Annotated in this window: 48 protein-coding genes and 5 pseudogenes (1 of these 53 running past the window's edge); 27 read left to right on the top strand and 26 right to left on the bottom strand. The window is 63.9% G+C overall.

All coding sequences use genetic code 11. From position 1 onward, the window contains the following. On the top strand, positions 1-845 hold the 3' portion of the coding sequence (gene puuE, locus GGD82_RS17410) for an allantoinase PuuE (RefSeq protein WP_150063607.1). 94 nt of this gene lie to the left of the window's left edge; only the last 845 of its 939 coding nucleotides appear in the window; the start codon falls outside the window, past its left edge; its stop codon occupies positions 843-845. A 602-nt stretch (positions 846-1,447) separates the two neighbouring features. On the opposite strand, the gene GGD82_RS17405 is transcribed toward puuE, so the two are convergent. After that, positions 1,448-2,092, bottom strand: coding sequence for a cation efflux transmembrane domain-containing protein (locus tag GGD82_RS17405; RefSeq protein WP_150063608.1), 645 nt, complete (start codon positions 2,090-2,092; stop codon positions 1,448-1,450). A gap of 87 nt (positions 2,093-2,179) precedes the next feature. On the opposite strand from GGD82_RS17405, the gene GGD82_RS17400 reads away from it, so the two are divergent. Continuing rightward, entirely contained in the window at positions 2,180-2,587 is a 408-nt protein-coding gene (locus GGD82_RS17400) for a MerR family transcriptional regulator (protein ID WP_150063609.1), read from the top strand. Between the two features lie 66 nt (positions 2,588-2,653). On the opposite strand, the gene GGD82_RS17395 is transcribed toward GGD82_RS17400, so the two are convergent. Beyond that, entirely contained in the window at positions 2,654-2,983 is a 330-nt protein-coding gene (locus GGD82_RS17395; RefSeq protein WP_150063610.1) for a YnfA family protein, read from the bottom strand. 147 nt (positions 2,984-3,130) lie between these two features. Continuing rightward, positions 3,131-4,252, bottom strand: a complete 1,122-nt coding sequence (locus GGD82_RS17390; protein WP_150063611.1) for a 5-methyltetrahydropteroyltriglutamate--homocysteine S-methyltransferase — start codon at positions 4,250-4,252, stop codon at positions 3,131-3,133. Positions 4,253-4,591: 339 nt separating this feature from the next. Here GGD82_RS17390 and GGD82_RS17385 point away from each other — a divergent pair, with 339 nt between their 5' ends. Both GGD82_RS17385 and GGD82_RS17380 read left to right on the top strand, forming a co-directional pair. Beyond that, complete coding sequence (locus GGD82_RS17385; protein ID WP_170284422.1) at positions 4,592-5,233, top strand: DUF1007 family protein; 642 nt, start codon at positions 4,592-4,594, stop codon at positions 5,231-5,233. After that, entirely contained in the window at positions 5,224-6,285 is a 1,062-nt protein-coding gene (locus GGD82_RS17380) for a nickel/cobalt transporter (RefSeq protein WP_170284423.1), read from the top strand. Before GGD82_RS17385 ends, GGD82_RS17380 begins: the two co-directional genes overlap by 10 nt. 72 nt (positions 6,286-6,357) lie before the next feature. Here GGD82_RS17380 and GGD82_RS17375 read toward each other — a convergent pair whose 3' ends face one another. The 3 genes from GGD82_RS17375 to GGD82_RS17365 form a co-directional block, all read right to left on the bottom strand. Further along, entirely contained in the window at positions 6,358-7,044 is a 687-nt protein-coding gene (locus tag GGD82_RS17375; protein WP_150063614.1) for a DUF4269 domain-containing protein, read from the bottom strand. A 66-nt stretch (positions 7,045-7,110) separates the two neighbouring features. Then, positions 7,111-8,331: a S41 family peptidase gene (locus GGD82_RS17370; RefSeq protein ID WP_170284424.1), complete on the bottom strand. Its 1,221-nt coding sequence runs from the start codon at positions 8,329-8,331 to the stop codon at positions 7,111-7,113. A 143-nt stretch (positions 8,332-8,474) separates the two neighbouring features. Continuing rightward, a complete protein-coding gene (locus GGD82_RS17365) occupies positions 8,475-9,086 on the bottom strand; it encodes a TetR/AcrR family transcriptional regulator (protein WP_150063616.1) in 612 nt (203 codons plus the stop codon). A 107-nt stretch (positions 9,087-9,193) separates the two neighbouring features. Here GGD82_RS17365 and GGD82_RS17360 point away from each other — a divergent pair, with 107 nt between their 5' ends. Then, positions 9,194-10,693 (top strand): MFS transporter, encoded by a 1,500-nt coding sequence (locus GGD82_RS17360; protein WP_150063617.1) that lies wholly within the window; start codon positions 9,194-9,196, stop codon positions 10,691-10,693. Continuing rightward, positions 10,690-11,001, top strand: a complete 312-nt coding sequence (locus GGD82_RS17355; RefSeq protein ID WP_150063618.1) for an ABC transporter ATP-binding protein — start codon at positions 10,690-10,692, stop codon at positions 10,999-11,001. The genes GGD82_RS17360 and GGD82_RS17355 overlap by 4 nt, the downstream gene beginning before the upstream one ends. Positions 11,002-11,206: 205 nt before the next feature. Here GGD82_RS17355 and GGD82_RS21695 read toward each other — a convergent pair whose 3' ends face one another. The 3 genes and pseudogenes from GGD82_RS21695 to GGD82_RS17345 form a co-directional block, all read right to left on the bottom strand. Further along, positions 11,207-11,566, bottom strand: a complete 360-nt coding sequence (locus GGD82_RS21695; protein WP_446430594.1) for an integrase core domain-containing protein — start codon at positions 11,564-11,566, stop codon at positions 11,207-11,209. Positions 11,567-11,656: 90 nt separating this feature from the next. Beyond that, positions 11,657-11,779 (bottom strand): annotated as a pseudogene (locus GGD82_RS21690) (transposase); the annotation flags it as partial. 120 nt (positions 11,780-11,899) lie between these two features. Continuing rightward, positions 11,900-12,226, bottom strand: a complete 327-nt coding sequence (locus GGD82_RS17345) for a helix-turn-helix domain-containing protein (protein ID WP_150063620.1) — start codon at positions 12,224-12,226, stop codon at positions 11,900-11,902. Between the two features lie 221 nt (positions 12,227-12,447). Here GGD82_RS17345 and GGD82_RS17340 point away from each other — a divergent pair, with 221 nt between their 5' ends. From GGD82_RS17340 to GGD82_RS21245, 4 genes and pseudogenes are all read left to right on the top strand, one after another. Continuing rightward, positions 12,448-14,022, top strand: coding sequence for a recombinase family protein (locus GGD82_RS17340; protein ID WP_425468508.1), 1,575 nt, complete (start codon positions 12,448-12,450; stop codon positions 14,020-14,022). Continuing rightward, entirely contained in the window at positions 14,019-14,921 is a 903-nt protein-coding gene (locus GGD82_RS17335; protein ID WP_246163984.1) for a plasmid partitioning protein RepB C-terminal domain-containing protein, read from the top strand. Before GGD82_RS17340 ends, GGD82_RS17335 begins: the two co-directional genes overlap by 4 nt. Next, entirely contained in the window at positions 14,918-15,841 is a 924-nt protein-coding gene (locus tag GGD82_RS17330) for a plasmid partitioning protein RepB C-terminal domain-containing protein (protein WP_150063622.1), read from the top strand. Before GGD82_RS17335 ends, GGD82_RS17330 begins: the two co-directional genes overlap by 4 nt. A gap of 119 nt (positions 15,842-15,960) precedes the next feature. Continuing rightward, a pseudogene (locus GGD82_RS21245) lies at positions 15,961-16,355 on the top strand (transposase); the annotation flags it as partial. 173 nt (positions 16,356-16,528) lie between these two features. Here the strand turns inward: GGD82_RS21245 and GGD82_RS17325 are convergent. From GGD82_RS17325 to GGD82_RS17310, 4 genes are all read right to left on the bottom strand, one after another. After that, positions 16,529-16,771: a response regulator transcription factor gene (locus tag GGD82_RS17325; protein ID WP_150063623.1), complete on the bottom strand. Its 243-nt coding sequence runs from the start codon at positions 16,769-16,771 to the stop codon at positions 16,529-16,531. Beyond that, positions 16,761-22,229 (bottom strand): PAS domain S-box protein, encoded by a 5,469-nt coding sequence (locus tag GGD82_RS21480; RefSeq protein WP_150063624.1) that lies wholly within the window; start codon positions 22,227-22,229, stop codon positions 16,761-16,763. The genes GGD82_RS17325 and GGD82_RS21480 overlap by 11 nt, the downstream gene beginning before the upstream one ends. 337 nt (positions 22,230-22,566) lie before the next feature. Next, complete coding sequence (galE, locus tag GGD82_RS17315; RefSeq protein WP_150063625.1) at positions 22,567-23,640, bottom strand: UDP-glucose 4-epimerase GalE; 1,074 nt, start codon at positions 23,638-23,640, stop codon at positions 22,567-22,569. A 330-nt stretch (positions 23,641-23,970) separates the two neighbouring features. Continuing rightward, positions 23,971-24,414, bottom strand: coding sequence for an RrF2 family transcriptional regulator (locus GGD82_RS17310; RefSeq protein WP_150063626.1), 444 nt, complete (start codon positions 24,412-24,414; stop codon positions 23,971-23,973). Positions 24,415-24,608: 194 nt separating this feature from the next. On the opposite strand from GGD82_RS17310, the gene GGD82_RS17305 reads away from it, so the two are divergent. The 6 genes from GGD82_RS17305 (at position 24,609) to GGD82_RS17280 (ending at position 30,881) form a co-directional block, all read left to right on the top strand. Beyond that, positions 24,609-25,628 (top strand): sulfate ABC transporter substrate-binding protein, encoded by a 1,020-nt coding sequence (locus GGD82_RS17305; protein WP_150063627.1) that lies wholly within the window; start codon positions 24,609-24,611, stop codon positions 25,626-25,628. Between the two features lies 1 nt (position 25,629). Continuing rightward, the gene (cysT, locus tag GGD82_RS17300; RefSeq protein ID WP_150063628.1) at positions 25,630-26,490 is read left to right on the top strand and encodes a sulfate ABC transporter permease subunit CysT; all 861 of its coding nucleotides are present in this window, start codon (positions 25,630-25,632) and stop codon (positions 26,488-26,490) included. Next, complete coding sequence (cysW, locus tag GGD82_RS17295) at positions 26,483-27,415, top strand: sulfate ABC transporter permease subunit CysW (protein WP_150063629.1); 933 nt, start codon at positions 26,483-26,485, stop codon at positions 27,413-27,415. Before cysT ends, cysW begins: the two co-directional genes overlap by 8 nt. Further along, positions 27,358-28,416 carry a sulfate/molybdate ABC transporter ATP-binding protein gene (locus GGD82_RS17290; RefSeq protein WP_150063630.1) on the top strand — a complete coding sequence of 353 codons (1,059 nt, stop codon included), beginning with the start codon at positions 27,358-27,360 and terminating at the stop codon, positions 28,414-28,416. Before cysW ends, GGD82_RS17290 begins: the two co-directional genes overlap by 58 nt. Before the next feature lie 52 nt (positions 28,417-28,468). Beyond that, positions 28,469-30,256: an SLC13 family permease gene (locus GGD82_RS17285; protein WP_150063631.1), complete on the top strand. Its 1,788-nt coding sequence runs from the start codon at positions 28,469-28,471 to the stop codon at positions 30,254-30,256. A 166-nt stretch (positions 30,257-30,422) separates the two neighbouring features. Beyond that, complete coding sequence (locus GGD82_RS17280) at positions 30,423-30,881, top strand: NifB/NifX family molybdenum-iron cluster-binding protein (protein WP_150063632.1); 459 nt, start codon at positions 30,423-30,425, stop codon at positions 30,879-30,881. Between the two features lie 15 nt (positions 30,882-30,896). Here the strand turns inward: GGD82_RS17280 and GGD82_RS17275 are convergent, their stop codons facing one another. The 3 genes from GGD82_RS17275 to GGD82_RS17265 form a co-directional block, all read right to left on the bottom strand. Beyond that, complete coding sequence (locus tag GGD82_RS17275) at positions 30,897-32,051, bottom strand: ABC transporter ATP-binding protein (RefSeq protein ID WP_246163985.1); 1,155 nt, start codon at positions 32,049-32,051, stop codon at positions 30,897-30,899. Then, positions 32,048-33,865: an ABC transporter permease gene (locus GGD82_RS17270; RefSeq protein ID WP_246163986.1), complete on the bottom strand. Its 1,818-nt coding sequence runs from the start codon at positions 33,863-33,865 to the stop codon at positions 32,048-32,050. Before GGD82_RS17270 ends, GGD82_RS17275 begins: the two co-directional genes overlap by 4 nt. Positions 33,866-34,063: 198 nt before the next feature. Next, on the bottom strand, positions 34,064-35,095 hold the full coding sequence (locus GGD82_RS17265; RefSeq protein ID WP_311731980.1) for a Fe(3+) ABC transporter substrate-binding protein: 1,032 nt from the start codon (positions 35,093-35,095) through the stop codon (positions 34,064-34,066). Between the two features lie 299 nt (positions 35,096-35,394). Between GGD82_RS17265 and otnK the strand changes: the two genes are divergently transcribed. The 7 genes from otnK (at position 35,395) to GGD82_RS17230 (ending at position 42,572) form a co-directional block, all read left to right on the top strand. Further along, positions 35,395-36,648 (top strand): 3-oxo-tetronate kinase, encoded by a 1,254-nt coding sequence (gene otnK / locus GGD82_RS17260; RefSeq protein ID WP_150063633.1) that lies wholly within the window; start codon positions 35,395-35,397, stop codon positions 36,646-36,648. Then, positions 36,645-37,274, top strand: coding sequence for a 3-oxo-tetronate 4-phosphate decarboxylase (gene otnC / locus GGD82_RS17255; RefSeq protein ID WP_150063634.1), 630 nt, complete (start codon positions 36,645-36,647; stop codon positions 37,272-37,274). Before otnK ends, otnC begins: the two co-directional genes overlap by 4 nt. Positions 37,275-37,484: 210 nt before the next feature. Then, positions 37,485-38,246 carry a DeoR/GlpR family DNA-binding transcription regulator gene (locus tag GGD82_RS17250; protein WP_150063635.1) on the top strand — a complete coding sequence of 254 codons (762 nt, stop codon included), beginning with the start codon at positions 37,485-37,487 and terminating at the stop codon, positions 38,244-38,246. A 228-nt stretch (positions 38,247-38,474) separates the two neighbouring features. After that, a complete protein-coding gene (locus GGD82_RS17245) occupies positions 38,475-39,512 on the top strand; it encodes a PdxA family dehydrogenase (RefSeq protein WP_150063636.1) in 1,038 nt (345 codons plus the stop codon). 45 nt (positions 39,513-39,557) lie between these two features. Next, positions 39,558-39,980 carry a tripartite tricarboxylate transporter TctB family protein gene (locus GGD82_RS17240; RefSeq protein WP_150063637.1) on the top strand — a complete coding sequence of 141 codons (423 nt, stop codon included), beginning with the start codon at positions 39,558-39,560 and terminating at the stop codon, positions 39,978-39,980. 12 nt (positions 39,981-39,992) lie between these two features. After that, on the top strand, positions 39,993-41,549 hold the full coding sequence (locus GGD82_RS17235) for a tripartite tricarboxylate transporter permease (RefSeq protein ID WP_150063638.1): 1,557 nt from the start codon (positions 39,993-39,995) through the stop codon (positions 41,547-41,549). A 63-nt stretch (positions 41,550-41,612) separates the two neighbouring features. Continuing rightward, on the top strand, positions 41,613-42,572 hold the full coding sequence (locus GGD82_RS17230) for a Bug family tripartite tricarboxylate transporter substrate binding protein (RefSeq protein ID WP_150063639.1): 960 nt from the start codon (positions 41,613-41,615) through the stop codon (positions 42,570-42,572). 168 nt (positions 42,573-42,740) lie between these two features. On the opposite strand, the gene GGD82_RS17225 is transcribed toward GGD82_RS17230, so the two are convergent. Further along, positions 42,741-43,481, bottom strand: a complete 741-nt coding sequence (locus GGD82_RS17225) for a sulfite exporter TauE/SafE family protein (RefSeq protein WP_150063640.1) — start codon at positions 43,479-43,481, stop codon at positions 42,741-42,743. A 53-nt stretch (positions 43,482-43,534) separates the two neighbouring features. On the opposite strand from GGD82_RS17225, the gene GGD82_RS17220 reads away from it, so the two are divergent. Next, positions 43,535-43,672: a hypothetical protein gene (locus tag GGD82_RS17220; RefSeq protein WP_184013310.1), complete on the top strand. Its 138-nt coding sequence runs from the start codon at positions 43,535-43,537 to the stop codon at positions 43,670-43,672. A gap of 76 nt (positions 43,673-43,748) precedes the next feature. Here the strand turns inward: GGD82_RS17220 and GGD82_RS17215 are convergent, their stop codons facing one another. The 3 genes and pseudogenes from GGD82_RS17215 to GGD82_RS17205 form a co-directional block, all read right to left on the bottom strand. Continuing rightward, complete coding sequence (locus GGD82_RS17215) at positions 43,749-44,465, bottom strand: TetR family transcriptional regulator (RefSeq protein ID WP_170284425.1); 717 nt, start codon at positions 44,463-44,465, stop codon at positions 43,749-43,751. Beyond that, positions 44,462-44,965 (bottom strand): hypothetical protein, encoded by a 504-nt coding sequence (locus GGD82_RS17210; protein WP_150063642.1) that lies wholly within the window; start codon positions 44,963-44,965, stop codon positions 44,462-44,464. The genes GGD82_RS17215 and GGD82_RS17210 overlap by 4 nt, the downstream gene beginning before the upstream one ends. 143 nt (positions 44,966-45,108) lie before the next feature. Next, a pseudogene (locus tag GGD82_RS17205) lies at positions 45,109-45,267 on the bottom strand (transposase); the annotation flags it as partial. Positions 45,268-45,298: 31 nt separating this feature from the next. Here GGD82_RS17205 and GGD82_RS21635 point away from each other — a divergent pair. Next, on the top strand, positions 45,299-45,574 hold the full coding sequence (locus GGD82_RS21635; RefSeq protein WP_150063643.1) for a group II intron maturase-specific domain-containing protein: 276 nt from the start codon (positions 45,299-45,301) through the stop codon (positions 45,572-45,574). A gap of 91 nt (positions 45,575-45,665) precedes the next feature. Continuing rightward, positions 45,666-46,853: an IS256 family transposase gene (locus GGD82_RS17195; protein WP_150063653.1), complete on the top strand. Its 1,188-nt coding sequence runs from the start codon at positions 45,666-45,668 to the stop codon at positions 46,851-46,853. A 136-nt stretch (positions 46,854-46,989) separates the two neighbouring features. Here the strand turns inward: GGD82_RS17195 and car are convergent. The 4 genes and pseudogenes from car to GGD82_RS21215 all read right to left on the bottom strand — a co-directional run bounded on the left by car (position 46,990) and on the right by GGD82_RS21215 (position 54,450). Then, positions 46,990-50,349: pseudogene (car, locus tag GGD82_RS21720) on the bottom strand (carboxylic acid reductase). 168 nt (positions 50,350-50,517) lie between these two features. Continuing rightward, positions 50,518-52,008: an MFS transporter gene (locus GGD82_RS17185; RefSeq protein WP_150063644.1), complete on the bottom strand. Its 1,491-nt coding sequence runs from the start codon at positions 52,006-52,008 to the stop codon at positions 50,518-50,520. Positions 52,009-52,036: 28 nt separating this feature from the next. Beyond that, positions 52,037-54,040, bottom strand: coding sequence for an anthranilate synthase family protein (locus GGD82_RS17180; protein ID WP_150063645.1), 2,004 nt, complete (start codon positions 54,038-54,040; stop codon positions 52,037-52,039). Beyond that, positions 54,037-54,450 carry an isochorismatase family protein gene (locus GGD82_RS21215; RefSeq protein ID WP_281292761.1) on the bottom strand — a complete coding sequence of 138 codons (414 nt, stop codon included), beginning with the start codon at positions 54,448-54,450 and terminating at the stop codon, positions 54,037-54,039. The genes GGD82_RS17180 and GGD82_RS21215 overlap by 4 nt, the downstream gene beginning before the upstream one ends. A 916-nt stretch (positions 54,451-55,366) precedes the next feature. Here GGD82_RS21215 and GGD82_RS17170 point away from each other — a divergent pair. Then, the gene (locus tag GGD82_RS17170; protein WP_246163988.1) at positions 55,367-56,131 is read left to right on the top strand and encodes an IS5 family transposase; all 765 of its coding nucleotides are present in this window, start codon (positions 55,367-55,369) and stop codon (positions 56,129-56,131) included. 2 nt (positions 56,132-56,133) lie between these two features. Here the strand turns inward: GGD82_RS17170 and GGD82_RS17165 are convergent, their stop codons facing one another. Then, the gene (locus GGD82_RS17165) at positions 56,134-57,003 is read right to left on the bottom strand and encodes an NAD-dependent epimerase/dehydratase family protein (RefSeq protein WP_150063646.1); all 870 of its coding nucleotides are present in this window, start codon (positions 57,001-57,003) and stop codon (positions 56,134-56,136) included. A gap of 4 nt (positions 57,004-57,007) precedes the next feature. After that, positions 57,008-57,435: pseudogene (locus GGD82_RS21210) on the bottom strand (integrase core domain-containing protein); the annotation flags it as partial. Positions 57,436-57,671 lie beyond the last annotated feature (236 nt).

The following is a 57,671-nucleotide window of genomic DNA, read 5'->3' as shown; positions in this document are numbered from 1 at the left end:
TGATCAACTACGAAGAAGGGGGTGAAAACTGCGTTCTCCACGGCGATGCCGCCTCGGAGGCCTACCTCCAGGAGGTGCCGGGGCTCACGCCCTTGCCGGGTGTCCGCAACATCCAGGTGGAGAGTATGTATGAATACGGATCCCGCGCCGGGTTCTGGCGTCTGATGCGCCTATTCGAGCGCTACCGGATGCCGGTCACAGTCTATGGGGTCGCCATGGCCCTGGAGCGTAATCCCGAGGCGGTGGCGGCCCTGCTCGAGTCCGAGCACGAGATCGCCAGCCATGGTCTGCGCTGGATCGACTATCAGAACATCCCCGAGGCGGTGGAACGCGCCCACATCCGGGAGGCCCTGGCCCTGCATGAGAAGGTGACAGGGGCCAAGCCGCTGGGTTGGTATACGGGGCGGGTCAGCCCCCAGACCCGCCGTCTGGTGGCCGAGGAGACGGAGGTCCTGTACGATGCCGACAGCTATGCCGACGATCTGCCTTATTGGGAACAGGCCGGCGCGAAAAGCCAGCTCATCGTTCCCTACACGCTCGACAACAACGACATGAAGTTCGCCACGCTCCATGGCTTGAGCACCGGAGAGGAGTTCTACACCTACCTGCGCGACGCTTTCGATGTGCTCTACGAGGAGGGCGAGGAGCGCCCGCGCATGATGTCCGTGGGCCTGCATTGCCGTCTCGCAGGACGGCCCGGGCGGCTGGCGGGACTGCGTCGGTTCCTGGATTACGTGGCGGGTCACGACGCGGTCTGGATCTGCCGCCGGGTGGATATCGCCCGCCACTGGCGGGCGCACTTTCCCGCCCCGAGCGCGCCTCTTATGCCAAAGCGTGCTGATTAGAGTATCCGTGTTGATCAAGCGGCTTTTGGCATTGATGAACGCCCCGTCTCGGCATCACGTGCCACACGGTCCACGGGGACAGTGCCGACGTCCGGTCCAAAACAACACCGGACCTCCTTTTTTTGCGAATCATTCGCACCAAGTTTGCCGTCTTCCCCGCTCAAAGGGACGCCGGCTCACCCGGCGCGACGACCGGGAGGGGGACCCGCTCATGACCGCCGTTGCATCGCCGGCGCCTGTGTGTCTGCGGCTCGATCGGAACACGCTGGACCGGTTCACGCCACCGGCCGGGGTGTGGCAGGACATCACGCTGCCCTTGGTGGACGGCGGTCTGCGGGTGCGCACCAGGTCTCTTGGGCCGAAGCTCTCCGTGACCCAGAGCGAGACGCGACTTTCGTCTGATTACCATGCCCAACGGGAGCAGGGGGGGCCTCCGCGACGCTGTGTTTCGGGCGCACGGGTCTCAGCCTGTTTGGGTTCGGTGGGCGGGACCCGTCGCACGCCGTTCGGCCCGGGGATGTCTGGCTGTTTCACAGCACCGACGCGGTCCTGCCGTCATCCGCCGAACGCCCGAGGACAGGGGCCGAACAGCACGGGTCGCCTCACCGCGCGCGGGTCAGGGCACCGGGCCGACCGTGATGGCGAAGCTCCGACAGGGCCTGCTGGACAATGGTCACCGCCCCCTGAAGGGCCAACACGGCCATGATCGCGGCCACGAGGATGTCGGGCCAGCCGGTTCCGGAGCCAAACACCCCGAGAGCGGCGCCCAGAACGGCCAGGTTCGCGAGGACATCGTTGCGCGAGCAAATCCAGACCGAGCGCATGTTGGCGTCGCCGTCGCGCCAAGCATACAAAAGGGCAAGGCACGCGGCGTTGGCGGCCAAGGCCATCACACCGACAACGCCCATTGTGCCCCACCCAGGCACCGTGCCGTGGACGGCGTGCCAGATCACGCTGCCGATCACCCAAAGGCCGAACAGGCCCATCGAGGCCCCCTTTACAAGGGCCGCGCTCGCCCGCCACTGCAGGCTGAGGCCGAGCACGAACAAGCTGATGCCGTAGTTGGCCGCGTCGGCGAAGAAGTCGAGCGCGTCGGCCTGAAGCGCCGCCGATCCGGCCGCGACGCCCGCGGTGATCTCGACGAGGAACATGACCGCGTTGATCCCAAGCACGATCCACAGCACGGTGCGGTAGCGGCCCGACGCCAGGGCCTTGGAAGCGCATGTATCGTTGGAACAACAAGCCATTGTACGATCTCGCCACGGTGTCCGGAACGCTTGGGATGGGCCCAAGCCGGCCAACCGTACGGTCTATAGTCGCTATAGGGTCAAGGCATGTCCGGCGCAGACTTCAAGATCGGCGACCTCGCGCGCGCGACCGGCACCAAGGTGGTCACCATCCGATACTACGAGACGATCGGTCTGATCGCCCCGCCGGGCCGGAGCGAGGCGAACTACCGACGGTACGATACGGCCGCATTGGACCGTCTTCGGTTCATCCGACGGTGCCGGGATCTCGGGTTCTCGCTGGGCGATATTCGGGAACTGCTCGACCTGTCGTCGGAGACGGAGCGCCCCTGCGACGAGGTCAACCAAATCACGGCCGCGCATCTGGCCGAGGTTGAGAAAAAGATCGCGGACCTGCAGGCGCTGGCGGTGGAACTGCGCCGGATCTCCACGTCGTGCCACGGCGGCGGCACGATCTCGAACTGCCGCATTCTGGACGCGATCACGCCGGACTGAACGACGGCGGGGGCCGCGTCTCGCGTCAGGCCGCGCGGGCTCCGATCGTGATCGGCGGACGGCCACCTATTCGCCGCCGCGCGGCCCGAACAGGATGACCCCGGCGCCGCAGACACACAGGATCGCGCCCGCCACATCCCACCGATCCGGGCGGCTGCCTTCGACGCCCCACATCCAGACCAGCGATGCCACGATGTAGATCCCACCATACGCGGCGTAGGCGCGCCCCGCCAAATCCGCGTCCACCCGGGTCAAGGTCCAGGCGAACAGGGCAAGGCTGGCCAGCCCGGGACCCAGCCACAGGGGCGTCTTGTCCAGGCGCAACCAGGCCCAGAAGGCGAAGCATCCGGCGATCTCGGCAAAGGCCGCCAGGACGTAGGCGGGAACAGTTCCCATCGGCCCCCCCCAGATGGGTGACGACGCCAACGGCCAATCCGTCGGCGAAGCCCTCAGGACCACGCGGGCGCCGAGGATGCAATAAGCACGGGGGGCGCGGTGAACCGCGCCCCGTTATCGGCCCGCCTTGTCGCCGGTCCGTTCGGATCAGGCCGAACCCCAGATGGCCTCCGCCGTTTTGACGACCAGTTCCAGTTTGCGCTTCTGATCGTCCTCGGTCAGGGCGTTGCCTTCCTCGGTCGAGGCGAATCCGCACTGCGGCGCGATGCCCATCTGATCGAGGTCGACATAGGTCGCCGCCTCATCGACCTTGCGCTTCAGGGCGTCCACGCTCTCCAGCTCCGGCGTCTTGGTGGTGATGAACCCGGGATAGACACGCTGGGTGCCCTTCGCCAGGAACCGCAACGCATCCAGCCCACCGGCGCGATCCGTATCGTACTCCATGAAGAACAGGTCCACGCCCGTGCGGTTGAACACCGTGTCGGCGACCAAATCATAGGCCCCGTCCGCCGCCCAGGTGGAGCGATAGTTACCCCGGCACAGATGCATGCCGATCAGCATATCGTCGGGCCGATCCTTGATCGCCGCCTGCATGACCTCGGCGTATTTGCCGATCAGCCAGTCCGGATCGAACCCCTCCTGTTCCTTCTGCTGGCGGTGCTTCGGATCGCAGAGATAGGCAAAGAAAATATCGTCCATCTGCAGGTACCGACAGCCGGCCTCATAAAACTTTCGGACGGCCGTGGCATAGGTCTGCGCCAGGTCGGCGAAAAAGACCTCGGGGTCGTTCACGTACTCCGGAACGGCGATGTCCGCCTTCGCGGTGCGGAAGTGGCAGCAGCTCGGTCCGGGAATGGAGATCTTCGGCGTGACGGTGGTGGTGGCGGCCACGAACCGGAAGTGATCCAGCATCGGGTGGTCGTCCGGGAACGCCAGTCGTTCGGAAATGGTCGGGAACACGGGCCGCAGGGTGACGCCATGGAACGGCATTCCCTCTTCAGGCGAGCGCTCCACCAAATCCAGGCCCGTCAGTCCGCCCATGAAGTCGTAGTGCCAGAAGGAGCGGCGGATCTCGCCGTCCGTCACGACCTTCAGCCCGACCTCTTCCTGAAGGCGGATCACGGCGGTGATCGCCTCGTCCTCTATGGCCTTCAGGGCGTCGGGCGTCAGGGTCTTGTCCTGAAAGACCCGCTGACGGGCCTCCTTGACGGCGGCCGGACGCAGAAGAGATCCCACATGATCGGCACGAGACGGGGGCAGAGCAGTCATGGCGACCTCATCCAATCGGTGAACACAATCTGTTCGTGAACAACGCGCCGCGCGCGGCAGGGCATCTGCCCCTTTTCATCCTGGGGGCCAAACGATCATACCGGGTGGCGCGTTCACGCTAGGGTCATCGCACATCTCGTTCCTCAAAATCCAGTCCCGGGTCGACGCGCCCCCTGGCCATTGACGCGCCACGGAAGCCCCTGGCCGCGTTCGAATTTGGAGAACGCAGGTGAGGGCTCGCCTTGGCCGGCCCAGCGTACCACCGGGCTCCCAGCGGATTGCCAAACGGCCGCCGTCTCGGGCATGGTGCGGATCTCGTCTGTATCGGAGGATCGCGCCATGAGAGGGTTGGCCCGGCTCGCCCTCAAAGGGGTCGCTCTCGTGGGAGTTCTGTGGACCGCCGGACCGGCCGAGGCCCATCCACATGTGTGGATCGATGCCGACGCGACCGTGGTCCTTGGGCCGGCCGGGCAGATCACCGCCCTGGACGTCACCTGGACCTTCGACGAGCTGTATTCCGAAGATACGGTGATCGCCGTGGAGGGGCGGACCTCCGCCGATCTGCGGCCCCTCGTGACCGAGGCCGTACACAATCTGGTGCCGTGGCTGTACTTCACCGACCTGCGGGCGGACGGCATCCGGCAGACCTTCGGTCCCGTCGAAGCCTATGACGCCCACTGGCGCGACGGCCGCCTGATTTATGCGTTTACACTGCCCTTGACGCGGCCCGTGGACCCCATCGCCGAGACCGTGGAGCTTCGGCTGTACGACCCAACCTACTACATCGACATCGCGGTCCCGGAGGACCGCGCCGTGACCCTGCGTCCGTCCGATGCCGCCTGCTCCGTCACCCGGTCGCCCGCGCCGGAGCAGCCGAATTTCATGGTTTTGTCCGATGCGTACCAGTCCGTCGTCGTCGAGCCCGGCGAGGACGGGATCGGATACGCCTATGCGGAGATATGGAGAGTGACGTGTCCGTGAACGCATCGGCCGGACGGATCGGTCGCCGGGCCCCATGGGGTCTTCTTCTGGTCCTCGGCCTCGCTCTGGCGGCGGGTCTTGGGCTGGTTCTGCTGCCCCCGGGCTGGGCGTCGGCTGCTTTGACGTGGGTCCGAACCGTCCAGGGCGAGTACCAACTGGCCTTGAAGGACGCGGTTCTGGCCCTGCGCGAGGAGCATCCGGGAACGGCGGCGTTGACTCTGGCCGGGCTGAGCTTTCTGTACGGGGTTCTGCACGCCGTGGGACCAGGCCATGGCAAGGCCGTCATCGGCACCTATGCCGCCGCCAATCTGCGTCAGGTGCGGCGGGCGGTGATCCTGTCGCTGGCTGCGGGGTTGGTGCAGGCCCTGAGCGCGATCACGCTGGTGTCTGCGGCCTTCCTGCTGATCCACGGCGGCGCCCGATGGGCGACGCAGGCGGGAGACCGCTATCTGGAACCCGCCAGCTACGCCGTCATCGCCGGGCTGGGAGGCTGGGTCGCCTTGCGGGCGGTTTGGCCGTGGCTCAAGGCGTGGGTCGGCGGCCGCACGGGGGCGTCGTCGCCATCGGGCACGGAGCCCCCACACGCACCGTCCGCGCCGGACCTCTCACGTGAACCCCATCATCATCACGATCATGGACACCACGGCCGACACGACCACGGCGAGGGCTGTGGGTGCGGCCATGCCCACATGCCGACACCGGATCAAGTGACTGAGGCCGGGTCGTGGCGGCAGATCGCAGCCCTGGCCGTCGCCATCGGCCTGCGCCCCTGCACGGGGGCCATCCTGGTGCTGATCCTCAGCTTCAGTGTGGGGCTGTGGGCCGCCGGGGTCGCGGCGGCCCTGTGCATGGGTCTGGGAACCGCGTTGACCGTGTCCGTGTTGGCGGCCGTGGCCAGCACTCTCGGCAAGACGGCCGTGCCGCAGCCGCACGCCGGCCGCGCCTTCTGGTGGCGACGCCTTCTCGGGCTGGCCGGCGGTAGCGTTATTTTCGGCCTTGGACTGGTGCTGTTTCTGGCCGCCGTGCAGCGCCCCACGCATCCGTTGCTCTAGGGTCAAAACCCAATTAAGGCATGGAGATAGTGTGCGTGCCGTGATTCAAGGGAAGAAACGGCAGGGTTTGGATCATGGCGCGCGAGTTTTGGTGGATCGCCCGCCAATGGGCGGCCGTTGAGCCGCACCTTCCGCGAAATAGGCCCGGACCGGGTGCCGTCCAGGATCTTTCGCACATTCCGTCACGCGAGGGCGTCCGCTGAAGAAGCCCGCATCGCATTGCGGATCGGTGCATCCCGGCACCTGGGCCATCTCAATCATCGTGCGAAGATCGTCATCGGCCAGAGTTTCCAACCCAAGAAGCGCCTCGTAAGGATCGCCGGGGAGCGCCAGAATCCTAGCAAACGCAGGCTCCGTTTTCAGGCCGTCCTGCTTCAAACGCACAACCGGCTCTCTCAGCTGCGGGCCCAATCTCAGAAGTCGTTCTTCGATGCGAAAATGGCGAACGCCCCACTGATCCTCCGTTGCGAGCCGTTGGCAGAACAGTTCAATCTCCCATTCCATGGCCAAGAATGATGCGATCACTGCGGGATCGGGGAGATGCCGCGCCGTGCGAAGCGAGAAGGACTCCATATGTCCAAAATGGTCTCGTGCAACATCGGCGAAATGCCCGAGATCCTGTGTTGAACACGCGACGTCGATATCACTTGACTCCGTCGCGATGCCCAGAGGTGGCGTTCCAATAACCACAGGACAAAATTCGGCGAGACGTCTGAGAAGACCGAGCGCCTCAATCAGATCGGGATGGACCGGCCTCATCGAAGTCACCGTCAAATTTTGAACGCGCCGCTCCGTTTGCGGCCTAAACCGAGCAATCCGCCCCCCTTATCCGCCGCCGGCCAGCCGGACCGCTTCCTCAACGGCCCGGTCCCGTTGCGGGTCCGCGCCGGCCGCGAACGGGGGATCAAAGGGGACCGCGATATCCGGCGCAACGCCGACGCCTTCCAGCCGTGCGCCGTCCACCCGCACGTCCATCACGGCGACATACAACAGGCTTCCGTCCGACAGCACGTTGAGGCGCCCGGCGAGGACGGCTCCGGCCGTTGTCTCACCGACGATGGGCCCGATCCCCAGCGCCCGGAAGCCATGGGCGATCAGCTCCTTGCCCGACCGCGAGCCATCGTCGACCAGCAGTACGACGGGTTTCGTCCACCCCGACGCAACGGTGAACGCCGTTCCGTCACGGCCGATGCGGGTCATGTCCATGGCCCGGTCTGGGAACAGGGTCAGGTATTCGGGGCTGGCGCCGCCCCAGCCGCCCCGCAGGTCGAGCACCAGGGCGTCGGCCTCCTTCAGGCGTCCGTACAGCACCTCCCCAACCAGGATGTCCTGGTACTTCCGGCCGGCGTAGGACCAGATGCGCACATAGCCGACGCGCGTGCCGGCATGCTCGATCACGCGGGCGCTCGCCCGCATGGCATCCTCGAACATCGTCACGCCGTCCAGCCGGGCGGGCGTCACCACGAGGTCGCGGTACTCCCCGGGGGTCCGTTCGAGGGTCAACGTCACCTCCGTTCCGACCCGCCCGGCAAAGGACTGAATCGGGTGGTACGGGGCGCCGTTCACGGCGACAAGCCGGTCGCCGACCACGACACCGGCCGCCTCGGCGGGATGGCCCTGGAGCACGCCCGTCACAAACAGGCCATCGTCCCGCGCTTCGGTCATCACGCCGATCCCGGCATAGATGGGGGCGCCGTCCGGGAGAAAGGGGGCGAGCGCGGCGGCGATCTCCTCGCTGCCGTGCAGGAAGACGCCGGCGAGCTGATACCAAGCGGGGTCGTCCTGCGTGTACAGCCGGGTGTGGGAGGTCGTGAGGCATGCGAGCAGCGCATTGACCTCCGCCGCGACCGCCTCCCGCTCCATGCCCGGCGTGACGGCGGTGCGGTGGGCGGTCACCGCCGCGTCCCAGTCGACGCCGTTCATGCCGGGATCGAAGAACTGTTCGGCGGTGATGCGGGCCGCCTCGTCGAACACGGCCAGCCGGTCGGCGCAATACGCCGTGCCCGCCTGGGTCAGGACGAAAAGAACAGCGAGAAGGCGATACATGGGCGGGGCTCGTCGATTTAGCGCACCGATACGGTACGCCATGCGTGCGCGCCCAACAAGCGGGGTCATCTTTCCGATTGCCCCCCAAAGGCGGGCAATGGTCCGTGCCTTTGCCCGCAGCGCGGTGTCGGACAGCCGCGCGCTCAACCGGAAGCCGGGCGATCTCCTGTGCCGGATGATCCGGCGCCACCAAGCCCGTCGTGCGCAGAGGCTTCATTGGGCATCAGGAAATCGAGGATGTCCTTGTACGCCGAGGCCCACTCGGCTTCGGACACGTCCATCAACCCACAGCACCGCAGGATGAACAGGCCCTCCGATGCCAGGAAGGCAAGGCGGGTGCGGCGCCCGAGGTTCGTCGAGACATCAAGTGCGTCCAGGCGTTCCCGGTACCAGTCCTGAGTCCGTTGGCGCTGCTCCGGCGTTTGCAGGAGCGCGGCCATCAGCACCGCCGAGCGGGCGTTCTCGACCTCGTCCGTTCGCATGGTCGCTTCGATGTGACCGCGAATGAAGGAGATGGGATCGGGGTTGGGGCCGACCAGTTCGGCGACCTCCTGGGTGAACTCCGTCTCCCAGCGTCCGAACATCGCATCGATCAACTGCTGTTTGGTCCCGAAGCAATACTGCACCCCGCTTTTGGTAATGCCCGCCGCCTTCGCGACGGCATCGATCGAGAGGGCCGCCGCGCCGACGTCGCCAACGACGGCCTCGGCGGCGTCCAGCACCTTGTCGCGGTCGATCTTGCGCGGTCTCCCCATCCCGTTCTCCCGTTGAGTTTTAGTACGATCGTATTTATATCTGAGCGCTGCGCGACTCACACACATGCGTGACCGCGCCCCCCAAAAAAGACATCGGTGACCCTAAAATGGCTTCGTCCAACCGGTGGCTGATCTTGGCCATCGTATCCAGCGCCCTGCTGCTCATTGTCATCGACATGACGGTTCTTTATACGGCACTGCCGCGCCTGACGCATGATCTGGGCGCCACGGCCGCCGAAAAACTCTGGATCGTCAACGCCTACCCGCTGGTCGTCGCCGGCTTGCTGCCCGGGTTCGGAACGCTTGGGGACCGGGTCGGCCATAAGAGGCTCTTCCTGGGCGGCCTAGCCGTCTTCGGCGTCGCCTCGCTGATGGCCGCCTACGCCGGAACGCCCGCTGTTTTGATCGCGGCGCGGGTCGTGCTGGCGGTGGGCGCGGCAATGATGATGCCGGCGACGCTTTCCATCATTCGCCTGACCTTCATCGACGAGCGTGAACAGGCGCTGGCGTTCGGAATCTGGTCTTCCGTCGCCTCCGGCGGCGCGGCGTTCGGCCCGATCGTCGGCGGCCTGATGCTCGAGTCTTTCTGGTGGGGCTCCGTCTTCCTGATCAACGCGCCCATCGTGCTCGTCGCCGGGGTTTTGGCGATCATCGTGATTCCCGAGGCCGACACCCGCCGCGACCGTCCGTGGGATCTGATCGCGTCGATTCAGATTCTCTCCGCCCTGGTGGGGATCATCTACGCGATCAAGGAGATCGCGAAACCCAGCCCCTCCTACGGAAGCTTTGTCCTGGCCGGCGTCGTGGGGATCGCGGCGCTGGCTCTCTTCATCCGCCGGCAGAAGTACGCCGCCGATCCTCTGGTGGACTTCGCCCTGTTTCGCGACGCCCGGTTCGCCTCGGGTGTGGCCGCCGCCTTGATCGCGTCTCTTGCGCTGGTTGGGGTCGAACTGGCGATAAGCCAGCGGCTGCAACTGGTCCTCGGCCTGTCTCCGTTCGAGGCGGGGCTCTTCATTCTCCCCATCCCCTTGGCCGCGTTCGTCGGCAGCCCCTTGGCGGGGTTGGGCCTCCCGCGGTGGGGCGGAACGCCCATTCTGTGGAGCGCCCTGTTGCTGGCCGCGGCCGGGCTTAGCGGATATCTCCTGCAGCTCGACACCGCAGGGCCCTTGCAAATCGCGAGCATGGCCGCCCTGGGTCTTGGCCTTGGCGCCGCCATGACGGCGGCCTCCAGCATGATCATGCTGTCCGCCCCCAGCGATCGGGCGGGCATGGCGGCCTCGATCGAGGAGGTCTCGTATGAACTGGGCGGTGCGGTCGGCATCGCCATCCTTGGTAGCCTGCTGTCCGCCGTCTATGCCACATCGCTGGTCCTGCCGGACTCTCTTGGGGCGTCGGCGATGGCCTATGACGGGCTCGATCAGGCGTTGCTTGTGGCCGAAGGGATGCACGGGCCGATGGCGGATGATCTGCGCGCGCTCGCGCGGGCCGCCTTCGACCGGGCGTTCGTCACCGTGATTGTCGCCGCCACGGTCATTCTTGTCGTGACCGGCTGTGCCGTTGGCCTGTGGCCCAGACGCGGGCGCGCGGCCATCGGAGCCTGCCGTTGAGGCGTGAGGAGGACGAGGACTGGGGCGCGTTTGGGAACGAGGATCTCGGCTACGACGCACGCGCCGCGACGCACGTCTCCTGGCGTCGCGCGCTCGGCTTGTTTCGGCCCTATGGGGGGCGGCTGATCGTTATCCTCGGGCTTATTCTCGCCTCGTCCCTCGCCGGGGTGGCCGCGCCGTTCCTGCTCCGGGGGATCATCGACACCGCATTCCCGGCCGGCGATCTCGGCCTCCTGGCTCTGCTGGCCGGCGGCCTGATCGCCCTGTCCGGGGCCGGTACGGTGATTGGTGCCCTACAGGGCCTGTGACCGCCACGATCGGCGAGGCTCGACTGGCGCGGCCCCGCCCGCCCGGTTCGGCCCCGCTCATGCTCATGGCGACCAACGACAAACGGATCATGATCAGAAGGCCCGTCGGCGTCCTGTTGGTCAGGCCGAGGGTGTCGCCGTATGCCACGACGGCGCGTTCATTCAGCGATGGCAAGTGACCCAGCCCCTAACGTTGGTCCCGCGGTCAGGAGAGCCCTTCCAGGTGGTGCGTGACCGTGGGGTCGGGCGTCGGCCCCCCGATCAAACCCGTTGAAAACAACACCTGTGGCGGATGGCCCTGTGGGTTTGTGGGCAAGACGTCAGGCTTGTCCATCCTATCCACAGGACACGCCTGAGCCAGGACCTCGGCCGGCGTGCGCCAGCCAAGCGCGCCGTGCGGGCGAACGTGGGTGTCGCCGTCGCACCACGTCGCCACTTCCTCCCGCGCTTGGGCGAGGCTGAGGAACAGCGTCTTGTTCCGGAATCCGTCCCGCAACCGGCCGATGAAGCTCTCGGCGTAGGCGGTCTCCACCGGCTTACCGGGCCGGAGATAGCACCGATCCACGTCCTGATCCCGGCGCCACCCGAGCACGGCGTTCGAGGTGAATTCGGTCCCGTTGTCCGAGATGATCCGCACCCGTCGGCCGTGCGTCGCCCATTTGTAGACTGTCGCCTCACGGACCCCGTGGCCCCCACATACATCCGCCGTCCGTTCTCCGGCCTCCTGTGCCGTCAGGATGCCGATGAGTTGTGCCTCGCTGGAACGGCTCTTCCCCATGATCGTCCGATCCCCCTGCTTTGGGTCGGACTCAACCCAATCCCGGGCCACGTCCAACGGGCAGGGTCAATGGAAGAACGGCCCCAATCCATACGTCTTCCGAAATTTCTCTTTGGGAACCTAGCTGGTTTCCTTCTTTGAAAACGTCACCGGTTTCGCCAACGCAAGAGTCGCCTTGAGAAAGGCTTCCTGCTGTTCTTCCGAAAGCCCACGGAACAGCTCGACCAAAGCCCGCTCACGTTCGTTGCGCGGCTGGGACGAGTCCGCGAGCAGATCCGATGGGAGGCAGTCGAGTGCTTCAGCCAGCCGCTGCATCCATTCAAGTGACAAACGGCGGCGTCCCTTCTCCAAATGACTGATCTGCTGGTTGCTGGTACCGGCCCGCTCCGCCAACTGCTTCAGCGTCAGCCCCCGGGCCTTGCGCCATTCCCTGATTCTATTCTCCATGTGACTCCAACATTTTGTTCTTTAAGCGAGAGCGGTGTGTTGGAAGATATCATTAGATCCGGCGTTCCGACAGCTTCAAACGGCGAATAAGCTGCTCTCGAAGAGCTCCAGAGTGAAGGGCGACGAGAATTTCCAACATTTTGGTGCATTTACGATTGACACGTCACCAACAGTCTGTTGGATTTTAACGAGGCGCCAACGCAGGATCGGAGGGTTGCCACGTGTCTGGACGGCGAAATTCGCGGACGCCGGATCACACCGAGGAGGCCCCTCTCTTTAAACGGGCCGCCGAATACGTGCGCATGTCCACCGACCACCAGAAGTACTCAACCGAAAACCAATCGACCGCGATCCGAGCTTATGCCGCGCAACGCGGCCTGACGATCGTCCGTACGTATGCCGACGAGGGGAAAAGCGGCCTTCGGATCGAAGGCCGAGACGCTCTGCGGCGCCTGATCGACGATGTCGAGGGAGGCTCCGCGGATTTCGATGTCATTCTCGTCTATGACGTCAGCCGCTGGGGTCGTTTCCAAGATGCCGACGAAAGCGCCTATTATGAGTACCGATGTCGGCGGGCCGGGATTGAAGTCGAATACTGCGCGGAACAATTCGCCAACGATGGCAGTCCGACCGCGACGATCGTTAAGGGCGTTAAGCGGGCCATGGCCGGCGAGTATAGCCGGGAACTCTCCGCGAAAGTCTTCGCGGGTCAGGGCCGCCTAATCGAGCACGGTTTTCGCCAAGGGGGAGCCGCCGGTTTTGGATTGCGCCGCATGCGCGTCAACCAACACGGTGAACGGCAAGGCATACTGGGTATCGGCGAACAGAAAAGCCTGCAAACCGACCGCGTGGTCCTCGTCCCTGGACCACCGGAGGAAGTCGAGACCGTGCGCTGGATGTACCGGGCTTTCGTTCAAGAAGGAAAGCCCGAGCGGGAGATCGCCGAGACCCTGAATGGACGCGGTATCATGACCGATCTAGGCCGGCCGTGGACCCGAGGCACCGTGCACCAAGTTTTGATCAACCCAAAGTATGTGGGGCACAACGTCTGGAACCGTGTTTCATTCAAACTCAAGAGAAAGCGAGTGCGCAACCGTCCGGATATGTGGATCAAGGCCGAAGGCGCATTCGCGGGCATCGTGGCGGGTCCTTTGTTCGAGGAGGCCCAGCGAATCATCGCCGACCGGTCCCGTCGTCTGACCGATGAAGAAATGCTGCGCGGTCTGCGCACGCTTTACGAGATACATGGCCGACTATCCGGCCTCATCATCGACGAGATGGAGGATCTTCCGTCGAGCAGCACCTATGGGCACCGCTTCGGCGGTCTGCTGCGCGCCTATCGGCTCGTCGGGTATTCGCCGCGTCGTGACTATCGTTATATCGACATCAACCGCAGCCTCCGCCGTCTGCATCCAGAAATCCTGGCTGAGATCATCACCGGCCTGAAGACGTCCGGCGCCGTGGTCCAGAGGAACGAGGACACCGATCTGTTAACCGTGAACGGGGAAGTCTCGCTCGCTGTTGTCATTGCCCGTTGCAAGGAAACCCCCGCCGGGGCCCTCCGCTGGATGTTGCGCTTCGACAATGGGAACGATCCAGACATCCTGGTCGCCATTCGCATGGATGCCCGTAACGAACGCCCTATCGATTACTACCTCTTTCCCCGCATCGACCAGACCGCGGAAAGGATACGGCTGGCCGAGGAGAACGGACTGTCATTGGACGCTTACCGCGTTGAAACGCTCGACCTCCTTTACGAACTCGCGGCGCCAGTGCGCATCCGGGCGGTGGCATGATGACCGAGCGGACCGAGACCGACACCATCGAAATGATCCCCGTTGACGCGATCCACGTGTTGAACCCTCGCGCCCGCAACAAGCGGCAGCATCGGGAGATCGTGGACAACATCGCCGCTGTCGGCCTCAAACGCCCGATCACCGTCAGCCGTCGTCGCTCCGGAAACAAGACGCGCTATGATCTCGTCTGTGGCGAGGGCCGACTCGAGGCTTTTCGCATGCTTGGCGAGGACGTCATTCCCGCTCTTGTCATCGAAGCGCCCCAGGAAGCCTGTCTGATCATGAGCCTCGTGGAGAATATCGCGCGGCGGCCACATCGGCCGATCGACCTCATGGTGGACATCGGCACCCTCGCCAAGCGCGGCTACACCGACGCCCAAATCGCCGAAAAAATCGGATGCTCCCGAAGTTGGGTTTTCAACGTGCTCACCTTGCTGGAGCGAGGCGAAGAACGCTTGGTGTCTGCCGTCGAAACCGGGCTGATTCCAATCGGCCTCGCCGTGGAAATCGCCATGATGGAAAACGAGGACGCGCAAACGGTCCTTATGGAGGCCTATGAAACCGGGAAAATCAAAGGCAAGAAGATTGCGGCGATCCGGCGTCTCCTGGATTTGCGCGACCGCCAACGTCGGGGACTGAAAAATCTGAAGCTCGGCCGCAAGGCCTCGTCCCGGCGACTCACCGCCGAGGACTTGCTCCGCGTCTATCAGCGGGAGGCCGAAAAGCATCGCCTTCTGGCCAAGAAAGCCGACTACACCCAAGCCCGACTGCTTTTCATCGTCGAGGCCATGAAGGACCTTCACTTGGACGAGGGCTACACCACTCTGCTGCGGGCGGAGGGGCTGGATAGTATGCCTCGCCCGCTGGCGGAGCGGATGGACGGAAGGGCGCGCGGATGAGGGACGAGACCAGGAACACGGGGACCCGGGTCGCCTTCGAGCATGATTGCAAGGTGGTCGCTCTCACTCACTTGGTTCCTCTCAAGATCCTGCGACCCGGGACCAAGGAGAGCCAGACGTACCAACAAATCCTTGGTTCCATTCGCCTGGTGGGCCTCGTTGAACCTCCTGCGGTCATACCGGACCCGGACCGGTCCGGTCGGTATCTCCTGCTCGACGGGCACTTGAGGATCGAGGCGCTCAAGGACCTGGGTATAACGGAGGTCAAGTGTCTTATCGCCACGGATGACGAGACCTACACCTACAACAAGAGGGTAAGCCGGATTCCGCCCATCCAGCAAAACCGCATGATCCTGCGCGCGATCAAACTCGGCGTCCCGGAAGAGAAAATAGCCGAGGCCTTTCACCTGAATATTCAGACCATCAAAAGGCGAACGAGGCTGCTCGAAGGGATTTGCGCCGATGCCGCCGAGATCCTGAAGGACGCACCCTGTCCGGCGGCGAGCTTCGATGTGCTGCGGCGCATGGCCTCGATGCGACAGGTCGAGGCCGCCGAGCTGATGGTGGGACAAAACAATTTCACGGCCGCTTTTGCCAAGGCGATCCTGGCGGCGACACCGGAGGCCATGATCGTCGATCCGCGAAAGAAAAAGCAGGCTGGCGAACGTGCGGTCACGGCTGAGCAGATTTCCAGATTAGAGCGGGAGCTGGCGAGCCTACAGATCCAGGTAAAGTCCGTGGAAGACACCTACGGGCTCGACAACCTTCACCTGACACTCGCCAAGGGATATGTGCGGAAACTCCTTGGCAATCCAAGGGTCGTGGCGTGGCTCTCACGGCATCGCCAAGAGTACCTCACTGAGTTTCAATCCATCGCGGAGATCGAAAGCATCGCTCCGGTCACCAATGCGGCTCAGTGACAAACGGGGGCCGGGATCCGATTAGGGCCGGGGCCACCGGAGGAGTCGTCGAAAGCAAGGATCAAGGTGGGTGGTGGGAATGGCGGCGCCCCCGGTCGGAGCCCACCAGGCCGACGACCATAGAGCTGGCCGCGATTGCCAAGGTCTACTTTCAAGTTGACGGCGTTGCCGAAGATGGGGAGGTCGGCGTGCGCAAGAAGCTGCGCCGGAGCCAGATGCAGGCCTTCTTCGCGCAGTGGGCGCCGTGCCGGATCGGCATTGAGGCGTGTGCGACAGGACATCACTGGGCGCGGGAGTTGCGGGCCTCCGGCCATGAGGCTCGACTGATTCCGCCGTCGTACGGAGAGCCCTGCGTACAACGCGGAAAAACGACGCCAACGATGCGGCGGCCATCTGGGAGGCCGTGAAGCCGTCATCCATGCGCTTCGTGCCGGTGAAGATGGAAGAGCAGTAGTCGGCCCTGACACTCCACAAGGTTCGCGCGCTGTTGGCGGAGGCGCGAACCCGACTGATCGGCACCTCGTGCTCATCGAAGACCGGGATGACGCGATCATTCAGGGTCTCGACGGCCGGATCGACACGGTTTTTCAAGAGCGGTTTGTTTTTGCGCGACATCTCCTGCAGGCCCACCTCGGCTGAGATGACTTTTATGGGATCCTGGTCGGCGGCCAGGAGGATGATGGGGACTCACTCCACGTCCGGATCGGCGACGACCCGTCGGTACACCTCCCAACCGGCGATGTCCGGAAGGTGCCGGTCCAGACGAATCAGGTCGGGGTGTTCGCGTCGCGCCACGGCTAACGCTTCTTCGCCGGTTGTGGCACTGTATGTGTCGTACGAGTCCTCAAAAACCGAGGCTAAAAGCCGAAGCGTACTGGGATCATCTTCGACGATCAACAGGGTCGGGCGGGCGTGGACATCAGACGTCATCGGCCAGACTCTCCTTTAAGTCTAAAGCGTCGGCCAGGGCTCCCGTTCTGTCAAAGGCCTCAAGTTTCCGGCGGAGCCGATCGAATGCGTCCGGATGATGCCCCCCCAAATGACCCTCTAAGGCCTCAACAAGTGTCTCCGACACCAACCGGTTCGCTTCCAGGCGCGCCGTGATGTCGTCCAGGGCGTCGGTCGCCGCGGGTCGATCCAAAGGCGCCGCAGGGGCGTGGCTCGCGCGACGCGGGCTGAGGGATTCGATGCGGAAGAGGGCGGTCGCCAGCGCGTCCTTGAGCGCCTGCCCGTCGTTGGGGCGGTCCGCCTGGAGGTCGGCTTCCACCGCGCGCGCGGCATCGTGGACCGCCATGGCGCCAAGGTTTCCCGACGCCCCCTTGAGGGTATGGGCGAGATGGAGGAGCGTTGCCGTATCGTTCCGGCGATACGCCTCATCGAAGGCTTCATGCCATGTCTGATTATCGGCGGCGAACGCGGTGAGCAACCGAAGGAGAAGGGCCTGATCGCCGGACAGGCGTGCCAAGGCCGCTGGCAGATCGAAACCGTCGAGCGTTTTCGGAAGGAGATCGTCGCCGGACGGCGGGGTGTCCAACGGGGCGTTGTCCTCCGCGACCGGATTCGGTGTGTCGTCTGTGGTCGGCGCGTCCCGATCCGACAGCCATTCGGCCAGCGTCTGTTCCAGAAGGGTCGCGTCGATCGGCTTCGACAGGTAGGCGTTCATGCCGGCCTGCAAGGCCGCCGCCCGGTCTTCGTTGAACGCGGCGGCGGTCAGGCCGATGATGGGCAGGCTTTCCCGCCCCTCCAGGGTGCGGATGGTTTCCGTGGCCTGAAGCCCGTCCATGGTCGGCATGTGCACGTCCATGAGAACCAGGTCGTAGCGGCGTGACGCCAGGGCTTGAATGGCCTGCTCACCGTTGTTCACGATGTCCACCGTGGCGCCCAAGGCCGTCAGCATATGGTAGGCGACGTCCTGGTTGATCGCGTTGTCCTCGGCCAGAAGAAGCCGGGCTCCCTTGATGCGCGCCGACGCGCCCGGATCGGTCTGGCTATCTTTCACCACCTCGGCTGTGTTGGCGGCCGGTCGATCGGGCGCCAGGACTTCGGACAGGGTATTGAACAGCTTCGAGGCGGTCGCTGGCCGCGACACGACGGTGTAGGGCGAGGACGCCGGACCGTTCGGGGCCGTCGCCGCACTGTCGGTGCCGGGGTCGGCGATGCAGATCACGGGGCTTTGGCCAGTCCGGGACAGAGTCCGCAGGCCGTCGCCGTCCAGCGTCCCCTCGGGGGCGTCGCGGGTCCCGACCGCGAACTCGACCAGAACGGCGGCAAAGGGCTGTCCGTCCGCGACGGCCTGTTCACAGAGCGTCAGGGCGGTCGCGCCATCCGGGGCGTACACGACCTCCATGCCCCACATCGTCAGGTGACGCAGGCGAACATCCCGGCTGGCGGGCGTTCCGCCCACCAGAAGAACGCGCTGGGCAAACGCAGCCGTGGTGTCCGTGGTGTCCATGGAGCCGCTGGCCTGCCGGCCGAAGGGCAGGGTGAACCAGAAGGTGCTGCCGCGGCCGGGCGTGCTGGTCACGCCGATCTCACCCCCCATCATGGTGACCAGATGGTGGCAGATGGCGAGCCCCAGACCGGTGCCGCCGAACCGGCGGGTTGTCGTCGTATCCGCTTGGGAGAACGAGGAGAACACAATCGCCTGCTGCTCAGCGGTCATCCCGATGCCGGTATCGCTGATGGAAAACAGCAGGGTGCAGTTCTGCGCCGTCACGGCCTCCGGCCGGACCGACAGGCGAACGATGCCGCTTTCCGTAAATTTGAGCGCGTTGCTGACCAGATTGGTGAGCACCTGAGACACCCGAAGCGTGTCACCCCGCAGCCGGGTCGGCACGTCGGGTGGAAGGTCCACCAGAAGCTCGACACCTTTCCGGGACGCCGCAAACACAAACATGTCAAAGAGGCTTTGGAAGACGTCGTTGAGGTCAAACGGTTCATTTTCAAAAACAATCTTACGCGCTTCCATCTTTGAATAATCGAGGATGTCATTGAGGATCGCCATCAGGGAGCGGGATGACCCCAATATTTTATCAACGAAGTCGGCTTGCTGGTCATTCAGGTCTGTTTTCTGCAACAATTGGGAAAGGCCCAGGACCGCGTTCAGGGGGGTGCGGACCTCGTGGCTCATGTTCGCCACGAATTCACTCTTGGCGCGGTTGGCGTCTTCGGCTTGCTCCGTTCTTTGGGCTAGCTCCGCGTTCATGGCCTCGAGACGGAGTTGCGTGGTCTTGAACTCCGTAATATCCGTCACGATGGCGACGACACCATGAACGGTTCCGTCCGCGAAATCCGGAATGTAATTGGCAAGCACATAGATCTCTTCACCGTTCGAGGTGATGCGTTTTTGCTCGAAGATTTGTTTGCGCCCGTCCAGGGCTCGCAGGAAGCGCGGGTTGTTTTCAGTGTATGATTCTGGCGTCACGAGTTCGCCGAGCGTCCGGCCGATGCACGCCGCCTTCGGGACGCCCGCTCCGTCGCCGAACGCCGTGTTCGCGAACGTGCACATTTCGTCGGGCGTCCAGTAGGAAATGCTCGACGGAAGGGTGTCGGTCACGGTTTCGAGCAGTCGGTTGGAATCGGCCAGTTGGCGTGTTCGTTCATCCACGAGACGCTCAAGCTGATCCTTGTAGCGTTCCAGCTCCCGGCGCACGCTCATGAGTTCGGAGACATCCTGAAGCGCCAGGAAGACCCGGCCCGTCAGCAGGCCACCGGTGGCCAGGGACGCCGACACCAGCAGGTCGGTGGTACGGCCGTCCGGTCGGGTCCGTTGCGCCTCGCCGGTCATGACCCGCGTATATCCGACCTCGGTCAGCGCCAGGATCAGGCGCAGGACCTTGGTCTGGCTCTCCGCGTCGGCGAAGACATCCAGAAGAGAGGTGGGGCCCTGACTGTCGACCATGTTCAGGGGCGCCGCGCCCCCCTGGTGGGCCATGGTCATGGCGCCAAGCAATCGGCTCACGGAATCGGGCGTCAGGGCCTCTATGGCTGTGGACCGCGCTCCCCCCTCGCTCTGCATATTCGTCCAATGCGTCAGGGCGTCTTTGGCGTCGATCTCCAGCAGGGTGACCGGTGCGGTGGTCAGCAGCGCCTGCACCCGCTCATACTCTTCACGGGCGCGGGATTCGGAGCGTTTCATTTCCTCGATATCGGTGTTCGAGCCGTACCACTTCGTCAGTTCCCCGTCGGCATCCAGGATCGGCTCGGCCCGGGTCGCGAACCAGCGGTACTGCCCGTCGTGGCGCCGGATGCGGAAATCGACGTCCAGCGGCGTCAGGCTGTTCAAACAGGCCTGCCAGATCGGGAATAGTCGGTCTCTGTCGTCTGGGTGCACCTGCTCCAGCCAGCCGAAGCCCAGTTGTTCGGCTTCGCTGATGCCCGTGTACTCCACCCACTGTCGGCTGAGGTAATCGCATGTCCCGTCCGCCTCGCAGGTCCACACGAGCTGCGGCATCGACTCGGCCAGGGTTTTCCAGCGCTTCTCGCCGGCCACGAGCGCCGCCGACATGCGGTCGCGCTCCGTATCGTCCACCCCGACGACGGTATAGCGCTCCTCCGGACTGGTGTCGGTGGTCGTGGAATACAGGTTCAGGATCAGACGGGTGTCGTACGGCCGATCGGGGGCGCGGACATGGACGTGGCGGGATGGCAAATCGGTGCCCAGTGCCAGCATGTCCTGAAACGATGAGAAATAGGTGCCGTGATCGGTGCCGTCGTGGATGTGATCCAACAGGTTGCTGCCAATTAAGCGGTGTGATTCCGGCACGCCGAGGATCATGCTGGCGGCAGGATTAGCGTATAGGATGGCGCCGTTCTCATCCAGAATCATAATCAGGTTGTTTGTTTTCTGGACCAGGGACGCGTAAATATCTTTCTCGCCTTCCAATCGTTTCTGATACGACAGGTCCACGATGCTGGCCACCGCCATCCGCTTGCCGTCCATCGACAGGCGCCCCAGGCTGAGGTTCAAGGGGAAGATCGTGCCGTCCTTCCGACGGCCGACGAGATCCCGTCCCACGGCGAGACGATTGCCCTCGGCCGACAGGAACCCCGCCCGCAGCGCCTGATGACGGCGCTTCAGGTGGTCGGGCAGCAGGCTATCGACGGTGCGGCCGATCAGCGCTCCGGGCGGATAGCCGAACATGGTGTTGAGGCCGGGGTTGGCGATGACGATCCGCCCCGCCTCTTCCGCCACCAGGATGCCACTGGGGGACGCCTCAACCAGGTCCTCGAAGACCTGTCGCGCCTGATTCCGTTGGGTCAGGGCTTGGGATTCGAGGCGGACGCGCGCCAGTTCAACCGCCTGCATCCGGCGCGCCAGCGACTGCCGTTCGAACAGAACGCTGAGAAGATAGGCGATCAGGACGGCGCCCAGGGTCGTGGCGCCGCTCCAGGACCACACGCCCCAGGCCAGGGCGACGAGCGCGGCCCTTGGCACGTGCGTCACCATCGTCCAGCGCCCCCCGCGTTCGAGGGGGTGTCCGGCGGGAGCGGCGGGCGGGGATCGGCTCCAGACCCACAACCCCGTCTCGGTTTCAACCGCACCGACCGCGTCCTGCTCCATCCGGGCCCAGACCAGGGGCTCGACGTCGGAGAACGGCCTCTCGCGGTCATAATCCGAAGCCCAGGCGTGATCCAGGGTCTCGTGTACGGCCAAGTCCCCGGATGCGTTCAGGATACGAACACGATTCGTTTCGCCGTATAGCTGTTGTATGTCGGCGAGAACCTTGTCGACGGAAATGTTGACAATAAAAAGTCCGGATTGGCCATGCTCTGCGGGGTCCAAATGAATGGCGACTCGAATCGTCGCAATGAGGGGGCGTTCAATTTTTCCATCTTCTTGGTTCAGCGCTATATCGGAAATGTAAAGGGAAGACGGAGGGGCGCTCATGGTGTCCCGAAAATACGGCTCGCCGCTTTTGTTTTTCAGGGTCCATTGGGGAACCGACACGGGAAACGGCCCCACTTTGTTGATCTGCACCCGCTCCATGCCGTCCGGCCCGATCCAGCGCGCCTGAAGGTACGAGGGGTTGCGCGTGAGCAGTGTCGCGAAGGCTCGCTTGAGCAGGCCCAGGCGCTCCTCGGGCGCCTTCAGGGCGCGTTGCACGTCGAGCTCAAGCGGCAAACCCATCAGTTGGAACAGCGCGGTTTCGGCCACCACGTTGAGCTTCTGTTTGGCGACGATGACCCGTTGGGTTTGGTCGGCGATCAAGTTGGCGCGTTCGCCCTGGTGGATCAGCGCGCCGATGATGCCGCCACTGACGAGGGCGACCGCCGCCAGCGGAAGGAACAGCGACAGGGCCGGTTTCCAGAATGAAAGCGTGAGCGGGCCCCCACGGGGCGGCGGTGCATCCTTGGGCGGAACAGGTGTGGCCGTGGTGTCGGTCATGGCGGTTCACATCCAGGGTTTCAGGGCGCCGCGCCGGGATAACCGTGGCTATGGCCGGCTCCATCGGGCGTGCCGGGCGCTCACGAGGATCGCCACTAGGATCGCCACGACTGGGTTGAGACCCGGGCGCCGTGAGACCGAGGGCCGCAGCCGCGGGGCCGGTCCCGGAGACACGGAGTCTCGCACACCAAGGGTTAACAAGGCGACCAAGTATGCCGCCCTGGATAGAAAAGAGGCCGGGGCACGAACAGGCTGCCGCGGGCGCATCGCGCCAGTGTCAAGTCCGACGGAGGGAGCCGGCACGAGAAGGGTGACACTCGCGCGTATCACCGTGGTTTCAGGGTGGGGCGCTGCCGGAGGCCGAAAGGGGGCCGCCATCGTCCGGGGCCTGGAGTCCCGCGCGACGTCGCTCGCCCCGCACACTATCGCGGACCTGCGCCTCCAGTGCGGCGTGGATCGGTCGCCAACCAAGCTCCGCTATCGCCGTGTCCGGGGCCGCGACCAGTGTGGGCGGGTCTCCAGGGCGGCGGGGCGCGATCCGGGTCGGGACGGGGCGCCCGGTCACGCGCTCCACGGTCGCGACCACCTCGCGCACCGAATGCCCTCGGCCGGTGCCCAGGTTGGCGACGAGCGGCGCCCCGCCCCCCAACAGGCGCCCCAGCGCGAGAACATGCGCCTGGGCCAGGTCGGCGACATGGACATAGTCGCGCACGCAGGTGCCATCCGGCGTGTCGTAGTCGGTGCCGAACACGGCGATCTCCGGGCGAAGGCCCAGCGCCGCCTGGACGGTCAGCGGGATGAGGTGGGTTTCCGGCTGGTGCGTCTCCCACAGGTCCCCGTCGGGGTCGGCCCCCGCAGCGTTGAAGTACCGCAAGGCCGCGTACCGCAGGCCCTCGGCCGTGTGCAGGTCGGCCAGAATCTCCTCGGCCATGCGCTTGGTGCGGCCGTACGGGTTAACAGGGTGGAGTGGGTGGGTTTCCGGGATCGGCAGCACGTCGGGATCGCCGTACACCGCCGCGGTCGAGGAAAACACAATCGCATCCAGGCCCGCCGCCCGCATGACCCGCAGCAGCGTCAGCGTCGCGGCGACGTTGGCGTCATAGAACGCCGCCGGATCCGTCACGGACGCCCCGGCCTCGATCCGTCCCGCGAAGTGCAGCACGCCCTTCGGCGCGTAGGCCGCCACCACGGCCGCCAGACGCTCCGCGTCGTCCAGATCGCCGACCTCCAGGGGCCCCCACTGCACGGCCTGGCGTGCGCCGTTGGACAGGTTATCGTACACCACCGGACGGAACCCGGCGCCGGCCAGGGCCTTGCATGTGTGGCTGCCGACGAAGCCGGCGCCGCCGGTCACCAGGACCACCGGCCCGTTGCCGGTCCACCGAGCGCCATCGCGGGTATCAGAGGGCATGATACGTCACCTTCTCCACGCTGGAGTCTCGGCCTGAACCGTGCTGACCGCCAGCGGCAATTCCGTCAAGGCGCGATCCGCCTCGTCCGGCAGGGTCAGCGCTAGCCCCATCGCCAGGCGGCGCAGCGCCGCAATATCGTGCGTCGGCGGCTCGACCGCCGGGGCCGCCGCCGCGGGGATGCGGGGTTGGTGGTATCGTCACAGCGGCCACGCCCGTACAACGGCTGGATGGGCCAACGGGGCCGGTCCGACTGCCTCTGTCCCGCCTCTGTTTAACGTGGCGCTGGCGGGTGTCTCGTCGCGATACCCTCGCCGGGGTGTTCCAGAACGTCAGCCGGCACCCAAGATTCGGTGATGCGCCGATCCGCCGCTCATGTCGGCCAGGGTGGTGGCGTCCAGCACGGCCGTGTTGGCCCGATGCGCCTCGGCGAACACCCGCCGGATCCGGCAATCGTCCTCGCCGTCGCAGTCCTCGCAGCGGCGATAGGCCATGCGGCTCAGGCAGGGCAGCGGGGCCAAAGGACCGTCGATCAGGCGCAACACCTCCCCCACGGTGATCAGATCGGGCGCCCGCAGCAAAGCGTAGCCGCCGTTCTTGCCGCGCCGGCTGGACAGCAAGCCGCGATGCTTCAGGTCGAGCAGAATCTGCTCCAGGAACTTGCGGGGAATCCGCTGCCCGTCGGCGATGTCCGAAATCTGCATCGATTGCCCGACCCCGGCTTCGGCCAGGGCGAGCAGCGCACGCAGGGCATATTTGGCTTTCTGGGAAATCATGCGGGCGATCCGCTCTCGGGAGGGCTGTCCCCGGTCTTCGCCGCCCGGAGCCGGTGGGTCAAGTCGCATCGTGAGGGGCCGGGGTCGGTGCCGCTGTGGGAGCCAGGGTTGGTCCACGCACACAACATTATTGACAATCTCTACCGACTTAATAGGAAATAAGGGTCGACATCGTCAAGATGGGACCGTTCGCGATGACCTCTTCGAAGCCCCGCGGCCTTCTGGCCCTCGCCCTGATCACCGGCCTGCTGATGACGCCGAGTGCACGGGCAAACGACACCCTTCTGAACGTCTCGTACGATCCGACCCGGGAGTTCTATAAGGATTTCAACGCAGCATTCACCGAGCATTGGACGGCGGAGGGCGGCGCCCCCGTGACCATCCGGATGTCGCACGGGGGCTCCGGCAAGCAGGCCCGCTCGGTCATCGACGGCCTCGACGCGGACGTCGTGACGCTCGCCATTTCGGTGGACATCGATCGAATCGCGGAGGCCACCGGCGCAATCCCGGCCGACTGGCAGGACCGCTTGCCGGACGCCAGCGCACCCTACACCTCCACCATCGTCTTCCTGGTGCGCAAGGGAAACCCAAAGGATATCAACGACTGGGACGATCTGTTGCGCGACGACGTGCAGGTCGTGACCCCGAATCCCAAGACCTCGGGCGGGGCCCGCTGGAACTATCTGGCGGCCTGGATCTACGCCGAGGATACCTACCCGGGGGACGAAACCCGGGTGCGTGACTTCATGGCGCGGCTGTACCGCAACGTGCCGGTGCTCGACACGGGGGCGCGCGGCTCCACCATCACCTTCACCCAGCGCGGCATCGGCGACGTGCTGCTGGCCTGGGAGAACGAGGCGTTCCTGTCGCGCCAGAAGATGGGCGCGGACCAGTTCGATATCGTGGTGCCCAGTGTCAGCGTACGGGCGGAGCCGCCGGTGACGGTGGTGACCGGAAACACGGAGCGTCGGGGCACCACGGCCCTGGCCACGGCCTATCTTGAGTATCTCTACTCAGAAACAGGACAAACGCTGGCGGCGCGACACTTCTACCGCCCGGCCCGGCCGGATCGTGTGCCGGCGGCCGACCTCGCCCCGTTCCCTGAGGTGACGCGGGTGCGCATCGCCGACCGCTTCGGAAGCTGGGCGGCGGCCCAGGCGATCCACTTCGCCGACGGCGGCGTGTTCGACCAGATCACGGGCGCGGGCCACTAGGATGCCCCCCGCTGCCATCGCCGCGCGCCGTTGGCGGGTCCGTGCGCCCAGCGTCCTGCCCGGGTTCGGTCTGACGCTGGGCTTTACCCTGACCTATCTGACGCTGATCGTGTTCGTCCCGCTGTCGGGGCTAGCATGGCATTCCGCGACGTTGGGATGGGAGAACTTCTGGTCGCTCGCCCTGGCGCCGCGCACGGTGCAGGCCCTGCGGATCAGCTTTGGCACGGCGCTGATCGCGGCGATCGTGAACGCCATCTTTGGCACCCTCGTAGCCTGGGTGCTGGTGCGCTACCGCTTTCCCGGCCGGCGCCTTCTGGATGCCGCCGTGGATCTGCCGTTCGCGCTGCCCACGGCCGTCGCCGGCATTGCCCTGGCCGCCCTGTACGCCCCCAACGGCTGGATCGGGCAACCGCTGGCCGACCTGGGCCTGACCGTCGCCTATACCCCGGTGGGCATCGTGGTCGCCCTGGTCTTCGTCGGCCTGCCGTTCGTGGTGCGCACCGTCCAACCGGTGTTGCAGGACCTCGACCGCGAAGTGGAGGAGGCCGCCGCCACCCTGGGCGCCAGCCGGGCGCGCACCCTCCGGTCGGTGATCCTGCCGGCGCTGGCCCCGGCGTTGCTGACCGGCTTCGCCCTGGCTTTTGCGCGGGGGGTGGGAGAGTACGGCTCGGTGATCTTCATCGCCGGCAACATCCCCTTCGTCTCCGAGATCGCGCCGCTCCTGATCGTTATTCGCCTGGAGGAGTTCAACACGGCCGCCGCCACCGCCATCGGCGCGGTCATGCTGATGCTGTCCTTCGGGCTGCTGCTGCTCATCAACCTGATTCAGGGCTGGAGCCGGCGGAGGTTCGGCCATGGATAGCGCACCACGCCATCCCCCTTCTCCCATCGGCGAGCCGCCTTTGACGCGCGCGCTGCTGATTGGAACGGCGCTGGCCTTCCTGGGCCTGTTCCTGCTGCTGCCGCTGGTGGCGGTGTTCATCGAGGCGTTCCGCCTGGGGCCGGGCGCGTGGATCGCGGCCATCACGGAACCGGACGCCCTGGCCGCGTTGCGCCTGACCCTGCTGGTGGCGGCGATCGCCGTGCCGCTCAACGTCGTGTTCGGCGTGGCGGCGGCCTGGGCCATCGCCAAGTTCGAGTTTCCGGGCAAGGCGGTGCTGATCACCCTGATCGACCTGCCGTTCTCCGTCTCCCCGGTGATCTCGGGTCTGGTGTACGTGCTGCTGTTTGGGGGCGGTGGTGTGCTCGGCCCCTGGCTGAAGGCGCAGGGCATCGAGATCCTGTTCGCGGTGCCGGGGATCGTGCTGGCGACCCTGTTCGTGACGCTGCCGTTCGTGGCGCGCGAGCTGATCCCGCTGATGCAGGACCAGGGCGCCTCGGACGAAGAGGCCGCGCTCAGCCTGGGCGCCAGCGGCTGGCACACCTTCCGCACGGTGACGCTGCCCAACATCCGCTGGGGCCTGCTGTACGGCGTTCTTCTGTGCAACGCCCGCGCCATGGGGGAGTTCGGGGCCGTGTCGGTCGTCTCCGGCCATATTCGCGGCCTGACCAACACCGTGCCCTTGCACGTCGAGATTCTCTACAACGAATACAACTTCCCGGCCGCCTTTGCCGTGGCCTCGCTGCTGGCGGTGCTGGCGCTCGTGACCCTGGTCCTGAAGACCGCCCTGGAGGCGCGTCTTGGGTCCGGCACGACGCCCAGCCCCAGCGTTAGGGAGCACGCGACCGCATGGATATCCAGGTCCACGACATCCGCAAAGCCTTCGACGGTCATGCCGCCGCCCTGAATGGGCTCAGCCTCTCCGTGACCTCGGGCGAGCTTCTGGCGTTGCTGGGCCCCTCCGGGTCGGGCAAGACCACGCTGCTGCGCATCATCGCCGGATTGGAGACGCCGGACAGCGGCCGCCTGCTGTTCAACGGCACGGATGCCGCCCATCGCTCCGTGCAGGAGCGCAACGTCGGCTTCGTCTTCCAGCATTACGCCCTGTTCCGTCACATGACGGTGGCCCAGAATGTCGGCTTCGGCCTGGCGGCACGGCCCCGCGCGCGGCGCCCGAGCCGCCCCGAAATCCGCCGCCGGTCGGAGGAGCTGTTGGCCTTGGTGCAGCTGCAGGGGCTCGAACACCGCTACCCCACCCAGTTGTCGGGCGGCCAGCGTCAGCGGGTGGCCCTGGCGCGCGCCTTGGCGGTGGAACCGACGGTGCTGTTGCTGGACGAGCCCTTCGGCGCCCTCGACGCCAAGGTGCGCAAGGATCTGCGCCGCTGGCTGCGTGACCTGCACGACCACACCGGGCACACCACCGTGTTCGTGACCCACGACCAGGAGGAAGCCCTGGAGCTATCGGATCGCGTCGCCATCATCAACGCGGGCCGCGTGGAGCAGGTGGGGCGACCGTCCGAGGTCTATCTCACCCCGGCCAGCGCCTTCGTGTGCGGGTTCATGGGGGCGTGCAATGGGCTGCCGGTGCAGGTGCGCGACGGCGCCGCGTTCCTCAACGGCGCCACGCGACCGGTCGCCGACGGGCTTCGGGTCGCGGATGGGCCGACGGTGATGTATGCGCGCCCGCACGATGTGGCGCTGACCACCGACGACACGGGGCCTGGGCTGTGCGGCATCGCCGAGGCGGTGCGCGTCGCCCCCGGCCTTCTGCGGGTGGACATGGCGGTACCGGGGCTGGACACACGGCTGGAACTGGATATTCCCATGTCTGACGCGCATTGGACCGCCGTGCGGCCGGGCCAGCCCATCCAGGTCCGGCTGACCCACTGCCATGTGTTTCCGTCCTGAGCCCACCCCCTGAACCGCCGTCCCGTCCCGCCGTCCGCCGCCCGATCCGACCATGACCCACGATCAGATCCTCATCATCGGCCTTCTGCTCGCGACGTTGGTGGCGCTGGCCCTGCACCGCTGGCGTTACGATGTGGTGGCGGTGGCCGCTTTGCTGACCGGCGTCGCGTTGGGACTGGTGCCGATGGAGGGTGCGTTCACCGGCCTGTCCAACCCGGCCGTGGTCACCGTGGCCGCCATCCTCGTCCTGGGCCGCACGATGGTGGCGACCGGAACGCTGGACCCCTTTGCCGAACGGGTTGGCCGGTTCCGAACGGGGCCCGTCAGCCTCGTCGCGGTGCTGTGTGGCACGACGGCGGCGGCCTCAACCCTGATGAACAACGTCGGCGCCCTGGCCCTGATGATGCCGGTGGCCCTGGCCGTGGCGGCGCGGCGCGGCCTGCCGCCGTCCCTCGTGCTGATGCCGGTGTCCTTTGCCGCGCTGCTGGGCGGCATGACCACCCTGATCGGCACGCCGCCGAATATGCTGATCGCCCAGATTCGCGCCGAGACCGTGGGCGCACCCTTCTCGCTGCTGTCGTTCGCGCCGGTGGCCGTGCCGGTGGCGCTGGTCGGCGTCGCCTGGCTGTCGCTCGCGGGGTGGCGGCTGGTCCCCCAGCGGCGCCCCGTAGCGGGCCGCGCCCCCTTCGAGGTGGGCCGCTACCAGTGTGAACTGACCGTGGCGCCGGGCCCCCTGGCCGGGCAGGGCCTCCACGCCGTCGAGACGGCGGCCGGCCTGACCATCCATGGCGTGTTGCGGGAGGGCGCCTGGGTGTTCGCGCGCCGCGAGGCCATTCGCCTGGAGGCCGGGGACGTCCTGTGCGCGGAAGCGGACCTCGCCACCATCGAGCGTTTGACGGGGGCGGGCGCGGTAACCTTGGGGGCGGTGCGTGGGGGAGGTGAGGGGACGGGCGACGGCGACGATGCGTTCGTCCTCCTGGAAGCCGTCGTGCCGCCCGGCGCCGTGGTCCTGGGCAGTGCCCTGGCGAGCCTGGAAGCCGCCGACCGCTGGGGCATCGCCGTGGTGGCGGTGGCGCGCAATGGGCGCCGCTACGAGGGGCGGCTGGAGGACCTGACCCTGGCCGTGGGGGATGTGCTGCTGCTGCACGGCCCGCGCGCGCTGATCGAGCAGGCGGTGGACGATCTGGCCTGTCTGCCGCTGGCGGCGCGCGGCATCGCGTTGGAGCGCCGCCGCCCGCGCGTGACCCTGGCCCTGTTCGGCGTGGGACTTTTGGTCGCCGCCGCTGGGGTGGTGCCGGCGGAGATCGCCTTTACCGGGGCCATTCTGGCCATGGTGCTGGCGGGCGTGCTGCCGGTGCGCGATGTCTATCGGCGTGTCGACTGGTCGGTGATCGTGCTGCTCGCCGCTCTGGTGCCCCTGAGCGAGGCGCTGGCCGAGACCGGCGCCGCCCGCGCGCTGGCCGAAACGGCGCTGGGGCTGGCGCATGGCGCCGGTCCCACGGCCCTGCTGGCGATGACCTTCGCCTTCACGGCGCTGGTGACGCCGGTGCTCAACAACGTGGCCACAGTTCTGGTGCTGGCGCCGGTGGTGGTGAGCCTGGCCACGCAGGCCGGACTGCCCGTGGATCCGTTCCTGATCGCGGTGGCCATCGGAGCCTCGGCCGACTTCCTCACCCCCTTCGGGCACCACAACAACACCATCATCATGGGGCCGGGCGGCTACCGGTTCGGCGACTACTGGCGGCCCGGCCTGCCGCTGCTGGTGCTGACGGGACTGGTCGCGGTGCCCTTGCTCGCGCGCATGCTCCCACCGGGTGGCCCCGGTGTTCCGGGCGGGTGAACGCCGTCGCAAACCCGTGGTCCCTTGACCCAAGATGCCGGATACAGCTACCGTTATATAGATGGGAACCATAACGGTGTATTGAGGCCGTTTCCCCAAGGCCCCTCAACGCGGCCTGCCGGGGATTCGGGGCATCCGGACGTGCGGTGAGCAGCGAGGCACCACCATGATGATCGCCTTTGCAACCCAGAACCTGACGCACATCGACGCGCACTTTGGATGGGCGCAGCATTTTCTGATCTACGAGGTGTCGGCCGAGGGGCACACCTACCTGCGCACCGTGCGGTTCAAAGGCGCCCTCCGTGCGGATGGGGACGAGGGCAAGCTGCCGCCCAAACTCAAGGCGCTACGGGGGTGCGCGCTGGTGTTCGCGAGCGACGTGGGCGAGTCGGCGCACGCGCGCCTCAGCCATCAGGGCGTCCACCCGATCGTGCGGTGCGCGGGCTGGAGCATCGCGCATGCTCTGGAGGACCTGATTCAGACCCTGCGGGTCCGGCCGTCGCCCTGGGTGCGCCACGCGGAACAGCGTCGCCGCCTGCGCCGCTCGCCCCGGCGGACACCGCGCCTTGGGTTCGACGGCGGTGAGCCGACAGGCCCGATACGCACCCGGCCGGCCCACAGTTGATGGGCGGCACTTCCGTCATAGGGCGGGATGCACAGACGATACCGATCCAGGCTCCGGCGATAGGACGGCGGCCTTGCCGCGTTCGTCCGCCGGGAAGATGAAGACCCCGGCGGGTTTCAGGCCGATCCCGACCTCCGCGCCCAGGGGTATCGGCGGCATGTCGGCGATATGGGCGTGCAGGTGGGTGCCGGTCGCCCCGTCCGCGATCACCAGGGTGACGTCATGGAAGCGGCCCAGGTGACGGATGGCCGTGATTCGGGCCCGAGGTTGGTCCCCTTGGGGCGCCGTCTCCAGGACAAAGGCCTCGGGGCGGATCATCGCGAGGGCGTTCCTGGGGGCATCCCGATGGCCGGCCCGGGGCGGCGCCGGCAGGGTACCCAACGGCGTCTCGGCCACCCCGTGGCGGACCCGGGCGGGCAGCTCATTGATCTCGCCGAAAAAGCGCGCCGCGAAGGGGCAGGCGGGCTGGTGGTACAGCGTCGCCGGATCGCCCGTCTGCACGATCCGCCCCTGATCCATCAGCACAATGCGGTCGGCCATATACATGGCCTCTTCCGGGTCGTGGGTGACCATCACCGCCGCCACGCCGTTGGCGCGCAGGACGTCGAAGGTCTCGGCGCGGATCTGGTGGCGCAGGCGGGCGTCCAGGCCGGAGAACGGCTCGTCCAACAGCATCAGCCGGGGCTCCGGCGCCAGGGCCCGGGCCAAGGCTACGCGCTGCTGCTGACCGCCGGACAGGGTGTGGGGATACACCTTGGCATGCTCGGCCATGCCGACCATGTCCAGGGCCGCCCGCACGCGCTGGCGTCGCTCGGCCCGACGGCGGTGGGTGATCCCGAAGCCCACGTTGTCGGCCACGGTCAGATGGGGGAACAGCGCGAAGTCCTGGAACAGGAAGCCGATGTGCCGGCGCTCCGGCGGCAAGGCCTCGGCGCCCATGGCCACGGTCTCGCCGCCCATGCGAATCTCGCCGGTCCAGGGATGCTCCAACCCCGCGGCGATGCGTAGGGTGGTGGTCTTGCCGCAGCCCGAGGGGCCGAGCAGGCACATCAACTGCCCCGGCGGCAGCACCAGGGAGACGTCGCGGACCACCGGCCGGGATCCGTACCCATGGGTGATGGCGCGCATCTCCAGGGCGGGAGGGGTCCGCTCCTGCGGGGGACGGGTCACGCGGCGGACTCCTGGGTTTGGGACCGGAATGGGGATCGGGGCGCAACCCTCGCCTCTCGGTCGACCGACGCGGCGGCCGGGGAGGGGGCCCATTGGCGCGCGCGGGCGATGGAGCGGCTGAGCACGATCACGGGGAGAAGGCCGGCGGCGACGATGGCCAGCGCCCCCAGGGCGGCCTGCTCGATCTGTTCACTCGACGCGAACTGGAAGACATGGGTGGCCAGGGTGTCGAAGTTGAAGGGCCGCAGCAGCAGGGTGGCGGGCAGCTCCTTCATGCCGTCCACAAAGACCAGCAGGGCCGCCGTCAACAGGCTGCCCCGCATGATGGGCAGGTGGACCCGCCAAAGCACCCGCCCCGGGGTGCAGCCCAGGGTGCGGGCGGCCATGTCCACCGTCGGGCGCACCCGGCCCAGGCCCGCCTCGACCGTGCCATAGGCCAGCGCCAGGAACCGCACGACATAGGCGAACACCAGGGCGAAGAGGGTGCCCGAGAGCAGCAGCCCGGTCGAGACCCCGAACGTGGCGCGGAAAAAGGCGTCCACCGCGGTGTCCACGGCGCCGAAGGGTGCGAGGATGCCGATCGCGAGGACCGTGCCGGGAATGGCGTAGCCCAGGCTGGCGATGCGCACGCACCACTTCAACCCGGTGCCCGTGCCCAGGCGCGAGGCATAGGCCATGAACACCCCGATGGCCACGGCCACCACGGCGGCGGTGGCCGACAGCGTCAGGCTGTTTCCGGCGAACGCCAAGACATCGGCCGTTCCGCTTTCGGAAAAGCGGGGGATGGCGTTGCGCAGCAGCACGCTGGCCGGAACCAGGAAGCCCAGGGTGATGGGCAGGGCGCAGGCCAGGGTCGCCCCCCAGCCACGCCAGCCGGACAGCGGCCGGCCCTCCACGGGGCGCATGCGCGTGCCGGTGTTCTGATACGCGCGCCGGAACCGCGCCTGACGCTCCAGCACGATCAACCCGATGATGAAAAGCAGGAGCACGCAGGCCACCTGCGCCGCCCCGGATCGGTTGCCCATGATCAGCCACACATTGTACAGGCCGTTGGTCAGCGTCTGGACGCCGAACAGCTTCACGGTTCCGTAGTCGTTGAGCGTTTCCATAAGCACCAGGGCCAAGCCCACGGCGATGGAGGGGCGGGCCAACGGCAGGGCGACCCGGCGGAACGCCGCCCAGGGTGTGCAACCGAGGGTGCGGCTGACCTCCAGGGTGCACAGGGACTGTTCCAGGAAGGCCGAGCGGGCCAGCAGGTAGACATACGGGTACAGCACCAGGGTCATCATCGACACCGCCCCGCCCAGGCTGCGGATCTCCGGGAACCAGTAGTCGCGGGGGCTGGACCAGCCGAACAGGGCGCGCAGGGCCGCCTGCACGGGGCCGGCGTACTCCAGCAGCTCGGTGTAGGTGAAGGCGATGATGAACGCCGGAACGGCCAGGGGTACCAGCAGAGCCCATTCGAACAGGCGCCGCCCGGGGAAGCGGAACATCGTCACCAGCCAGGCCGTGCCGGTCCCGATCAGGAAGGTGCCCAAGCCCACGCCGAGCAGCAGCAGCAGGGTGTTGCGGATGTAGGTGGGCAGGATGGTGCTGGCCAGATGGGGCCAGATGTTGGCGTCGCCCGGCGTCAGGGCCATGACGACGACGGCGATGGTAGGCGTGGCCACGATCAGGGCGGCCAGGGCGGCGCCCAGAGTCCAGAACGAGGGGCGGGTCCAGAACGAGGGGCGGGTCCAGAACGAGGGGCGGGGCCAGCCCCGTCGCAGGACGGGACCGTCGGGCGGCATGGCACGGACGGTCTTCTCGGTCATGAACGTCCTTCGTCCCTTCCGAAACCAGGGGCGGAGCCGGCACTGTGGTGATCGAACAATCGTGGCGATCGAACAAAAGCGCGCGGCGCCCCCGGACACCGGACCCCGGTTCGAGGTGCGCCGCGCCGTCGCACGGGTTCGGGACGCGGTGGGACGGACGTCGCATCGACCCGCCGCGGTCAGGCCGCCGCGGTTGGCTTAGGGGCCTTCGTTGTAGTTGACCTCGTTCACCAGCATCAGCGCCTCCGAGGCGTGGGCGGCGACCTCGGCTAGGTTGATCGAATCGACCTCGAACTCTCCCCAGGAGGCCACCAGGTCGCTGCGCGGCACGCCTGGCTTTACGGGGAACTCGTGATTGACCTCGGCGTAAAGGGCCTGGGCCTCGTCGCCGGACAGGAATTCCATGAGCTTCAGGGCGTTGTCCGTGTTCGGTGCGCTCTGGGTCATGGCCATGCCGCTGACGTTGACGTGGGTGCCGTGGCCCGACAGGTCCGGGAAGATCATGTAAGCGCTCTCGGCCCACGCCCGCTGCTCGGGATCGTTGAGCATGGCGCCCATGTAATAGGTGTTGGCCAGGGCCAGATCGCAGAGGCCTTCCTTGATCGCCTTGACCTGGGCGCGGTCATTGCCGCCGGGCTTTCGGGCCAGATTGGCCTTGAGCCCCTCGAGCCAGACGCGGGTGTCTTCGACGCCGTCATGCGCGATCATCGCCGAGATCAGGCCGATATTGTAGACGTGATCGCCGGGGCGCGTACAGACCTTGCCCTTCCATTCGGGATCGGTCAGATCGTCGTAGCGGGTGATCGTGCCTTCGGGAACCCGCTCCTTGGAGGCGTAGATCGCCCGCGCGCGCGTGGTCAGGCCGAACCACAGCCCCTCCGGATGGCGGTATGCGGCGGGGATGTTCTCGTCGAGCACCGGCGACGAGACGGGCTGAACCACATCCGCCTCGGCCAATTCGGTCAGGCGCTTGATGTCGACGGTCAACACGACGTCGGCCGGACTGTTCATGCCCTCGGCCTTCAGTCGCTCCACCAGCCCCTGGTCGGTGTAGACCACGTTGGTCTCGATCCCGGTCTCTGCGGTGAAGCTGTCAAGCATCGGCTGGATCAGGAAGGGCTGCCGATACGAATAGATATTCACCTCGTCCGCGGCCCAGGCTGCTGTCGGGCCCGCGAGAGACGCGGCGACCACGCCGGCGGCGAGAACGACTCGCTTGGAAACCATCATGAAACACTCCCTGTCCGATCCATGGGGCTCATATCGTGTGCGGCGTTTCTATTGAGAATGAAACGCATGCGCACGGACTAGCCCGGTTGGGGCGCGCTTGGCAAGCCCAAAAGCGCCCCAACCGGGCCTCGGCCCGCGCGGGTTTGAGGGTGAGAGGGCCGGGAGCATGGGGGAAGTACGGGCGTCGGGTGCGCTGGTCTGATCAGAAATGTGACGATGTGTGAATTTCTGTCGTCTTCCGATCCGAAGTGTGATAGTTCGATGACCCTATTCGCTGCACCTGTCTTGGGGAGGAGGCGATGCTGATCGGCGTGATCGCGGACGATTTCACCGGGGCGACCGACATCGCCGGGTTCCTCGTGGCGGAGGGGGTGCGCACCATCCAGACCATCGGCGTGCCGCCCGCCGACATGGCCGTGGACGCCGAGGCGGTCGTCATTAGCCTCAAGTCCCGCTCCTGCCCGGCCTCGGAAGCCGTGGCGGACTCGCTGGCGGCGCTGGAGTGGCTGCAGGCGCGCGACTGCCCTCTGATCTTCCAGAAATACTGCTCGACCTTCGACAGCACGGCTGCGGGCAACATCGGTCCCGTCGCGGATGCATTGCTGGATGCCCTCGGCGCCGACTTCACGGTTCTGTGTCCCGCGCTGCCCGTCAATGGACGCACGGTCCACAATGGCGAGCTGTTCGTCGGCGACGTGCCGCTGGCCGAGTCGGGCATGCGGTACCACCCGGTCAACCCGATGACCGACAGCCATCTGGCGCGGCTGATGGCGGCCCAGGCGCGCGGATCCTGCGGTGTGGTGACGGGCGAGGTCGTGGACCGGGGGCCGGACGCCGTGCGCGAAGCCCTTGAGGCCCAGCGCGCGGCCGGACATCGCTATGCCGTTCTCGATGCCCGGACGGACGCGCACCTGGATACGCTGGGACAGGCCGTGGCCGACATGCCGCTGGTAACCGGCGGGTCGGGCCTGGGCGCGGGGTTGGCGCGGGCGTGGCGCACCCGGCTGGCCGACCCGGCACGGGCCAGTGACGCGGGCGCGCCGGTTGGCACCGAGACGGTCGTGATCGCCGGGTCGTGCTCAACGATGACCAACTGTCAGGTTGCGGCCTACGCGGCCGAGGCGCCGGCCCTTGCGGTCGACGTCAGTCGCTGCCTGAGTGATCCGGACTATGTCGATGTCCTGGCGGCTTGGGTGCTGGAGAACCGGGCCGCGCCATGGGCGCCCTTGGTGTATGCGACCCGCGCTCCGCAGGCCTTGGACGAGATCCAACGGACCTTTGGTCCGGCGGCCAGCGCGGCCATCGAGGCCACGTTCGCGGCCCTGGCGGCCAAGCTGGCGGCGGCCGGATTCACCCGCTTCGTCGTGGCCGGTGGCGAGACCTCCGGGGCGGTGGTCCAGGCGCTCGGCGTCAGCGCGTTCCATATCGGGCCGACCATCGCGCCCGGCGTGCCGTGGGTGCGGGCCGTCAACAAGCCGTATGCCATGGCCCTTAAGTCCGGCAACTTCGGCCAGGAGCGGTTTTTCTTCGCGTGTCAGGGGGGCGGTTCATGAGTATTGGGGCGTATCGCGAACGCATGTGCGCGTTGGGCTGTTCTCTGTTCGACCGCGGCCTGGTGGCGGGCGGTGCGGGCAACATCTCGGTGCGCACCGCCAAGGATCGCATTCTGATCACCCCAACCGGCGGCAACTTCGGTCGGATGGGGCCGGACGACATTTCGGAGGTGGACGCCGACGGCGCGCTTCTGACGGGCGCAAAGCCGTCGAAGGAGCTGCCGTTCCACCTGAGCCTTTACCGGGCGCGCCCGAAGACCGGGGCCATCGTGCACCTGCATTCGACCTATCTGACGGCTTTGGCCTGTCGGCAGGACCTGGATTACGAGAACGCCCTGCGGCCCTTCACGCCCTACTACGTCATGCGGGCCGGCAGCCTGCCGGTCGTGCCCTATTACCGGCCGGGCGACCCGCGCATCGGCGAGGACCTGGAGGCGTTGGCCCGCAAGACGGACGCCCGTGCCTTCCTGCTGGCGTCCCACGGGCCGGTGGTGCTGGGCGATACGCTGGAGCAGGCGGTCGACAACGCCGAGGAGCTGGAGGAGACGGCCAAGCTGGCCTTCCTGCTGCGCGGCGAGCGGATCCGGTACCTGACGGACGCCGAGATCGCCGAACTGAGGCCCTGACTCCTCGCATCGTCCGCCGCCCACCGGACGATGCGCGTTACGGACCGGCCTCCTGTGAACCGGATCCGGTGGGCCCATACCCCGCGCGAGACGACGCGCGACTTTGAAAGGGCACCGCGCCCGGGCCAAGAAGCCCACCAAAAAAATACGCGGTGTGAGTGGAGGATGGGCGCGTGCGGATCCCGCCGCGCCCCGGGAGGAACGACCACGATGATCCCGGCGGAACGACAGCATTTCATTCTGTCCCATCTGGCCAACCGCGGGGTGATGAGCATCGCCGAATTGGCGAGTCAGCTCGACGTCTCCCGTATGACCGTGCGCCGTGACATCCAGCACCTGGAGCAGGCGGGCCGGGTCATGTCGGTGTCCGGTGGCGTCCGGCTTCCGGAGCGCCTGGCGTTGGAGCCGTCGCACGTCGTGAAGGCCGGCATTCGCCAGGACGAGAAGGCGCGCATCGGCCGCGTCGCGGCCTCCCTGGTGCCGGAGAACGCCGTCCTGTACCTCGACGCCGGCACCACCAGCCTTCAAATCGCGCGCAACCTCACCGAACGCCGTGACCTGATCGCGGTCACCAATGATTTCGAGGTGGCGTCCTTCCTGATGCGGAACGCGCTGTGCCAGCTCTATCACACGGGCGGCTTGGTCGAGCGCGAGAACCAGTCCTGTGTCGGCGAGGGCGCCGCCGAGGCGATCCGACGCTTCAACTTCGACATTGCGTTCGTGTCCGCCTCGTCGTGGACCATCAACGGACTGTCGACCCCCGCGGAAACCAAGGTGCCGGTGAAGAAGGCCGTCGTGCAGTCGGCCGCGCGCAGCATCCTGGTCTGCGACTCCTCGAAATACGGCATCGTAGCGCCGCTCAACGCCATTCCGCTGGATCTCCTCGATGCCGTGATCAGCGACCGGGGTTTGTCGGCCAGCGTGATTGATGCCATTCGGGCCAGGAACGTCGACGTCATCCTGGCGGACTAGAGCAAATCCCGAGCGATCTGGACCAGATCGCGACGACGATTTGCTTAATTATCAATATAATAGAGCCTTTTGCATGATCCAGATATCACGCAAAAGGCTCTAGAAGAGGCGCGATGCTATGCGGGTCCGGACTGTTTTCCCCGATCGAAGCCCCCCGTCGCCGGACGGAGCGGGGGGCGTGTGCCCCCTGTCCCGCGACCGATTTCCCTCAGTCAAAGAGTGTCAGTGATGCAGAAGACGAACGAGGACAGCCCCATTGTCGGCATTCTCCTGGGCGATGCGTCCGGATGCGGACCGGAAGTCATCGCCAAGCTGGCGGCCGCCGGCACTCTGACCGAGACCTGCCGGCCGATCCTGATCGGGGATGCCCGGGTGTTCGCCAAGGCCCAGACGTATGCCGGTGTCACCGTGCCGACGGCGATCATCGCCGCACCGGCGGAGGCGCGCTGGGAGGATGGAAGCCTGCCGGTTCTCGACCTGAAGAACCTGGACCCGGCGACGTTCGCGCTTGGTGAGGTGAGCGCGGACTGCGGCCGCGCGGTCGGCGAGACCCTGACGACGGCCATCAAACTGGCCCTCGCGAATCAGATCGACGGGATCCTGTACGCGCCGATCCACAAGCAGGCGCTGTACTTGGGCGGCTTCACGTTCGAAAGCGAGGAGGCCCTGTTCGCCTCGCTCATGGAGACGGAACATCACGGCGAGATCAACATTCTCGGCAACCTCTGGACGACCCGCGTCACCAGCCACATCCCGCTGAAGGACGTCAGCGACGCCCTCACCCAGGACCGCATCGAGCAGACCATTGCGTTTGGCCACGACGTCCTGACGCAGGCCGGGTTTGACGCCCCGCGGCTTGGCGTCGCCGCGCTCAACCCGCATGCCGGCGAGAACGGCAAGTGCGGGCGGGAGGAAATCGACGTCATCGCTCCGGCGGTCGAGGCCGCCGCGGCCCGGGGCATTGACGTGCGCGGACCGCTTCCCGCCGATACCGCGTTCACCCGCGCGTTTTCTGGCGAGTTCGACATGGTGGTGACCCTGTACCACGACCAGGGACAGATCGCCCTGAAGACCAAGAATTTTAGCGAAGGGGTCACGGTCGCCGGCGGTTTTCCGGTGCCGATCTGCACCCCGGCCCACGGCACGGCCTTCGACAAGGCGGGAACGGGTACGGTGAACACCCGGGCGACCGAAAACGCCCTCGGCGTGTGCTGCCGCATGAGCGCAGTGCGACGAAACAAGACCAAGGGCCATCAAGGCCAATAAGAAAAGCCGATTGTACAGCGGGCACAGAGCCCGGGAGGACCTATTATGAGCCGGCGCGCCATACCCATTCTCGTTCTTCTTATGAGTGTCTTTTGGTTCTACAAAGGCGTCTTCGATTACGGCGTGTGGTATAACGACGGACCCGGCGGTGGTTTCATGCCGGTCTTCGCCTCGTCCCTCGCCGCGCTGTTTGCCGTGATCCTGCTGGTGAAGCCGGACACCACGGCCCAGGCGATCCCTCCCGCAGCCTTCATTCCTCTTGGCATGGTGGGCGCGGCGTTCACGCTCTCCATGTTGGTCGGCCTGCTGCCCGCCCTGGCCGTGATGCTGTTCCTGTGGCTTTGGCTGCTGGAGCGCTACCGGCCGTTGACGTCCCTGTTCATCACATTTTGGCCGATGCTGGTGGTGTACGGGATTTTCCGGCTGTGGCTGAACGTTCCGTTCCCCACCGGTTTGTTCGGCGTTTAGGGGGGCGGACCGATGGAAGAGACCCTTACCCACCTGCTCAACGGCTTCGATGTCGCGTTGACGCCCTATAACCTGATGTTCGCCTTCGCGGGCGCCATCATGGGCCTGATCGTGGGCGCGATGCCGGGCATCGGCTCGCTCGCCGGCATCGCCCTGCTGCTGCCGCTGACCTTCAAGCTCGATCCCACGGCGGCCATCATCATGCTGGCGGCGATCTACTACGCCAACATGTACGGCGGCTCGTTCAGCGGGATTCTGCTCAACATCCCGGGGGATTCGCCGGCCGTCATGACCGCCCTGGACGGCCACCGGATGACGCGGAACGGCCGGGCCGGCAAGGCCCTGTTCACGGCGATCCTGGCCTCGTCGATCGGCGGGACCATCGGCATCATCATCATCACCATCATGGGACCGCTGCTGGCGGCCTTGGGCTTGCGGTTCGGCCCGGCCGAAATGACGGCGATCATCCTGATGGCCTTCACGTCCATCGGCTGGCTGCTGGGCGAGAACCCCACCAAGGGCGGCCTGGCGACCTGCCTCGGCCTGATGCTGGCCGTGGTCGGGGTCGACATGGCGCGCGGCATGTCGCGGTTTGCCTTCGGCTTCCCGGAATTGCTGAGCGGGATCAGCTTCGTTCCCCTGGTCATCGGTATGTTCGGCTTTTCGCAGGTCATGATCCTGATGACCGACGAGCGCCGGAAAAAGCGCGACGCGGCGCAGGCCAAGGACACCGACGCCCCGCAAGCGGATGCGGTGCCGATGGCGCAGCAGAAAATTCGGCTGCGCGACAGCCTGCTGACCCGCCAGGAGTTCTTTCGTGTGGTCCCGGTCGCGACGAAATCCGGCTTGCTGGGAACCATCATCGGCGTGCTGCCCGGCGCTGGGGCGACCATGGCCGCCTTCCTGTGCTACATCTTTGAAAAGCGGACCGGCGGCAACGGCGCCGCCATGGGTGAGGGCGTCATCGAGGGTGTCGCCGCTCCCGAGGCCGGCAACAACGCCGCCGCCGCCGGTGCGTTCGCGCCCTTGCTCTCCCTCGGCATCCCGGGCGGCGGCACCACGGCGGTGCTGTTGGGCGGCCTGATGATGTGGGGGCTGACGCCCGGCCCGCTGCTGTTCACGGAACAGCCGGAATTCTCCTGGGGCCTCATCGCGTCGATGTACGTGGGCAACATCATGTGCCTCATCGTCGCGGTCTCGATTATTCCGTTCCTCACCAAGATTCTTCAGATTCCGGTGCGGATCATCGCGCCCATCATTACCGTTGTCTGTGTGGTGGGTGCGTTCAGCGTGAACAACAGTGCGTTCGATATCGGCGTGATGCTGGCATCGGGTGTGGTCGGCTATTTCCTTGTTCAATACAAATACCCGACGGCACCGCTTCTTCTCGCCTTCGTTCTGGCCCCGATCCTGGAGCGGTCCATGCGCGCCGCGTTCGAGATTTCCGGCGGCCAGATCAGCATTTTCTACAAGAGCCCCATTGCCCTGAGCTTCCTTCTCGTCATCGTCGCCATCTGTCTGGTTCCGATGATGATCAAGGCGGTCCGCGCCCTCGGTCAGAGGGGGTGAACCCTGGCGCGGTCGATCGGAGGCCGCGCCCACCAACCGCAACGTCACTTTCCGGAGGAAACAATGAAACGCACCCTGACATGTCTCGCGACCCTGGGCCTTGCCGCGTCCCTGGTCAGCCCGGCCCTCGCTTTCGAACCGGACCAGGACGTGGATGTGATCGTTCCGTCCAGCGCCGGCGGCGGCAGCGACCTGTTCGCCCGCACGCTCGCCGACGTGATCCGCAGCGAGAACCTGGCCGAGGACACCAACTACGTGGTCACCAACCGGCCCGGCGGCTCGGGCGCGGTGGCGCTGGCCTATGCCACGACCCAGACCGGCAACAACGACATGCTGATCACGATCGCCATCGGTCAGATCATCAGCTCCTACGCGCTCGATTGGGACATCAAGGGCGCCGACATGACCCCGATCGCCATCATGGCGAACGATGACTTCTTCCTCTGCGCCCTGACGGACCGGTTCGAGAACGCCGAGGCCGCCATTGAAGCCGCCAAGAGTGGCGACATCACCTTCGGGTCGTCCCAGAAGGCGAACAGCGACCACCTCGCCTATTTGTTGCTGAACAAGTACGCTGAAACCAACTTCAAGTACGTGCAGTTCGGCGGCTCCGGCGAGGTTATGTCGGCGCTGCTCGGCGGCCATGTCGATGTCGGCATCTTCAATCCGGGCGAGGCGCGCGGTCAGATCGCAGCCGGCACCGTGGTGCCCCTGGCCTCCTTCTCGGCCGAGCGGATGGACTCGCCGATGTTCGGTGATACCCCGACCTTCACCGAACTGGGCTATCCGGATGTCGTCGCTGCCGAGACCCGCGTGGTCCTCGGCCCGCCGGAGATGGATGACGACGCGGTCGCGTACTACGAGGACCTGCTGGGAAAGGTGGCCGAGACCGACCGCTGGCAGCAGGATTACATCGCCCGCAACAACCTGAGCCCCGTGTTCATGGACTCCGCGGCGACCGAAGAGCACCTGAAAACCGTGATCGAAAAGCGCGTTCCGATCTTCGAAGAATCCGGCCTGTAAGCGCAGTGTGACCCTGCGGCACACCGCCCCATGCGGACCCGGCTCGTCGTCGTGACGGGCCGTGGTCCGAGGGGACCCGCGGTGAGACCCGAAGACAAACCCCGTCGTCATTCGGCGGGGTTTGTTTTGTGACCCGAGGGGGCTCTGTGATTCGTGAAGAGGCAGGGTTCAGCCGAAGGCCTCGCTTCCGCCGCGCGCCAGAAGAAGGCAGGAGAGAATGAAGAGCATGATCTGGATGGTGCGCATATAGAGCGCCTCGGACAGCTTTCCGGTCAGCCAACGGCCGAACACGGTGCCGCCGATCCCCGTCGCCGCCAGTCCGGCGATCAGGCCCCAGTTCAGGCCATTGAGCTGTCCGATCACATAGTAGGCCGGCAGCTTCACCAGATTGCCGACCGCAAACGCGATGGCGACCGTGCCCGCGAACTCCAGCTTCGGCAGCCGTTGCGGCAACAGGAAGGCCTGGGACGGTGGCGCGCCGGAATGGGTGATGAAACTCGTCACTCCCGTGAGCGATCCCCAGAAGAGGCCGGGTAGCACGCGGGCTTCGGTCTTTTCGGATGGCGTCCGTCTCAGCCAGACGTTGGCGCAGTACCACAGGCCGATCCCGCCCGTGATCAGCAGCAGCACCGCTTCCGACGTATAGGGTGTGATCACGGTGGCGATCGCCACACCGAACAGCATGGACGGGATGAGGATCTTAAGGTTCCGGGCCGAATAGCTCTTCCGGTAGAGCCACACCCCGATCCAGTCCGTCACGATGTACACGGGCAGCAGCGTTGCGGCCGCTTTCACGGGGTTCATGAACAGGGCCAGCATCGGCACGGCAATGGCGGCCGCCGAGGCCAGGCCACCCTTGGACAGGCCAACGATCAGGGCCGCGATAAGCAGCAAAAGGGTATCCGTCATGGTGGGCTTCCAAGGGGGGGGCGGATCGGCCGCGCATGGGAGGCGCGCCGCACATGCGGCGCGATGTCGGCCGTCAGGACCGACACGCCGTGCCGTCCGATATACCCGATACGACGGCCGTGGTCAGCCAGACGCGGCCGTCATCGTTCAGCCGGGTGTTGCACGGTATCTGGATGATGCAAACGCTCTAAACTATTGACTCTTACGCAAATCGTCGTCGCAATCCGTTCCAGATTGCTCGGGATTTACTGTAGACAAACACGGGTCTCACTGGACGGACGGACGACCGCGAGATCGTCGGTGTCGTCCGGCGTCGCGACGACGAGCGTCCGTTGCCTCGTCCAAGGATTCCACGTTTCCGTCCGCCGATCCAAGCTCACGCTCAATTGTATCAAATACGTTGTCTAGAATTTTGAAATAAGGAATCCCGCGCGACTGTGGTTCCCGCCAGACATCATATGCCGCGCTTGATGCAAATTCAAAAACCCCGGCTAACAATAGTGGCCTCAGGTCAGAAGAAGCGTCGATTTCGAGGCGTTGGGCTATAACAGAAATCAGTTGGCATTTTCGAGAATCGGACTGCTCAAGACATTTGGCGCGAATGATGGGATGAGTGCGGATAAGAGAACGAAGTGTACGGAATCGATCGCCATCGACCCCGTAGAACCCCTCCTCACAACCCCTCGTAACGCTGACGATTGCGCGCCTGAGAGCCGTCATAATGTGTTCATGGCGGGGCCTCTCCTTTAAAGCAGAGATTATCTCATCATACTCTACTGAGTAATATTCTAGCACAACCTCCTCTTTTGAGGAGAAATAACGAAAAAAAGTTCTTGATGATACATCAACTTTCTCTGTTATGTCCTCAACGCGAGTTTCATCAAAACCTCTTTCTGCAAATAAGGCAAATGCGGCTTCGATGAGGGCGCACCTCAGCTCTGCTTTTTTTCTCTCTCTACGGCCAAGCTCGCCGGTTTCTTTCACGGCATTCGCTCCTTTATTTTTATCGGTGCGGGGAATTGAACAACGTCAGCAAAATCAGTGGACTTCCTAGCCTTGGCTGGCGTGTCGGGCCAAGTGGCAGCGGTGGTCTCGCCGACCGTAATCCGGGCTTCTTTCTCTTCGTCGTTATGTGTGCGCGGGGCGGCGACCAGGGTTGCATCCACGATCTGGCCGGACATCGGGAGAACTCCGGTTTCCGTGACGGCCTGTTCTAACCGGGCGACCAGATCGCCGACCAGATCTTCCGTTTCTTCCAGGGACAGCCCATGCATCGCCTGCCAGACTCGCATCCGAATTGTGAGGAGCGGATCAACGGCGCGACGTCTGCTTTTGGCCGGATTGCCGCGCCCCAAAGCGCGCTGCGGTGTCGGGCGAAGGAGTTCGCACTGCACCGTTCGGGCCGGCTTCTCCAAGGCGTCGCCCTGCTTGGAGATCGGCTGAAAGCGATTCTGCAGGGCCCAGAACGCCGGTTGGCCCATCATGCCACCGCTCCTGATCGCCTGACGCTGACGAGTATGGGATCACGCCGTAACGCTTCTGTCACCCAGTTTCAGGAGGTATCCACCGCCCGAAAGGACCGCCTCGAAGAACGGAGCCGGCCGGCTAAATTTGGACAGGGCGCTAAGGGGATCTCCTCCCAGGGGGACCCCGTCCGAAACCGCCAGAGGATGCCGTTCAGCACCCGGCGATCATCGACACGAGGAACGCCGCGCGGTTTGTTGGGAAGCAACGGCTGGATAATTGACCATTCGTGGTCGGTGAGTTCTGAGCGTCGGCGCGTCATTCAAGGCTCCCTCGTTCGGAAGCCTTGAATCATGCCAGGCCGAAAGCGCCAAGCCGATTTACGAGTTTACGCCCTAGGCTACACGTTCCGGCCCAGATTGGCGCACAACCGCCACGGCGGGCGCTTCGTCGCATTCATCCCCGCGGTCAGTCCAAAGGCGGCCAAGAGGATGCGGCTCAGCGTGCGCCGCTGGCGATTGCATCGCAGGAATGATCTTGATCTGGCGGAAATCGCCGCATGGGTCCGCCCTGTCCTTATGGGCTGGGTGGGCTACTACGGTCGATTTTATCCCTCGAAACTTCGATAACGTACGGTTTATTTCGCACTTTCGGATTGGGCGGCTCCTTCTATCCTGACGGAAGGAGCTTGGAATGGACGATCAGAAGGGCGCGACGCCGATGGGCCAGGTGATCCAGATCGATGAGGGGCGGAACCGCGACCATCTGGGCGAGAGGGTCCGCGGTACGGTGGAAGAGGCCTTGAATGCGGTGCTGGACGCGGAGGCGGATCGCCTGTGCGGGGCAGCGCGCTACGAGCGGTCGGAGGGCCGGCGGGACACGCGGGCGGGCAGCTATGAACGGGCGCTTCACACGAAGGCCGGCGAGGTGACGCTGAAGGTGCCGAAGCTGCGGCGCCAGACGTTCGAGACGGCGATCGTCGAGCGCTACCGGCGCCGGGAAAGCTCGGTGGAAGAAGCCTTGATCGAGATGTACCTGGCCGGCGTCTCGGTTCGGCGGGTGGAAGACATCACCGAAGCGCTGTGGGGCACCCGGGTCTCGCCGTCGACAGTGTCCAGTCTGAACAAGAAGATCTACGCGAAGATCGAGGACTGGCGTCACCGGCCGATTGAGGGCGAGCATCCGTACCTGTATCTGGATGGGATCGTGATGAAGCGGACCTGGGCCAGGGAGGTTCGCAACGTCTCGCTGCTGATGGCCAGCGCAGTGAATGCCGAGGGGTACCGGGAGATTCTGGGCATCTGGGAGGGCGCCAAGGAGGACAAATCCGGTTGGAGCGCCTTCCTGCGCCACCTCGTCGACCGCGGCCTGTCGGGCGTTCAGCTGATCATCTCGGATGCCTGCCGGGGGTTGGTGGAGAGCGTGGCGGACTTCCTGCCGGACGCCCAGTGGCAACGGTGCATGGTGCACTTCTATCGCAATGTCTTCAGCCACGTGCCGGCCACGAAGGTGCGCGAGATCGCCCACATGCTGAAGGCGATCCATGCCCAGGAAAACCGGGAGGCGGCCCAGGAGAAGGCCGATGCTGTCGAAGCGGAGCTGCGCCGTCAGAAGCTGACCCGAGCGGCGGAGTTGGTGGCGGAGCACATCGGTGAGACGCTGACCTACTACGCCTTCCCGGATGTCCACTGGTCCAAGATCCGGACCAACAACCCGCTGGAACGGATCATGAAGGAGATCCGCCGCCGCACCCGGGTGGTGGGCGCCTTCCCCGATGGCCAGAGCTGCCTCAACCTGGCTGCGGCCCGGCTGCGGCACATCGCCGGATCGCAGTGGTCGGCCCGGCGCTACATGAATATGGCGCCGCTCCACGCGATGCGGGCCTCATCATCCGGAGCCGTCGCGTGACCAAATGTGCGAAAGATCCTGGACGGTACCAACCGACCCGGTCAGTACAAAAATCGACTGGACACGATCTTGGATAATAATCGGCCGCCCCACTGAATAGAACCCCAGCACCTCCGGTCGGTGGAGCTGATCCGGCTCACATATGCATACGCTCAGCTTCGCAGGATGCCAGTCGCGAATCTCTTTTTTCGTGTGGCGGTATGAGGCCAAGCGTTTCGAGATCACGGGCATATTTGGCAATTAATGACGGTGAAATGTGCGGAATGCACTCCAAGCGAATGCCAGCGCTTTGGACGGCCTGCTCGAATCGCGTTGCCGAGATCAACGACCCGGATATCGGGGTCAGCGGTCTTTCGTATGCATGCAACAACGGGAGTGTCGAACTTTTTTGATCCTTCTCTGGCAGTGACTGTAGAGCCCCCTCGAATTCGTCACGCCACGCCACATAATCGCGGACCCGCCGGATCCGATACCCAAATTCGTCCAGCCAGTCGACCACCGTATCAAGCGAAATGCCGTCGTCGTGTGGATTGACAAGATTATAGGTACGATAGCCTTCGTGATGGCCAAGCCCGAGAGTGATGATGGCATCCGCTGTGGAATCTACGGGCAGCCCGTCGTAATGTGCTGTCAAACACGACATTATAGCATTCGTGTTATAAAAGCTCACGGGCGCTAGTCTCGTAAGAATGATGCTGACGAGCAAGCGCGTAAATGCGTCCGGGACATTAAGCTGACCAATATACCGGCGGTGAGCAAGAATCATACTTGATCTGAATACTGTCACGGGGAGGCTGTATTTTTCATTTGCCTCCCGCAGCAATATCTCGCCGGCCCATTTGCTCGTCGCATAGCCAGTTGCGTAATTGCCATCAATGGCTATGCTCGGAAGAGACACGCGGATGTCGCTATCCTCATCGAGAGCGTTCCTGCTTTCGGTCGGGCTCGCCACCGCAATGCTTGATATGAAGACAAACTCCTTCAGACGCGCGGTCAACGCCAGCTTGATTAATTCCGTCGTGCCGAGCACGTTTGCCTCGAAAATCTGGCTGTAAGAAAAAACATGATTGACCAGAGCGCCAGCGTGGACGATCGCATCCACCTCGCCGGACAATCGCTCCCACGTATCATGATCGAGACCAAACTGCGGAAGTGCGATGTCCCCTGCTATAACCTCCAGACGCCGGGCAGACAGATTACGAAACTCATGATCCAACTTCGGATCATGCTGCCCAAACACGCCGGCAAGCCGCTCGTATGCGGAGGCGTTGTCTTTTCCACGAACAATGCAAACAAGCTTTCCACCACACTCTTCGAGATCTGCAAGAAGTGCGAGACAGAGGAAACGGCCAAGAAAGCCGCTAGCGCCTGTGAGGAGCACGGTACGCGACGCCCCGCCTGGGCGAGGTAGGGTGCTGGCTTGCGCCAATAGGTTCGGGCTAACGAATTTGTCGAGCTTCAATTGGCTTGCGTGGAAGGCGGTTGCTCCCACACCATGAATGGATGCTACCGTGGGACGGTCAATCACGGCACCCTGTTTGTGTTCGATGTAATCAGCAAGGCTCTGGACATCTGATCCCCGACTAATGATCATATCGACCGGTATCCGCGTGTCGAATACGTCCTCAAGCACGGTCGATAGCTGGACGGCCGACAATGAATCGCCACCGAGATCCCGGAATTGGTCGGACGGCTTCACATCAATGTCGGAACTGCCGATAATAGTTCGAACCGCCATTTTGACGGTTTCCATCACGGTTTGCCCGTTTCGATTATGGTAAATGCCCTGCATCTTTTCGATCTCGCGGGAGGCGAGTGCTTCATACAGTCGGTCAAGCTCGGTGGTGTAGCGCTGTCGAAGCTTGGGCCACATCGGCTTGCCGTGATCCGATAATAGACCGTTATTCTGACTAAAAAATTCCCACTCGATTATGAAGTCTCGTGGGACTTCGTAGGGTTTGAGTTGTTCTTTTTTCTTTATATCCCGAAAGGATTCGGAAATAAGGCGTTTGAGCTCATGTTCCATATCGACGAATTGATCGCGGATATGCGCTGCCGGCACGATCACAGCCAATAGGCTCGACCACTCGCTTCGTGCGTAAATGAAGATTTGGCGGATAAGCGGGCTCGCTGCGAAGAGAGTTTCCAGTTTAGCCGTTGCAACGAACTCGCCCTGAGAAAGTTTTATCACGTTCTTGCGTCGATCTATAAAGTGTAATTCGTTCTCACCGGTTTCAGTGACGATGTCCCCAGTTCGATAAAACCCGTCGGAGTCACACAAAATCTCTGATAGGTCGGGCCTTTTGTAATAGCCGGGTATGATGGACGCGGTCTTAAGAAGCAATTCACCTCGCGGGTATGGTTTATCCGTTTTGTGATAGCCGAGTTCTGGGACATCAATAAGCGTATACTCGAGGACGGGCGGCTTTAACAATTTGTTATCAATCCATATTGCGCCAGCCTCGGTGGACCCGTAGACGTTATGAAGTTCAGTGCCAAGAAGGTCTTCAGTGAATTCCTTGAGCTTTGCCGAAAGTGGGGCCGAACTGCAACTCGCCCATCGCACGCGGCCCCCAAGAACGTCCGTTCGCAGTTCGCTTAGAATGTCCGCTCGAAGTGTGCTTTCGTTGCCAACCAGGAAAGGACGTCGCTTGGCAAGCTCGCTATGGTATCGCTGATAGAGCATCTCACAGACGCGCGGGACCAGAGATAATTCCGTCGGTTTTGCTAAGCGCATATCCTCTAAAAGACTCGATAGATTGCTGCGCGCCGTGAAATAGCACGTCCCTCCTCGGGCCAAGGTGTTCTTCAGGGAGGAGTGTCCCGCGACATGGCTCATCGGCTGGTAGTGAATACTGATGGCGCGCTCATCAGAAAAGATCTGCGACCATGATCCCCCTCACATTCCGGCCGCTAGACTTTCGATGTACATCGCTCCCTTTGGAGAGCCGGTGCTGCCGAAAGTGTAGATTAGCATCGCGAGGGGGTCGTGCGTTTCGTCTTCCGAAGGCCAGTCCGCTTCCGCCAAACCGGCTCCCCTTTCCAGAGCGTCCACGAGCGAAGTTAACGACGGGCCTGCGTTTCTATCGAGAACATCTCTGGTGGCCTCGACCATCTCGCGGTGATCATCCACTTGAGAGTGGAAATCGAACAGCACCATGCGCCGGACCGACGGTGCCCCAAGCGCCAGGGGCGTCGCTCGTTCAAGATACTCTGGGCTCACCGCCAGGATCACCGGCTCCGTTTCGGCCAGAATGGCAGCGAGTTCCGCATCAGATGACGTTGTTTGAAGTGGGATCGTGACCGCCCCCAAGCGGATACAGGCCAGATCAAGGGCCGCATAGTCGCCGCTGGCAAAAGCCAGGAAGGCGACTTTGTCTCTAGCGTGCACCGGATGGTCTTCATTTTGTGCGAACTCCGCAGCGATGATGTTCGCTCGCCTCCAGAGCTCCCGATATGTCGTCGCGGTGTACGAGTGCTCGTAATCGAGCGCCATTCGCGACGTTACGGGATCGCGAACGAGGCGTGTGCGCCGCTCTGCGATCGCCGGGCGGTCCGCAAACTTGGACATAACCTCTTCGACTGTTCGAGCGAGACGCATTAACGTCATCCTGCCTAGGGGTGGCACCAAAAGTCCTTGATGGTACAGGTCGTCGATCGAGATTTATTCAGGAAGTTTTCGGGGGAGCCATCGAACGGCGATCAGACCGACGAACAACATGATCACGGCGGCAATACCCATCGCTATATGAAACCCGAAGACAAAAGCTTCGTTTGCGCGGATAATCCCGTCGGCAGCAATGTCCGGGGTGTCTAAGGTTTCGTTTAGGGTCCCGGCAAGTCCCGGGCCGTACAGGCGGAAGACGAGCGCAGCGACTGACCCGAGAAGGGAGATGCCGAACGCATTGCCAAGCTCGTTGCTCGTTTCGGCGATCGCGCCGGCTGCGCCCGCTCGCTCGACCGGGACGGCCGATACGGCAACGTCCGCGACGAGACTGAACGATATACCGTACCCAACACCAGCAATGATTGTTGATACGACCACCAATGTGACGCCCGTGTCAACATCGGTAAACAAAAGAAGACCTACGCCAATCGCAATCAGCAAGTAAACTGCAATTAATCCAACTCTCTTTCCGATGCGCTCGATGATATACGGCGTGAGAATGCAGGTTCCGGTAATGACCACGGCGCCCGGGAGCATTAGCAGTGCCGTTGCAAAGACCGTGTATCCCAAGACCGATTGAAGATAGACGCTGGTCATATATCCGGCAGCAGACCACACAACAAGAGACAGAAATCCCGCCAGAATGGAGATCGTAAATACCCGATCCCCAAACAGGCGGAGATCGACCAGAGGGTCTTCAATGGCGCGCTGACGTCGAATGAACCACACGACGGCTGCAATGCCCACGACACCATACAGAAGTTGCTCCTGGGTGAGTCCGAACGCTGCCGCACGTTTTACAGAATATGTAAACAGAAGAATGCCGACAAATGACAGGAACAGACTGAGAAGGTCGATCCGCCCGTAATGGCTGGATCGTACTTCTTTTAAAGTGATGGGCGCCACGGCCAGAAATCCGATGACAATTGGTGCGTTTATTAGGAAAACGCTACCCCACCAATCGGTGATCTGCAAAAGGAAACCGCCGAGCACCGGCCCGATCGCGAAACCCATAGCGAAAGTCGCCGCAAATATGCCGATCGCTTGCGCGCGTTTCCGGGAGTCAGGGAAGAGTGCCGCAACAATGGCCAAACCGGAAGGAAGCAGGGTCGCCCCACCCACCCCCATCAGCAGGCGACACGCGATGAGGCTCTCTGGATTGGTCGAAAAGGCGGCTCCCGTCGATCCGACACCGAATAGGAGAGCGCCGGCCATGATGAGCTTTAGACGGCCGAAGCGATCACCGATATTGCCGAATGCAATCAACAGGGAACCGACCACGAAGCCGTAAATATCAAGAATCCACAGCGCCTGGTCGGCCGTAGGCGTGATGGCCGATGTCACGCGAGGCATCGCAATAAAAAGGATCGAGCCGTCCATTGACACGAGGAGAACGGGGCCAAGAATGGTTAGAAGTCCAAGCCAGGCACGCCGTTTTATCGCGTCCTCGGTGGAGCGGCTCACTACGAGCGTGGAGCTGTTAGCCATAAGTGCGTATCCTTTGCATTCCGGTGCATCAGGGCTCGACGGCCAAGTCTAGGCGTGGGTGAGCGGTGCGCAGATAGGATCGCGCGCGAACAACGTCCTGGAGATAGTGACTGAGGATCTGATCGCCCGCGCGGGAAAGCACTGACTCGGTATGGAACTGGAAAGAAACAAAAAATTCTGAACGTAGCGCAAATACTTCATTTGTTTCAATGTCGCGGCAGATATCGACGTTATAGCCGTCCTTCGAGGTAATATTACTAACCGAGGATGTGGCGCTGAATGAATTGTAGAAACCAACGAATTCCTGTTTTCCGAAAAGGCTGATCTGACACTGCCTCCCCTGATTAGGCCGGTGGCGCCGAGACAAATCGAGCCCGAGTTTTCGCGAAAGAACCTGATGGCTCAAGCATACGGCAATAAAGGGGCGTTGCTCCGATAGTACGGTGTCAATAACGCGTTCGAGTGCGGCAATTTTATTGTCACTCGCGTCCAGAGGGTTTCCAGGGCCAGGCCCCATTACGATGACATCGAACAAATTTAGGTCGAATGGCTCGTCGTGCCGTCGGACAACAGCCGAAAGGCCAAGGGACTCCAACTGGTGGCGTATCATCGACGTAAAGGTGTCTTCAGCGTCCACGATCAGCACGCTCAGCGCCAGAAGACCCTTTTGTGGACGAATGCGGTGCCGCCAATCCTCAAGCCAGAACCGAGAGAGGTTTGTGTTACGTCCGGCGAGTGCGCTGCAGACCCTCGCGTCTTGCCCGAGTTCCTTGAACGTCACGGCGATTCCGTTGCGTGGGTTCGGAAGTTCGCCCTGATCCGCTCCGCTGGTCTTCAACGCCAGCAACAAGCCTGATGCCTTGGCCTTCGTCTCGGCGGCTTCCGAAAGCGGGTCCGAATCCCGCACCAGGGTCGCCCCGACACTCACGCGAAGGTTGCCTGTGGAGCTGATGTCGGCCGTCCTTATAAGAATGGAAGAATCTAGTTCATGGTTTCCATCACTGTCACGGCCAATTAAGGCGATTATGCCACTATAATATAGTCGTCCGTCAGGCTCATATTTTTTGATGATTCGACAAGCGCTTTCGAGCGGGCTTCCGGTTACTGTGGGAGCGAGCAGAGTTTCTTTCAGTATTTCACTGGGTCGCAGGGTGCATTCACCCTTAATATGGTATTCTGTGTGGGCAAGTCGCGACATAAACTTAATAGTAGGCCCATAAATGGTCCCGCCCGTTGCGCAGATGCGGGCCATCATTTTAAGTTCTTCGTCAACGACCATATAAAGTTCGTTCGTTTCTTTTCTATCGGCTAAAAACGAAATCAAGCCGTCTAGGGTTGGCCCGGACGGGGGATATCGATACGTGCCACTGATTGGGTTCATCGTGGCAATCCCACGGGAAAGACTGACATGCCGCTCTGGCGAAGCCCCGACGAACACCCGGTCGCCCGTGTGGACGATGAACGTCCAGTAGGCTCCGGTTTCGTGCAGCATGAGACGGCGGAATAAAGTTAAAGCTTTGAGATTGTCGAACCCGGCAATGTTAGCCAAACATGACCGCTTAAGGACGAAATTCGCACCTGCGCCGCCGCCGATCTCGTCCTGAATAATAGTGCGAGCTCGTTCTGAGTATGTGTTATCGTCAAGATCATACCATTCTCCGCTAAGCTCGATGTGTTCTTGTGGAAGCCTGCGGATGAGTTCGTCGGATGAAATTAAGGCCGATTTTGTAATGCTGAGTGCAATAAGATCTGCGCCGTCATCGACGTAGTCGTAGCCTCGCTCGCGGATCTGACGAAAAGGTAACAGAGCGAGCACACCATGCTCGGGATAAGGGGATCTCCAGGAGGCCGTTGTAGGCTCGAGATCGGCAAGTGTATTTAATACGGCAGCGGTTCCGATAAGAAAGTCGGTCAGCTGTCCGCCGTTGTGCCTCGAGTGGCGGCGAATAAGCGCGTAGGGAGGCGGTGTATTGGAGAACACAGCTTCGAGCATTTCCGGCGGAGTATTTGAACACGGCGCTGTGATGCTCATACGAAGACCCTCTCAGAAGTTGTGACGAACGCACAGCGTTGAGCTGCATAAGAGAGAGCTGTGTAATGGAAATGCTCGGTAAAGTCGGCTGTGGCATCGGCTATGAAAAATGGCTGTATGTCGTTTGAAAAGGCATCGACTGCTGTCGCAATGACGCCAACGTGCGCATAGACACCTGTTAATATGATTTGATCTCGCTGACTTAATCGTATTCTTTCGAGCAAATCAGAGTTAAAAAATGCACTATATCGCCATTTTGTGAGACGCCAGTCATTTGAGCCGGGGTTAAGATCGTCCACAATATTGCGATCCTCGGGATTAATGGCCATGCCTGGGCCCCAGAAATCCCTGAGCAAACCGCGCTGGTGAGTGTCCATTCCACCTGGTTGAGCGGAGTAAGCAACAGGTATTCAAAGCTCGTTACTTTTTTGTCGAATTTTAGCGATGTTCTGAATAAGAGAGGCGCGCATTTGGCGGGCGAAGAAACGTGTAAAATACCGTTGCATATCATGAATTAATAATACGGCTCGACTTTTGTCGACCCTCCACTGTGCAGTATTTCGTGGAAGATTGGTTTGAGAGGGGAGGGGGTAAGATATCTGCGAAGGAATGGCATTCATGGCACCCTCGCTAAAAAAAACGTAGGGAGTTCAGTGGAGAACTGTTCCGGCCTGGCGCGAATTGTAGCGATAAGGCCGGACCGGCAATGCCAACGATAACGGGATTACTGGTAGTGTTGTGCGTCCGGGGAGGGGGCTGGGTAAAAGCGCGTGCCTGTGCCGCTTTGCGGATGGCCCCCCTCTAACTCGGCCGATAAAATGACATGGACTGACAAAAGCGGTCAACAGAAAAGTGTCGGTAGCGGCTGATTTTGGAGGGCTGAGTCGTCCATTGGATGGCGCGTTTGGTCTGCATGTGCGCGAGGTGCCTTGTGCCAAACACGAGTGGACTCGCCAAAACGCATTATATACGGGTTGTTATGTGTAAAAGGTACGATATATAGGGCTCATGCGATCAACACAGTCTTGGTCGGGCAAGACCGGGCCGACCCAGCCACGGTCGTGGAGGTGTCTCGATCGGAGCAAGGCCGCGTGCGCTGACCGCGTCGTAGGCCGCAGACTCAGTAGAGCGTGCTTAAGATGAGTGTGAATAGCCGGCAGCTTTGAAGTCGTTGGCACATTTGGTGGGCAGAAAGACATCGAGGTGTACAGAGAGGGTAATCACCTGACAGTGCCGCCCTGGGTTGGGGTTAGGGCGTAAACTCATAAATCGGCTTGGCGCTTTCGGCCTGGCATGATTCAAGGCTTCCGAACGAGAGAGCCTTGAATGACGCGCCGACGCTCAGAACTCACCGACCACGAATGGTCAATTATCCAGCCGTTGCTTCCCAACAAACCGCGCGGCGTTCCTCGTGTCGATGATCGCCGGGTGCTGAACGGCATCCTCTGGCGGTTTCGGACGGGGTCCCCCTGGGCGGAGATCCCGGAGCGTTATGGCCCGCCGACGACCTGCTACAATCGCTTCGTCCGTTGGAGGAAGGCCGGTGTCTGGGATCGGCTTCTCGAAGCGGTTTCCGAGGCTTACGACGGCGACATCGTCATGATCGATTCCACCTGTGTTCGTGTTCATCAGCACGCGGCCACGGGAAAAAGGGGGAGGGAGACGATGGCGGCATGGGACGTTCCCGTGGCGGGCTCACGAGCAAAATCCACGCGCATCGTCGATGCCGAAGGACGCCCCGTCTCCCTCCGCCTGACCGGCGGTCAGGTCGCCGACTGCACGGAGACCGAGGCGTTGATCGACGGCCTTGGCGAAGGCGACATCCTGCTGGCCGATAAGGGCTACGACAGCAACGCCATCCGGGCGAAAGCCGATGAGCGGAAGGCGTGGGCCAACATTCCTCCGAAGGCCAATCGGAAGGGCTCTTTCGTCTTCTGCCGCTGGGTCTATCGGCAGCGCAACCTCGTGGAGCGGTTTTTCAATCGGATCAAACAGTTCCGAGGCATCGCAACCCGCTACGACAAGCGACCCGACAATTTCCTCGCCGCTCTCAAGTTCGTCTCGGTACGCCTGTGGTGCCAGAGCTTATGAGTCTACGGCCTAAGCCATCGCGCGACAATGCTCTGCGCGCCGAAGCGTGGTCGCCAGGCCCATCGCCCCTGGGCGAGACGGCTGTCGTAAACCCTGTCGATTGTGGCAGGGAGGCGCCAGGCAAGAGCGTCGAAGTTCCGGGCCAAGGTGGGGCACCGGTTGCGGATGAGCTTGTCCGCCTCGCAGCCAAGAGCTGCGCAATCCGCATGGTGGAATGGTGTAGAACAGCTCACGATTAGCGGCTCCGGTTCCTGGGCCACGAACCGGGCGGCGCGCAAATGCGCCATGGCAGCGTCGCGGGGATCGATACCCCGCGATAGCCGGTGGATCGCCATGATGTCTGGCGCTTCCTTGAAACAACGACCAAGGCGCAGGATTGATGCCGACAGCGACGCTCCGCATTCCGATCTGACAAGATTCTCCGCCGCCATCTTTGTCTCGTGATAGATGCTCCGTGGGTAGGGAGCAGTCGTGTCATCTATCCAGCGCGCCGGTTGCCCCGGCTGCGCGCCGCCGCCGAGCAGGGCCGTGGTGCTGGTAAACACGAGGGAGGGGACCCCAACCTGCCGCATGGCGCGCAGAACGGTTGCGGTCCCCTCGACGTTGATGTCACGGAACTCCGCGTCCGGCTGGACGCCGACATGGGGCGCGTGCAGCCCGGCGCAATGGATTACGCAATCCGCGCCGTCGAACAGCGAGGCAAGACGCTGCAGATCGCGAATGTCGGCAGTCACCGCGTTCGGCGCCGGAACTCGATCGCAGGAGACGACATGCGCACCGGCCCGTCGGGCGGCCGTGGCGATTGTTTTGCCAAGCCGCCCGCTGCCGCCGGTCACGATGATCCGTTGGGGTTGCCGGGTCATTCCAGACATGCTTTCAGCTCTTCCCGAAGCCAGTCGAAGAACCGCTGCACCGGCTTCGATCTCGCGTACTGCGCGCGCTCGACGAACCAGTAGGCAGAGCCGGTACGAAATCGTCCCGGCAGGGCGCGCCTCCGTTCACCCTGCGGCCCTGGTGGGGCCGTTTCTCGTTTAGTGGGCGAGATAAGTCTGCAGGGCGATTTGCATCTCGTCCACGGTCTCGAACCAGGTCCTGCGGCCCTCAACGCGGAAGTGCTTGTCGAGCAGGGTGCGGTGGAGGCGCTCGACGATGTCGTGGGACTGGGGCCGGGAGACCTGGGTGCGTTTGTGCTTGATGCCTTCGAGTTGGAGGAACAACTCGTAGGGGTGTCGGTCCGGTCGGCCGCAGAATTCCCGACCATTGTCGCTGAGCACGGCGTCGATGCGGGCGCCGTGGGCCTCGAACCCGGATGCGTCAGCGGTTTTTTGGCGGATCAGGGTTTTGTAAGCGATAAAAGGGGGATATCGCGGATTTTGAGCGGCCCATTTTTTTGGTTCATGACGGAATTCCGGGGAAGGCGTCGCGGATTTTGAGGAAGAAGTAGGCGTCATCGCGTCGCTGCCCGGCCCCTCGCGGGGCATGTCGTGGTGCAGGGTGAAAAATGCGTCCCAGTCAATGGTGTCGTCGGCCACGGTGGGGG

It is taken from the genome of Roseospira marina, from assembly GCF_014197855.1.
In the GTDB taxonomy this organism is placed as follows: domain Bacteria; phylum Pseudomonadota; class Alphaproteobacteria; order Rhodospirillales; family Rhodospirillaceae; genus Rhodospira; species Rhodospira marina.
Note: the sequence above shows the minus strand (reverse complement) of the source record. Positions and strands in the feature narration are given on the sequence as shown.

Coding starts and splice junctions, on each gene's coding strand:
- GGD82_RS17310 (WP_150063626.1), bottom strand. CDS start 24,414: ATGATTTCCCAGAAAGCCAAATATGCCCTGCGTGCGCTGCTCGCCCTG.
- GGD82_RS17220 (WP_184013310.1), top strand. CDS start 43,535: ATGCGGCGCGATGTCGGCCGTCAGGACCGACACGCCGTGCCGTCCGAT.
- GGD82_RS17245 (WP_150063636.1), top strand. CDS start 38,475: ATGCAGAAGACGAACGAGGACAGCCCCATTGTCGGCATTCTCCTGGGC.
- GGD82_RS17325 (WP_150063623.1), bottom strand. CDS start 16,771: ATGACGTCTGATGTCCACGCCCGCCCGACCCTGTTGATCGTCGAAGAT.
- GGD82_RS17225 (WP_150063640.1), bottom strand. CDS start 43,481: ATGACGGATACCCTTTTGCTGCTTATCGCGGCCCTGATCGTTGGCCTG.
- GGD82_RS17285 (WP_150063631.1), top strand. CDS start 28,469: ATGACCCACGATCAGATCCTCATCATCGGCCTTCTGCTCGCGACGTTG.
- GGD82_RS17185 (WP_150063644.1), bottom strand. CDS start 52,008: ATGGCTAACAGCTCCACGCTCGTAGTGAGCCGCTCCACCGAGGACGCG.
- GGD82_RS17400 (WP_150063609.1), top strand. CDS start 2,180: ATGTCCGGCGCAGACTTCAAGATCGGCGACCTCGCGCGCGCGACCGGC.
- GGD82_RS17240 (WP_150063637.1), top strand. CDS start 39,558: ATGAGCCGGCGCGCCATACCCATTCTCGTTCTTCTTATGAGTGTCTTT.
- otnK (WP_150063633.1), top strand. CDS start 35,395: ATGCTGATCGGCGTGATCGCGGACGATTTCACCGGGGCGACCGACATC.
- GGD82_RS17210 (WP_150063642.1), bottom strand. CDS start 44,965: ATGATGGGCCAACCGGCGTTCTGGGCCCTGCAGAATCGCTTTCAGCCG.
- GGD82_RS21635 (WP_150063643.1), top strand. CDS start 45,299: ATGCCAGGCCGAAAGCGCCAAGCCGATTTACGAGTTTACGCCCTAGGC.
- GGD82_RS17360 (WP_150063617.1), top strand. CDS start 9,194: ATGGCTTCGTCCAACCGGTGGCTGATCTTGGCCATCGTATCCAGCGCC.
- GGD82_RS17345 (WP_150063620.1), bottom strand. CDS start 12,226: ATGGAGAATAGAATCAGGGAATGGCGCAAGGCCCGGGGGCTGACGCTG.
- GGD82_RS17390 (WP_150063611.1), bottom strand. CDS start 4,252: ATGACTGCTCTGCCCCCGTCTCGTGCCGATCATGTGGGATCTCTTCTG.
- GGD82_RS17385 (WP_170284422.1), top strand. CDS start 4,592: ATGAGAGGGTTGGCCCGGCTCGCCCTCAAAGGGGTCGCTCTCGTGGGA.
- GGD82_RS17330 (WP_150063622.1), top strand. CDS start 14,918: ATGAGGGACGAGACCAGGAACACGGGGACCCGGGTCGCCTTCGAGCAT.
- GGD82_RS17270 (WP_246163986.1), bottom strand. CDS start 33,865: ATGACCGAGAAGACCGTCCGTGCCATGCCGCCCGACGGTCCCGTCCTG.
- GGD82_RS17365 (WP_150063616.1), bottom strand. CDS start 9,086: ATGGGGAGACCGCGCAAGATCGACCGCGACAAGGTGCTGGACGCCGCC.
- GGD82_RS17170 (WP_246163988.1), top strand. CDS start 55,367: ATGACGCGCCGACGCTCAGAACTCACCGACCACGAATGGTCAATTATC.
- GGD82_RS17375 (WP_150063614.1), bottom strand. CDS start 7,044: ATGAGGCCGGTCCATCCCGATCTGATTGAGGCGCTCGGTCTTCTCAGA.
- otnC (WP_150063634.1), top strand. CDS start 36,645: ATGAGTATTGGGGCGTATCGCGAACGCATGTGCGCGTTGGGCTGTTCT.
- GGD82_RS17335 (WP_246163984.1), top strand. CDS start 14,019: ATGATGACCGAGCGGACCGAGACCGACACCATCGAAATGATCCCCGTT.
- GGD82_RS17370 (WP_170284424.1), bottom strand. CDS start 8,331: ATGTATCGCCTTCTCGCTGTTCTTTTCGTCCTGACCCAGGCGGGCACG.
- GGD82_RS17405 (WP_150063608.1), bottom strand. CDS start 2,092: ATGGCTTGTTGTTCCAACGATACATGCGCTTCCAAGGCCCTGGCGTCG.
- GGD82_RS17290 (WP_150063630.1), top strand. CDS start 27,358: ATGGATATCCAGGTCCACGACATCCGCAAAGCCTTCGACGGTCATGCC.
- cysW (WP_150063629.1), top strand. CDS start 26,483: ATGGATAGCGCACCACGCCATCCCCCTTCTCCCATCGGCGAGCCGCCT.
- GGD82_RS17230 (WP_150063639.1), top strand. CDS start 41,613: ATGAAACGCACCCTGACATGTCTCGCGACCCTGGGCCTTGCCGCGTCC.
- GGD82_RS17305 (WP_150063627.1), top strand. CDS start 24,609: ATGACCTCTTCGAAGCCCCGCGGCCTTCTGGCCCTCGCCCTGATCACC.
- GGD82_RS17265 (WP_311731980.1), bottom strand. CDS start 35,095: ATGATGGTTTCCAAGCGAGTCGTTCTCGCCGCCGGCGTGGTCGCCGCG.
- GGD82_RS17180 (WP_150063645.1), bottom strand. CDS start 54,040: ATGAGCATCACAGCGCCGTGTTCAAATACTCCGCCGGAAATGCTCGAA.
- GGD82_RS17235 (WP_150063638.1), top strand. CDS start 39,993: ATGGAAGAGACCCTTACCCACCTGCTCAACGGCTTCGATGTCGCGTTG.
- GGD82_RS21480 (WP_150063624.1), bottom strand. CDS start 22,229: ATGACCGACACCACGGCCACACCTGTTCCGCCCAAGGATGCACCGCCG.
- GGD82_RS17280 (WP_150063632.1), top strand. CDS start 30,423: ATGATGATCGCCTTTGCAACCCAGAACCTGACGCACATCGACGCGCAC.
- GGD82_RS17165 (WP_150063646.1), bottom strand. CDS start 57,003: ATGTCTGGAATGACCCGGCAACCCCAACGGATCATCGTGACCGGCGGC.
- galE (WP_150063625.1), bottom strand. CDS start 23,640: ATGCCCTCTGATACCCGCGATGGCGCTCGGTGGACCGGCAACGGGCCG.
- GGD82_RS17195 (WP_150063653.1), top strand. CDS start 45,666: ATGGGCCAGGTGATCCAGATCGATGAGGGGCGGAACCGCGACCATCTG.
- cysT (WP_150063628.1), top strand. CDS start 25,630: ATGCCCCCCGCTGCCATCGCCGCGCGCCGTTGGCGGGTCCGTGCGCCC.
- GGD82_RS17395 (WP_150063610.1), bottom strand. CDS start 2,983: ATGGGAACTGTTCCCGCCTACGTCCTGGCGGCCTTTGCCGAGATCGCC.
- GGD82_RS17250 (WP_150063635.1), top strand. CDS start 37,485: ATGATCCCGGCGGAACGACAGCATTTCATTCTGTCCCATCTGGCCAAC.